This window comes from Spirillospora sp. NPDC000708, assembly GCF_040299565.1.
Classification (GTDB): domain Bacteria; phylum Actinomycetota; class Actinomycetes; order Streptosporangiales; family Streptosporangiaceae; genus Spirillospora.
In genome coordinates, this window is sequence record NZ_JBEPCJ010000055.1 from 1 (window position 1) to 50,752 (window position 50,752).

The following is a 50,752-nucleotide window of genomic DNA, read 5'->3' on the forward strand; positions in this document are numbered from 1 at the left end:
GCCGCGCGGCTCCGCCGCCGGGGCGCGCCCCGCTGCACCCCGGGTCGTGTCGTTGCATGCGTCCTCCCGCCCGCCCCCCCCCCCGCGAAACAGCCTCTCAACCGCTGACGGGGGTTCCAGGGGGTCGCCCCCCTGGGCTGGCGCTGGAGAGGCGTTGGGCGAGGTAGATCGGGATGATCGAGAGGACGATCAGGGCGGCGGCGAGGACGTTGACGACCGGGGCCTGGTTGGGCCGGAACAGGTTGTCGAAGATCCAGATGGGCAGGGTCTGGGAGCCGGGGCCCGCGGTGAACGTGGTCACGATGATCTCGTCGAAGGACAGCGCGAAGGACAGCAGCCCGCCGGCGAGCAGCGCCGAGCGCAGGTTCGGCAGCGTCACGTACCAGAACGTCTGGAAGGTGTCGGCGCCGAGGTCGGCGGACGCCTCCTCCAGGCTGGTGCCGGTGCGGCGCAGCCGGGCCAGCACGTTGTTGTAGATGGTGACGACGCAGAAGGTGGCGTGCCCGACGATCACGGTGAACAGGCCGAGGCCGATGCCGAGCGGCTCCAGGACGACCTGGAAGGCGTTGCTGAGGGCGATGCCGGTGACGATGCCGGGCAGCGCGATCGGCAGCACCACGACCAGCGAGACGGTCTCGCGGCCGAAGAAGCGGTACCGGGCGACGGCGAACGCCGCCATGGTGCCGAGGACCATGGCGGCGGCGGTGGCGCCGACGCCGGCCTTGACGCTCGTCCAGACGGCCTGGCGGGCGCCCGGGTTGTCGAGCGCGTGCGCCCACCAGCGTCCGGTGAGGTCCGTCGGCGGCCAGCCGAACGTCTTGTCGGCGTTGACGGAGTTGATCAGCACGACGAGCAGCGGTACGTAGACGACCGCGAGCCCGAGGATCATCACGGCGCGCAGGGCCGTCCGCGCGGCGGGCGAGAGGGTCATCACAGCTCCCTGAGGGCGCCGGTGCGGCGGGCCGCGGCGAGGTAGACCAGCATGACCACGACGGGGATCGTGGCGACGGCCGCGGCGAACGGCAGGTTGTTGGCGGCGCCGATGTTGTCGTAGACGACGTTGCCGAGCAGCTGGCTCCGGCCGCCGACGATCTTGACGGTGATGTAGTCGCCGAGCGACAGCGAGAAGGTGAAGATCGACCCGGCGACCAGGGACGGGAACACCATCGGCAGCACGACCGAGCGGAAGGTGCGCCACGGGCGGGCGCCGAGGTCGCCGGAGGCGTCCAGCAGCGAGTCCGGCAGCCGCTCCAGGCCGGTGTAGACGGGCAGGATCATGTAGGGCAGCCACAGGTAGGCCAGCACGATGATCGTGGCGGTGAGGCCGTATCCGGGGCTGGACAGCCCCAACGGCTTCAGCGCCTCGTCGGCGAGGCCGCCGTGCGCCAGGATCACCCGCCACGCGTACGCCTTGACGAGGTAGGCCGCCCACAGCGGCGCCAGGATCGCGATGACGAGGTACGGCCGGTACCGGGGCCGGGCCACCTTCGCCATGTACAGCGCCATGGGGAACCCGATGGCGGTGTCGATGACGGTGACGGCCGCCGCGACGCCGAGGCTGCGCAGCGCGATCGTCCGGTAGACGGGCTCGTTCCACAGGTCCTGGAAGTTGGCGAGGGTGAACTGCCGGACGACCGCGCCGGTGAAGGTGTCGGTCGACCAGAACGCGGTGACGAAGATCGCGGCGAGCGCGCCGAGGTAGGCGACCACCAGCCAGGCCAGCGGCGCCGACAGCAGCAGGGACAGCCGCAGCGCCGGCCGGCGGTGCAGCAGCGCCGCCGCCCGGCGCCGGGGACCCGGCGCCGGGCGGGCGGATGCCTCACCGGCGGTGGACGCCGCCGGGGACGCGGTCATCCCTTGATCGCCGTCCATGCCTGCGTCCACTTGGAGTAGTCGACGCACTTGACGTTCTTGCGGCCGTCCAGGCACTGGGCGATCGGCGTCGTCCAGAAGTGCACCTTGGAGAAGTAGGTCTCGTCGGTGGCGTGGAAGGTGTCGCAGAACTTCTTGTCCGCGGTCTCCTGGCAGGCCTTGGCGTTCGCCGGGGCCTCACCGAACCACTCGGCGACCTGCGCGTTCGCCTTCGGGGACACGATGTAGTTCATCCACTGGTAGGCGCAGTTCGGGTGCTTGGCCTTCGCCGCGACCATCCAGGTGTCCGACCAGCCGGTCGAGCCCTCCTTCGGCACGATCGCCTTCACCGGCGCCTTCGCGGCCTCCACGTAGTTCGTGATGACCTGCCAGGTCGTGCCGAGCAGGGTGTCGCCGCTCTTGAACGACTGGACGGCCTTGGTGTAGTCGGACCAGTACTCGCCGATGATGCCCCGCTGCTGCTTCAGCAGCGCCACGGACGCGTCGAACTGCTTCTGGTCGAGCGCGTACGGGTCCTTGATGCCGAGCTCGGGGCGGGCCGACATCAGGTAGAGCGCCGCGTCGGCGATGTAGATCGGCGAGTCGTAGGCGGTGACCTTGCCCTTGTACGGGGAGTTGGCGTCGAACACCGCGCCCCACGAGTCGGGGGCCTGCTTCACCTTGTCGGTGCGCCACATCAGCAGGTTGGCGCCGCGGCCGTGCGGGATGCCGTAGGCCACGTTGTTCACCGAGTTCCACGGCTTGTTCTTCAGCCCGGCGAAGATGTCGGCGTAGTTCGGCACGAGCGCGGTGTTGACCGGGGCGACGCTGCCGGACGCGATGAGCCGCAGCGACGCGTCGCCGGACGCCGAGACCGTGTCGTACTGGCCGGTCTTCATCAGCGCGACCATCTCGTCCGAGGTGCCGGCGATCTTGGTGTTGACCTTGCAGCCGGTCTGCTTCTCGAACGGGTGGACCCAGTCGACCGTCTTCTCGTTGGAGCCGTCCTCGGCGTACCCGGCCCAGGCGACCAGGTTGACCTGGCCCTCGCCCTGGCCGAGCGACTTCTGCATCGGGACCTTCGGGACCGTGAAGCCGCCCTGCCCGGCTCCGGACGCCTTGTCTCCCGAGTCGCCGCCGCAGCCGGCGGCGGCCAGTCCGATCGCCAGCGCCGCCGCGGCGGCGAGCGCCATGCGCGTGGACCACATGAGGAACTCCTCTTTAGTTGGGGGTTTTCGCGGAGGTTTCAGTGCTCGGTGCGGCACCGGCGACCCGGAACTCGTGCGCCGCCTGCCAGCCGACCCGGACGCGGGCGCCGCGGTGGCGGGTCGCCTCCGCCGGGGAGGCCGCGAGGTTCTGCCGGAGCGCGACGACCCGGTCGCCGGACTCCAGGTCCACCACGAACCTCGTGACGGCGCCCGCGTAGACGACCTCGGCGATGGTGCCCTCGGCGTGCCGGTCCCCCGCCGGCCCGCCCGTCCCGCCGTCCGGCGCGGCGCCCTCGCCGTCGCCGGGGGCGTCGCCGCCGTCGAGGATGCGCACGTGCAGCTTCTCCGGCCGCACGCAGACGTCCCCGATCCGGTTGGTCGTGCCGACGAAGCCGGCCACGAACTCGGTCGCCGGGTGCTCGTACACCTCGGCGGGCGTGCCGACCTGCTGGACGCGGCCGCCGTCGAGGACCGCGATACGGTCGCTGAGGGTCAGCGCCTCCTCCTGGTCGTGCGTGACGAACACGAACGTGATGCCGGCGCGGCGCTGGATCGTCTTCAGCTCGACCTGCATCTCCTCGCGCAGCTTCAGGTCGAGGGCGCCGAGCGGCTCGTCAAGCAGCAGTACCTTCGGCTCGTTGACCAGCGCGCGCGCCAGCGCGACCCGCTGGCGCTGCCCGCCCGACAGCTCGCTGGGCCGGCGCGCCTCGAAGCCGTCGAGCCGGACGCTGCGCAGCGCCTCAAGCGCCCGCTCGCGGCGCTTCGCCTTCGGGACCCGCCGCACCTTCAGCCCGTACTCGACGTTGCGGAGCACGTCCAGGTGCGGGAACAGCGCGTAGTCCTGGAAGACGGTGTTGACGTCGCGGTCGAAGGGGGCGAGGCCCGTGACGTCGCGGCCGGCCAGCTCGACCGTCCCGGACGTCGGGCGCTCGAAGCCCGCGATGAGCCGCAGCACGGTGGTCTTGCCGGATCCGGACGGACCGAGCATCGAGAAGAACTCGCCGTCCCCGATGTCGAGGTCGACGCCCGCCACCGCCTCGACGGCACCGAAGGTCTTGCGCAGATCGCGGATCCTCACCGCTGTAGCCGGCATGAACGAAAACATATGGAGTCATAGGTTTTAGTTCAAGTGACGATCCGGTATCACTGAGTCAACGGGGAGAGGGGGCCCATGGACGGTGCGGAGGGCGCACGCCTCGTCGTGTTCGCCCCGGTCGACAACACCGCCCGGGTCGACGCCGTGGTCCGGCGGATCGGCGACGCCATCGCGCTCGGCCTCCTCGACGACGGGGAGCAGCTGCCCAGCGAGACCGATCTCGCCGGACATCTCGGGATATCGACGGTAACTCTACGCGAAGCGCTGATGGCCTTGCGTCAGCAGGGGCTGATCGAGACCCGGCGCGGCCGCGGCGGCGGCAGCTTCGTGCGCGCCCCGGCGCGCACGTTCGACCTCGACGAGCGGCTCCTCCCGCTGTCCGCCGAGGAGCTGCGCGACCTCGGCGACCACTACGCCGCCATCGCCGGCGCCGCCGCCCGGCTGGCCGCCCGCCGCTCGCTGCCCGGCGACGTCGACCGGCTGCGCCGCTCCCTCGCCGAGATGACCCGCCCGGACGCCGCGCCCCGGATGTGCCGGCTGGACGGCCGGCTGCACCTGGAGATCGCCGCCGCGTCCCAGTCCGTCCGGCTCACCCGCGAGGAGATCCGGCTGCAGGCCGACATCGGGCCGCTCATCTGGGCCGTCCACGACGAACCGGGCGCCCGCCGGGCCGTGCACGCCCAGCACGCCCGGATCGTCGACGCCGTCGAGCGGGGCGAGGAGGACCGGGCCCGGGATGTCGCTGAAAGTCACGTCGCGAATGCGATAGAACGTCTGATTGACCGACGGCTCACCCTCTGACCCGAGGTGGACCCCCATGCCCCCCGAGCCACCGTCCGCCGGTGCGGCGGCGGACCGCGTGCACGCGACCCTCGACGCCGTCTTCGGCACGGTCGCCGAGATCCGCGACGCCTCGGCGCGGCTGCTGCGGGAGGTGCGCGGCGCCGGCCGCGTCCCGGCCCGCGCCGACCTCGCCGCCCTGCGCCCCCTGCTGCTCCCCCGGCTCGGCCCGCTGGTGTGCGGCCTCGGCTTCATCGCCGCGCCCCGGCTGCTCGCCGACGCCGCCTGGTACCTGGAGTGGTGGCAGGCCGGCCCCGCCGGCCCGTCCCAGCTGCTGCGCGACCTGAACCCCGAGAGCAGCGCCCTGTACGACTACACCGCCTGGGACTGGTTCACCGGCCCGGAGGGCGGCGCCGAGAAGACCGTCTGCGGCCCCTACGTCGACTACCTGTGCAGCGACGAGTACGTCCTCACGCTGTCGGCCCCGGTCCGCGTGGACGGGGAGTTCGCCGGCGTCGCCGCCGCGGACGTGTTCGCCCGCACCTTCGAGCACGAGGTCGTCCCGGTGCTGCGCGAGATCCCCGCGCCCGCCTTCGTGGTCAACGCCCCGGGCCGCGTGATGGCGTCCAACACCGCCACGTGGCCTCCGGGCGCCGTCTACCGCGGCCGCCCCGGCCACACCGCCCACCCCTGCGGCGACCTCTCCCTGAGCCTGATCACGGCCGCGTAGGCCGCACGGGGCGCCGGCTCAGTCGGCGTCGGGCAGGCCCAGGGCGAAGGCCGCGTCGAGGTCGTGCTTGGAATAGGTGCGGAACGCGATGTGGGTCTCGGTGCCGAGGACCCCGGGGACCTTGTTGACCCGGCCCGGGATCACGTCGTTGAGCTCGTCGTGGCGGCGGACGCGGACCATCGCCATCAGGTCGTGCTCGCCGGTGACCGAGTAGACCTCGCTGACCCCGTCCAGCGCGGCGATCGTCTCGGCCACCTCGTGGATGCGCGCGACGTCGGCCTTGACGAACACGATCGCTGTGACCACTGGGCCCCTCCCCTGAGTTCGGACGCCCCCGACTCTACTCAGGTGCGGCTGAGCGCCGCGATGCGGCGGGTGCGGCCCGCGCGGCGGGCCAGCAGCGCGAACAGCACGCCGGCGGAGAAGCCGTAGATGTGCGCCGTGTAGGCGACGCTGCTCTCCTCGTCGCCCAGCGACAGCCACTGCAGGATGAACCAGTAGCCGAGCACCACCCAGACGGGCAGCCGCAGGACGATGATCGGCGGCACGTAGCTGACGACGCGGCCGCGCGGGTTGAGGATCACGTAGGCGCCCATCACCCCGGCGATCGCGCCGGACGCGCCGATGAGCGGGACCGTGGAGTCGGGCGAGGTCCAGGCGAAGCCGTACACGGCGATGAGCCCGAACGCGAGGTAGCTGAGCAGGAAGCGCCATCGCCCGAGGCGGTCCTCGACGCCCATGCCGACGACGAAGAGGAAGACCAGGTTGCCGAGCAGGTGCATCGCGCCGGAGTGCAGGAACATCGAGGTGAACGCCGACGTCCACGGCGCCTTGTGGTACCCGTCGGGCCCGCACTGGCTCGTGATGTCGGTCGGCAGCGGCTGCTGGTCGCCGGTGGTCAGCTCCTTGGGCACGGCGCCGTACTGGTAGGTGAACTCGGCGGCCTTGCACTCGCGGACGGCGCCCTTGCCGTACCAGGTGGCGAAGTTCGACATCGGGGTCATGAGGAACACCACGACGTTCACCGCGACCAGCAGGTACGTCACCCACGGGACGCGCCGCGCGGGCTGGCTGTCGTAGAGAGGCAGGGCCATGCGGGGTCGTCCTCTCCGGGCGCGGGGTGTCCACCGTCACCTTAGTGGGCGGCCCGGCCCGTCAGCGCCTTCCCTGGGGGGCTTCGGGGTCGTGGCTCGCGTAGGCGTTGTCGATCCAGGCCCGCAGGCCCTCGGCGCCGTGCGCCGGGCACGTCCAGGCGCCGTCCAGTTCGACGAGCCGGACGCCGGGCAGGTCGAGCCAGCGCAGCACGCACTCCATCTCCTCGGCGGTGGCGCCGGACGACGGCGGCGCGCCGAGCGCCACGCCGCCGGGGGCGCCGCCGGCCGGCGGGAAGACGGTGTCGGCCGTGGCGATGTGGGCGTCGACGTTGTGGCGGGGGTGGGCGGGGGGGGGGGCCGGGTTCGGGGGGGGGGGGGGGGGGGTCAGGTCAGGTCGCGGGTTACGGCGTCGGCCAGGAGGCGGCCTCGGCGGGTGAGGACGGCGCGGCCGCGCTCGTACGGGGCCGGGTCGACGAGGCCGTCGGCGATGGCGCGGCGGACGGCGGCGTCGTCGAGGAGGTCGGCGGGGCAGCCGTCCGCGAGGCGGAGTTCGAGCATGATCCGCTCGATGCGGCGGTCGTCGTCGTCGAGGATCTCGCGCGCGTACGCGGGCGTGGTGCCCTCGGCGAGGCGGGCGGCGTACGCGGCGGGGTGCTTGACGTTCCACCAGCGGGTGCCGCCGACGTGGCTGTGGGCGCCGGGGCCGACGCCCCACCAGTCCGCGCCCGTCCAGTACAGGAGGTTGTGGCGGCAGGCGGCCTCCGGGGACGAGGCCCAGTTCGAGATCTCGTACCAGTGCAGGCCGTGCGCGCGCAGGAGGTCGTCGGCGATCAGGTAGCGGTCGGCCATGGCGTCGTCGTCGGGGGCGGTGAGCTCGCCGCGCCGCACCTGCGCCGCCAGGCGGGTGCCCTCCTCGACGATGAGCGCGTACGCGGACACGTGGTCGGGTTCGCAGGCGAGGGCGGCCTCCAGGGACGCGCGCCAGTCGTCGTCGGTCTCCCCCGGCGTCCCGTAGATGAGGTCGAGGTTGATGTGCTCGAAGCCCGCCTTGCGCGTCCACTCGACGACCTGGGGGACGCGGCCCGGCGTGTGGGTCCGCTCCAGGACGGCCAGGACGTGCTCGCGCGCGCTCTGCATGCCGTATGAGACGCGCGTGAAACCGACCTCGCGGAGCTTCGCCACGTAGGACTCGTCCACCGACTCGGGGTTGGCCTCGGTGGTGACCTCGGCGCCCGGGGCGAGGCCGAACTCGGCGTCGATGGCCGCAAGGACGCGTCCGAGATCGTCGGGCGCGAGGAGGGTCGGGGTGCCGCCGCCCACGAAGACCGTCTGGACCGGGAGGTCCGCGTCGCCGAGCACCCTGCGGGCCATGCGGACCTCGGCGACGGCGGTGTCGGCGTAGGAGTCGCGGCTCGCGCCCGGTCCGAGCTCGGTGGCCGTGTAGGTGTTGAAGTCGCAGTACCCGCACCGGGTCACGCAGAAGGGCACGTGCACGTAGAACGCGAACGGCCGCGTGCCCAGGCCCTCCAGCGCGCTGCCGGGCAGCGCGCCGTCGGCGGGTACGGGATCACCGTCGGGCAGCGTAGAGGGCACCCCTACAGTCTGCCGCCCGCGGCGGGATGGTCAGGCCTGGTCGAGCTTGCGGCGGAGCCAGGCGGGGATGTGCGCGTCGGTGCGGGGGAAGCGGTCGAGGTCCAGCGCGTAGGCGGACGGCGTCAGCGGCGGCGTGAACTCGGGCTCGCCGTCGTAGTCGAACTCGGCGCTGAACCGGCCCGAGCGCTCGATCTCCAGCCGGGCGGTGAACCACGCGCCCTTGCCGCGCCGGTACATCACGCGGCGCAGCTCGTCCATCTTGCCGACGGCCTGGCCGGGCGGCGTGGCCTTGCGGCGCTCGCCGGCGGCGTCCTCCACCTCGAAGGACGCGCTGTCGATGCCGACGGTGGCGCGGAACTCGAAGCCGAGCCGCTCCCAGCCCAGGGGCGCGGCCGAGCGCAGCGCGCGCACGGCGCCGTTCACGGTCTCGCGCTCCTCCGGGGAACGCAGGACCTGCTCGGAGTGGGTCACGCTCGAACCTCCGGTACCGTCGACGCACTGCCCCCGACGGTACCGACATCCGGGCCCGGATCGAGGAGCGCCGGCCGTGTCGCGGCGAAACCGCCGGCCGCGATCGCCGCCCGGGCGGGACGATCTTGGTCGAGCCGGGCGGAACGCGGGCGGCACGGGCCGCAATGATGCGTGCCGCCCCTCTTGGGCGGATAGGGTCGTCCGAATGCGGAACGAGGGGCCGGTGGACTGGGGGCGTGTGCCCGCGCGCGTGCTGCTGCGCGGCGGCCCCGGCGGATGGCACTACGTCGTCGTGGACGACAAGGGCGCGGAGCGGCGCACCGAGTTCGACGGCCCCGGCACCCTCTGGCAGACCGGCGGGCGCTCCGATCCCGAGCCGCCGTGGTGGCGGCGCAGGCTCGCCGAGACCGCCGAGGGGATGCGCGCCGTGATCGCCGAGCGGCTCACCGACGCGACCTTCGGCGACCTCGGCGCGGAGGCCGCGATCACCTGGTTCGCGGTGGACGACCCGGTCGAGTGGGAGGGCCTGGTCACGCTCCGGGAGGCGGACCCGGCGCGGTTCCCGGGCCGCGTCGCCCCGTTCGTGATCACGCTGGAGCCGGGCCGCGGCGCGCTGCTCCCGGACGCCCACCTGCTGTTCAGCACCCCGGCGTCGGACGCCTGGGCGACGCTCGACGCCGTCGCGGAGCGGTGCGGCACGCCGCCGCCGAGGGCGCAGTTCCTGTGCGGGTGGGCCGACCACCGCAGCGTGCAGGTCGGGCGCGGGGTGCTGTCGCTGTCGACGGACCGGTCCGAGACGGGGGCCGAGCGGGTCGCGGAGATCTGCGGGACGCGGCGGCCCGGCTGGAGCGGCAACCCGGAGATGCGGTTCCGGCTCGACGGGATCGACCTGCTGGACGAGCCCGCCGACGACGTGACCGCGCTCCTCGCCGAGCTGGGCCACGAGGTGGTGCGGCGCGGGCGGGCCGTGCGGCTGCCCGGGCTGGGCCTCACCCTGTACGGGCCCGACGGCCGGTCGCCGCGCCCCGCCCGGCGGTCCGCCGACGGGGAGGAGCGGTTCGCGGCCGTGTCGATGCAGCATCCGGCGCCGTTCGCCCCGCTCTGGACCGGCGCCTGAGCCGTACCGCCCGGAGCCGGGGGCGCGCGGGGGCGTTCCGAAGATCGTCCTTGCGGCAACGATCCCGACATCCACCGGGGACCGGCCCGTCACCGGCGCGCAATCCGGCCGCCCTAGGTTTCCCGATCATGAGAAGCCGTGCGCGTCACACAGCCCTCGCCCTGTCCGCCGCCGCCCTCGCCGCCGCTCCCCTCGCCCTCGCCGCCCCCGCCGAAGCCGCTCCCTCCGCCGACACCGCCGCCGCGCGGACGATCAACGTCCAGCGGGGCGGTCCCGCCCGCTCGTTCGCCTTCACCGCCGGCCGCGCCGGGGAGGCCCTGATCGGCTTCACCGCGTCCGCGCCCGGGGTGTCGTGGGCGAAGAAGGGCGCCGAGTCCGCCGTGGTGTCCATCGCGGTGGACGGCCGGCACGTCACCGACCTCGTCGTCCCGTCGTCCGCCCCGACGCCCCGCAGCCTCGCCCTCGGCCGCGTCGGCCGGGGCCGGCACAAGGTCACCCTGCGGTTCGCCAAGGGCAGCGCCCCCGCCGCGCAGCGGGTGCGGCTCGCCCGCACCGGCGTCCGGATGCCCGCCGCCGACCAGCTCGTCCTGCGCTACGCGCCCGTCGTGGTGGGACGGACCCTCGCGGTGACCGGCGACGCGTACCAGAACGCCACGACCGACACCCCGCTGATCGCGTGGCACGAGACCAGGCCCGCCCCCACCCCCGGCCACCAGATCCTCGAATACTCGGTCGTCTGGAGCAACGAGGACGGCGGGACGGACACGCCCGCCCTCATGGCCCGCTGGGGCCGCACCACCGACATCGAGTGGATCTACCGCGTCGAGGTCGACGCCAAGGGGAACCGCGTGGACGGCACCGGCGTCTACCAGGCGCCCAACCACGCCACGTTGCAGTTCACCGGCAAGTACGAGGCCGATCACCCAGTCCTCCAGACGTGCACGGTGAACAACAACATGTGCGACGCCGTCACGCCGGACTCGCCGCTGCGCTTCATGCCGGACGTCACCGCCACGCGCCCGCAGGACCGCACCCGCGAGTACGTGATGGACCAGCAGCCGTGGACCTACCGGGTCATGGCGCAGGAGATGCTCCGCGAAGGCAAGATCGAGAACCCGTCCGACCCCGCGACGACGGCGGTCGGCGACCAGCGCACGTACCTGTTCGCCGAGTTCGCCAAGACCACCGGCGCCGCCACCGGGACCGGGTCCGTGCCGGGCGTCGCGCTCGGGGTGCGGCTGAAGTCCGACCCGTCGCGGCTGTACCGGTCCGACCACGACCAGCCGACCTGGTCGATCGACCGGGACGGGCCGGTCGCGACGACGGTCGAGCTGCCCGAGGGCACGCGGCCGTCCGACATCGCGAGCGTCGAGGCGATCCGGCGTCCCACCGGGCTCGGCGACAACGGCGCGCCCGCCACCGTCACCGCCGTCAACCGTGGCTTCTTCCTGGACTCGTCGTACCTGCCGGAGAGCTCGTTCCTGACGTGGAAGGGCTCGGTCGCGCTCACGCCGCAGAGCCCGTCGGGCGTCCTCTGGCGTCCCTGACGGCCGGCGCCGGCCGTTACGGGCCGTCCGCCGGGCGGCGGGGGCAGGAAAGACGGAAACCGGGCGAACTCCGGATGCGTCCTAGGAGTCGTACTATTCGCCAAAGCTCGCTCAGCGAACCCGGAGAGGACACCCGCCATGGCCTACGGGCCTCCCCCGTCGCCCGGCCAGGGACAGCAGCCTGGATGGCAGCAGCCGCCCCAGCAGCAGAGCCCCTGGCAGCAGCCCGGATCGGCCTGGCAGCAGCCGCAGCAGCCCCCGCAGCCCGGTGGCGCGTGGCAGCAGCCGCCGCAGGACGGCCCGGGCCAGGGCTGGCAGCAGCCGGCCCAGGGGCGCGGCACCGCGCAGATGCCCGGCCATTTCGGTCCCGTCAGCGACGACGACAAGACCTGGTCGCTGATGGCCTACCTCGGCCAGTTCCTCGTCGGCGCCATCGCGCCCGCCATCGTCTACCTCGGCAAGGCGCGGTCGCCGTTCGTCCGCCGGCACGCCGCGCAGGGCCTGAACATGGGCATCGCGGCGATCGCCGTCTGGATCGTCGGCGGCCTGCTCGCGCTCGCCGTCGACGTCCTGATCTGGGTGCCGCTGGTGTTCACCGCGGTCGTGCTGTTCTTCCTCGTCTACGCGGCGCGCGCCGCCAACCGCGGCGAGTTCCGGGAGGTCCCGGTCGTCGTCGCCTGGCCGATCGTCAAATAGCCGATCGTGAAGTAGCGGTCGTCACGTAGCCGGTCGGCACGTAGCCGGTCGCCGGAGAACCCGGCCGGGCGGAGCGCCGCCCGGCCGCGGGGGTCGCTACTTGCGTCCCTTGTCGGTGGACTCGCCGCCGGTGGACAGCGCGGCGACGAACGCCTCCTGCGGGACGTCCACCCGCCCGATCGTCTTCATCCGCTTCTTGCCCTCCTTCTGCTTCTCCAGCAGCTTGCGCTTGCGGGAGATGTCGCCGCCGTAGCACTTGGCGAGGACGTCCTTGCGGATGGCGCGGATGTTCTCGCGCGCGATGATGCGCGCCCCGATCGCGGCCTGGATGGGCACCTCGTACTGCTGCCGCGGGATCAGCTCCTTGAGCTTGGCCGTCATCATCAGGCCGTACTCGCGGGACTTGTCCTTGTGGACGATCTGGCTGAAGGCGTCCACCGACTCGCCCTGCAGCAGGATGTCGACCTTCACCAGGTCGGACTCCTGCTCGCCGCTCGGCTCGTAGTCCAGCGAGGCGTACCCGCGGGTCCGCGACTTCAGCTGGTCGAAGAAGTCGAAGATGATCTCGGCGAGGGGCAGCGTGTAGCGGATCTCGACCCGGTCCTCCGACAGGTAGTCCATGCCGAGCAGCACCCCGCGGCGCCCCTGGCACAGCTCCATGATCGCGCCGATGTGGTCGGACGGCGACAGCAGCGTCGCCTTCACCACCGGCTCGTATACCGCGCCGATCTTGCCCTCGGGGAACTCGCTGGGGTTGGTGACGGTGTGCTCCGACCCGTCCTCCATGACCACCCGGTAGACGACGTTCGGCGCCGTCGAGATCAGCGACAGGCCGAACTCGCGCTCCAGCCGCTCCCGGACGATCTCCATGTGCAGCAGCCCGAGGAACCCGCAGCGGAACCCGAAGCCGAGCGCCGCCGACGTCTCCGGCTCGTAGATCAGCGCCGCGTCGTTCAGCCGCAGCTTGTCGAGGGCGTCGCGCAGCTCGGGGTACTCGTCGCCGTCCACCGGGTACAGGCCCGAGAACACCATCGGCTTCGGGTCCTGGTAGCCGCCGAGCGCGTCCGGCGCCGGGCGGCCCGCGACGGTCACCGTGTCGCCGACCCGCGCCTGCCGGACGTCCTTCACCCCGGTGATCAGGTAGCCGACCTCGCCGACGCCGAGCCCCTGGACGGGCTTCGGCTCCGGGGAGATCACGCCGACCTCCAGCGTGTCGTGCGCCGCGCCCGTCGACATCATCAGGCTCTTCTCGCGGCGCGACAGGTGGCCGTCCACGATCCGGACGTAGGTGACCACGCCGCGGTAGGTGTCGTACACCGAGTCGAAGATCAGCGCGCGGGCCGGGCCGTCCGGGTCGCCGACCGGCGCCGGCACGTCCGCGACGATCTTGTCGAGCAGCTCGCGCACGCCCTCGCCGGTCTTGCCGGACACCCGCAGCACGTCGGACGGGTCGCAGCCGATGATCCCGGCCAGCTCCTCGGCGTACTTCTCCGGCTGCGCCGCGGGCAGGTCGATCTTGTTCAGCACCGGGATCAGGTGCAGGTCCGCCTCGAGCGCCAGGTACAGGTTCGCGAGCGTCTGCGCCTCGATGCCCTGCGCCGCGTCCACCAGCAGCACCGCGCCCTCGCATGCCGCCAGCGACCGCGACACCTCGTAGGAGAAGTCGACGTGGCCGGGGGTGTCGATCAGGTTGAGCACGTAGTCGGTGCCGCCGGAGCTCCACGGCAGCCGCACCGCCTGGCTCTTGATCGTGATGCCGCGCTCGCGCTCGATGTCCATCCGGTCGAGGTACTGGGCGCGCATCTGGCGCTCCTCGACCACACCGGTCAACTGCAGCATGCGGTCCGCGAGCGTCGACTTGCCATGGTCGATGTGCGCGATGATGCAGAAGTTGCGGATGATCGCGGGATCGGTCTTGTCAGGCTCAGGCGCTGGCACCGGGGTCCGTTCGCAAACTCACAGGTGGACAATGGATCTGTACATCCATAGTCCCATGCCGGACCTGATGCTCCGTGCACGGCCTCCGCGGCGGCCCCGGGCCCGCCGGACCCGGCCGGTTCGCGGCGGACGGGCCCGATTGGTAGGCTGTGCGACTGCGTGTGGCGTAGCGTCGTGCCCCGGGGGCACCGTCCGCCCCCGTCAGACATCCTGTTCGCGCCTGCCGAGACGGCAGGCCATGATCGCAACCAAGGCTGAGGCACTACGACGTGGCTAACATCAAGTCCCAGATCAAGCGGAACAAGCAGAACGAGAAGGCGCGGCTGCGCAACAAGGCCGTCAAGTCGGAGCTGAAGACCGCGATCCGCAAGTTCCGCGAGGCCGCGGAGTCCGGCGAGATCGAGGCCGCCGTCGCCGCGCAGCGCGCCGCCGCCCGCAAGCTGGACAAGGCCGTCAGCAAGGGCGTCATCCACAAGAACCAGGCCGCCAACCGCAAGTCGGCGATCGCCAAGCAGGCCGCCGCCCTGCAGGCGAAGTGAGCACGGCGCTCAGGTAGACGCGCACGCCCGGGGCCGGTCCATCGCGACCGGCCCTGACGCATGCCCGGGCGGGAAGGCGGTCGGAGATCCATGGACGCTCGCCGTACGGTGAAGATCTCCAAGTACCTCGCCAAGCACCTGCGGCACCGCCCCGAGCGGATCGGCCTCACCCTCGACGCCGGCGGCTGGACGAGCGTCCCCGACCTGCTCGACGCCGCCGCCCGGCACGGCTTCCCGTTCACCCGCGCCGAGCTCGAGCACGTCGTCGCCGTCAACGACAAGCGGCGCTACGCCCTCGACGGCGACCGGATCCGGGCCGTCCAGGGCCACAGCATCGACGTCGACCTCGGGCTCCCCGCCGTCCCGCCGCCCGAGCTGCTGTACCACGGCACCACCGAGGCCGCCGCCCCCGCGATCCGGCGCGAGGGCCTGCGGCGCATGGACCGGCACGCCGTCCACCTGTCGCCCGACACCGAGACGGCGCGGCGCGTCGGCGCCCGCCGCGGGCGGCCCGTCGTGCTGGTCGTCGACGCCGGGCGGATGGCCGCCGACGGCCACGAGTTCCGCGTCAGCGCGAACGGCGTGTGGCTGGCCGACGCCGTCCCGCCGGAATATCTTCGCTGATCGCCGCGGCGTCCGCCCACGACGGGACGTGCCGCACCCAGTCCGGGACCTCGCCGTTCTGCGGCCCGAACAGGTACCGGTACGGGACGACGTCTCGGATCGCCCGGTGCACGTCAAGCCGGTCGTCGATCATGTGGGTGATCCCGAGCTCCGCGCAGTGCAGCGCCTTCTCGGGCCGCTTCCGGCAGAACCGCACGTTCCCCCTGGCCAGCCCGGTCCTGCCGTAGAAGTCGTGGTGGTCGAGCCACGCCAGCGTCCGCTCGCGGACCCGGTCGCCGCACTTGGAGATGATCCACGCGCGCCCGCCGAACGCGTCCACGAGCCCCGGCAGCACGTCGTACACGCCGTCCGCCGCGGGCGATGCCAGCGCCTCCGCGAAGGACCCGCCGAGGAACGCCGTGTCCGCCGTCCCCGGAGCCGAGACGCCCTGGATCACGCGGCCGAAATCGATGCCGAGACGAGGTTCCATGCCTTGAGCCTGGCCGCGCCACCGCTAGAACTGAACTATCGAATGCTCGGCGGTCTATAGTTCTCGTCTATGGAGCTGAGCCGCGTGTCCACCGACGCGCTCGCCTCCTTCGCCGCGTTCGCCGAGCGCCTCAACTTCACCCGCGCCGCCGAGGACCTGCACATCTCCCAGCCGGCCCTGCACGTCAAGATCCGCAAGCTCGCCGAGACGCTCGGCCGCCCCCTCTACACCCGGCACGGCCGCCGCATCGCCCTCACCCCCACCGGCGAGGCCGTCGCCCGCCTCGCCCGCGACCTCGACGCCCGCGTCTCCGCGTTCCTCGCCGACCTCGACGGCACCGCGCCGTCCCGGCTCCCCGTCCTCGCCGCCGGCGAGGGCGCCTACCTCTACCTGCTCGGCGACGCCGTCCGGCACGGCGTCCGGCTGATCAACGGCGACCGCGCGCGCACCCTCACCGCCGTCCGCACCGGCCGCGCCGACCTCGGCGTCGCCGTCCTGGACGTCCTGCCCGCCGACCTCGCGACCGTCCCGCTGGCCGCGTACCCGCAGGCGCTCGCGATCCCGGACGACCATCCGCTCGCCGCCCGCCCGTCCCTCGCCCTCGCCGACCTCGCCGGCGCGTCCCTGGTCGTCCCGCCGCCGGCCGGCCCGCACCGCGTCGCCCTCGAACGCGCGCTCCGCGCCGCCGGCGTGCCGTGGACGGCCGCCGTCGAGGCGGAGGGCTGGCCGCTCCTGCTGCACTTCGTGTCCCTGCGCGCCGGTCTCGCCGTCGTGAACGGCTGCGTCGTCCCGCCGCCGGGGGTCGTCCTCCGCGAGATCATCGACCTGCCCGCCGTCCCCTACTACGCCGTCCACCTGCCGGGCCGCGACGCCGACCCCCTCGTCACCGGCCTGCTGACCAGGATCCGCACCGCGCTGACCACCACCGGGAGCCCACCGTGCACTTCGAGATCGCCGTCGACATCGACGCCGCCCCCGAGACCGTCTGGAACCTGCTGAAGGACGTCGAGCGCTGGCCCGACCTGACCGCCTCGATGAACCGCGTCGACCTCCTCGACGCCCCTCTCCGCGAAGGCGCCCGCGCCCGCGTCCACCAGCCCGGAATGCCCGCCGCGGTGTGGACGGTCACCACGTTCACCGAGAACGAGAACTTCACCTGGCGATCCTCGTCCCCCGGCGTCACCACGACCGGCGGCCACGAGGTCCTCCCCCGCCCGTCGGGCGGCAGCACCCTCCGCCTCACCCTCGACCAGACCGGCCCCCTCGCCCCGCTGATCGCCCTCCTCATGGGTTCCCGGACCCGCCGCTACGTCACCATGGAGGCCAACGGCCTCAAAACCGCCGCCGAGTCCCCCTGACCCGCCCCCCGTACCAAGCGGCCACACCGCCCCGCGCAGCACCGCCTCGCGGCGTTGACCCACTCAACGGAGCCGCCACTCACCCGCCGGGCGCCAACCCGCACCCAAGCCGCTGCGCCCTGACGCCACACGCCCAGCGCCTCGATCACCGTCGAACACCGACGAACGACGGTGACCCACGCGAGACGACGCAAGACGGTCATCCGCGGACGGCGCAAAGCGATCCCTCACAACGCCGGACGTCGGTCACACTCGCGCTACGAACGGCGACCACCCGCGGACGCCCCAGGGCAGTCACCCACGGAGGACGGACGGCAGTCAACTGGGCGCGGCGCCGAGCGGTCAGCCGCGGGCTGGGGGCGGGCGATCATGTCGATGGCCACGCAGGGCAATCAAACGGACGACGTACGGCAGTCACACGCGGGCAACGGACGACGATCAGCCGCAGGCGACGCAGGGCGATCACCTACGGGCGAGGCGGCGCAGTTACCCACGGGTGACGCCGGACGGTCAGCCGTGGGCGGCGGACAATGATCGGCCGCAGGCGACGCAGGGGGTCGCCCAGGGGCGACGCGGAGAAGTCACCCGCAGGCGCGTGGGGCGTGTGCGACGGGCAACGCAGGGGGCGCCAGGGGCGACGCAGTTCGGTCACCTACGGAGAGGCGGGGCAGTTGGGCAGTTACCCATGGGTGACGCCGGGCGGTCAACTGCCGGGCCGTGGAGGGCGGTCAGTTGCGGGCGGCGACGATGTCGGCGACGGTCTTTTCCAGCGCGTAGGCGGGGTCGGCCGCGCCGCCCTTCACCTGCGCGTCGGCCTCCGCCACCGCGGTGAGGGCGCGCGCCACCCCGTCGCCCGACCAGCCGCGCAACTGCTTCTGCACGCGCTCGATCTTCCACGGGGGCATCCCGAGGTCCTTGGCCAGCGCGGCGCCACGGGCGCCCCTGGGCGCGCCGCCGACCTTCGCCAACCCCCGCACCCCCTGGGCGAGCGCGCTGACGATCAGCACGGGCGCCACGCCGGTCGCGAGCGCCCACCGCAGCTGCTCCAGCGCCTCCGCGAGCTGCCCTTCGATCGCCTTGTCCGCGACGGTGAACCCGCTGACCTCGGCGCGCCCCCGGTAGTAGCGCGCGACGGCCGCGTCGTCGACCTTCCCGCCGGTGTCGGCGACGAGCTGGCTGCACGCGGCCGCCAGCTCGCGCAGGTCGTTGCCGACGGCGTCCAGCAGCCCGCGCGCCGCGTCCGGCGAGATCTTCCCGCCGGACCGGCGGATCTCCGTCCGCACGAAGTCGACGCGCTCCCCCATCTTGGTCACCTTGGGGCAGGCGATCTTGCGCGCCTTCAGCTTCGTCAGCCCGTCCACCAGGGCCTTGCCCTTGGCCCCGCCGTGGTGGACGGCCACGAGCACCACGTCGTCCGCCGGGTCCTTGGCGTACTTGAGCACCTCGGCGGTGAGGTCCTTGCCGAGGTCCTGCGCGGACCGGATCACGAGCACCTTCCCGCCCCCGAACAGCGACGGCGACGTCAGCTCTGAGATCCGCCCGGGCTCCAGCCCGCCCGGAGCGAGGTCGATGACCTCGGCGTCCGGGTCCTTCGCCCGCACGGACGCGGCGACCTCGCCGATCGCCCGCTCCACGAGCAGCTCTTCGTCTCCCACGATCAGGATGATGGCCTCGGACACCCTTGCAGCATGCCACGCCCCGCCCCCTCCCCGCGCCACCTCCCGCTCCCCCGCCACCGCCGTTTCCGCCAACCCGCCCCCGCCGGCAATCCCCTGCCTCCCAGCAGACGCCCTCATCGGACATCACCGCCTGCCGCCAGGCGGGCGGATCAGTGGTGGGGGACGGCGGCGATGCCGGTTCGGGTGCGGACTATGGCGATGTCGCCGTCCTGGTCGGTGCGGTGGACCTGGGTGCGAAGGCGGTGCAGGAGGCCGAGGGTCGAGGGGGCCGGGTGGCCGTAGTCGTTGTCCCGTCCGACCGAGACCAGGGAGATCGCCGCATGGGCGGCGGCCAGGAAGCGCGGGTCCTGGCTGCGCGAGCCGTGGTGCGGGACCTTGAGCACCTGGACGCGGGGAACGCTCGTCTCCAGAACGCGCTGTGCTTCGGTCTCGACGTCACCGGCCAGCAGGGCGCTGAATCCCGGGCGGCGGGCCACGAGGACGACGCTGGCGTTGTTGATCGTGGTGCCGTCGTCCTGCGGTGACAGGGCGGGGCCGGTGGCCAGAGGGGCGATGATCACGAGGGTGAGGTCGCCGACGCGCCATTGCCGTCCGGCGAGCGCGGGACGGGACGGAAGGCCGGCGATGAAGCGGTTCTCGGCGCCGTCGGTCAGGGACGTCCTCACCACCTCGTGGACGGTGCGCCCGTGCCGGACGCCGGACGTTCCGCCGATGTGGTCGGCGTGCGGGTGGGTCAGGACCAGCAGCGGAACGTCCTTCACGTGCAGGCCGGAGAGGCAGCGGTCGACCGGGGCGGGGGCGGGGCCGGTGTCCACCACGACGGCGCGGCCGGGTCCGGCGGCGAGCGCGAGGGCGTCGCCCTGACCGACGTCGCAGGCGACCATCTGCCAGCCCGGCGGCGGCCAGCCCGGGGCCGTGATTCGCAGCACGACGACGGCGATCAGAACCCCGGCCATCGCCGCGACGGCGGCCGTGCGGAGCCCCGGGTGGCGCAGGATCAGGACGGCGACCCCGCCGGCCAGCAGCAGCGTCACCGCGCCGAGGCCGCCGCCTGTCCACGGGACGGTGGCGTACGGGAGCGCGGCGGCGGTCCGTGCGATCCAGATGATCCAGCCCACGGCCAGGCCGGCGGGCCGGATCGCCAGGCGGGCGAGCGGCAGGGACACGGGCGCGATCACGGTCCCGAGCGCGCCGAGCAGCGTCGCGGGCGCCACGGCCGGCGCGGCGAGCAGGTTCGCGAACAGGGACACCACACCGACCTCTCCGGAGAGCATCACCAGGACGGGCGCGACGGCGATCTCGGCGGCCGCCGCGACGGCGAGGGCGTCCGCGAGCGGGCCGGGCAGGCGGCGCGCGAGCCGCTCCCGCCACGGCGGCGCCAGGACGAGCAGGCCCGCCGTCGCCAGCACGGACAGCGCGAAGCCGTATGACCGCGCCAATTCCGGGTCGATCAGGACGAGGAGGAGTACCGCCGCGCAGAGTGCGGGCACGCCCTGCCGTGACCGTCCGGTGAACAGCGCGAGGAGCGCCACCAGGCCCATGACCGTGGCCCGCAGGACACTCGGGTCCGGACGCGCGACCAGTACGAACGCGGCCACCGCGACGGCCGCGACCGGCGGGGCGCGCCTCCGCCCGAGCCCGGCGGCGCGGCACAGCCAGAGCACCGCGCCGATGACGATCGCGAGGTTGGCGCCGGAGACGACCAGCAGGTGGCTCAGGCCCGCGGTGCGGAACTCCTCGGCGAGGGCCGGATCGAGCCGGGAGGTGTCGCCGTCGACCATGCCGGGCAGGACGCCCCGCTGGTCGGGCGGGAGCCGGGCGACCGCCGCGCGCAACCGCGCCCGGACGGATTCGGCGGCCCGCTGGACGGCGGACGGGCCGCCGAGCGGCGCGGGCGGGCCCCGCACGATCACCACGGCTGCGAGCAGCTCGGCGCCGCGCGGCTTCTCGAACCGGCCGCGCAGCCGCACCCGCTGGCTCGGCAGCAGCCCGAGCCACCGCGGGTCGTGCGCGATCAGCAGCACCGGCACGCGCACCCGGGCCCGCGCCACCGCCTCGACCCGCGCCCGGACGATCACCATGGGCCGCCCCCCGGCCTTCCTGGCCTGCGGATCCCCTGTCAGCACCGCCTCAGCCGCTGCTGCCCCTCCGACCTGCGCGAGCGCCCGCACTGGCCCGGTACCGACAGCGGTCGCACGGAACGCGACACCCGTCGCGGACGCGGCGATACAGACCAGCACCATTCCCAGCAGCCGCCGGTTGAGGACGTGTGAAGCTCCGCCTGCGCCAGCCCAATTCCGGACCCTCCGCAAGAGTGCTGAGCCCAAGCGCTCTTCATCGGCCGCCGACCGCCCCAACGCCCGCTGCTCGACCACCGGTCCCGCAGCCATGCGCCGCGCTCCCTCGACCGCGTTATCCGCCAGCAAGGGCTGATCGCGCGCGGCGGCCGCCCCTCCGCGCCTGAACCCTCGTTCCGGCGGCGTCCACTGCTCTCCGCCACCCTGCCCTTGTCCGCTCCGCCCCTGTCCGCTCCCAGACGAGAACCGATTGGCCTCCTCCGACCAAGGCGCCCCTCTCCCCGCCGCGTCCGACGACAAGGGCCGGTTCTCGACGGCCGAACGTTCAGTCCTGAATGCCGACACTGGCGCTGTCCCGCGCACACGGCTCTCCGGCTGGTGGCCAATGTCGCGGGAGAGCTCGACGCTGCCTCCAGCCTGCCGCGATCGCACCACCGCGTCCGACGACAAGGGCCAGTCCTCAGCGGCTGGAAGCCCGCTTCTGCGCACCGTCTCCGGTGACGTCCGCGGTTGGAAGCTGTCGGGGTGCTGGCCGGTCTCGGGCTGGGGAGGTCGTGTTGGCGGGGCGGTAGGGGGTGGGCGGTGGGTGGCGAGGAGGTAGATGGCGGTGGCGGTTGTGGTGGCGGCCACGGTCCAGGTGAGGGCGGGCGGGAAGCCGATCGTCAGGGCGGCGGTGATCCAGGTGGCGAGGGCGGGAGCGGCCAGGCGGAGGTCGCGGGTCATACGCGCACCATCGGTTTCAGGTCGGCGAAGCGGCGGGCGCCGATGCCGTCGACGTCCTGGAGCTGGTCGACGGAGCGGAAGCCGCCGTGCTGGGTGCGGTAGTCGACGATGCGCTGGGCGAGGACGGGGCCGACGCCGGGGAGCTGGTCGAGCTGTTCGGCGGTGGCGGTGTTGAGGTCGACGGGCGTGCCCGGCGCGGCGGAGCCGGGTGGCGGCTGGCCCGGTGGCGGGGTGCCGGGCCCGGGCGAGGGAAGGCGGACGCCGACCGGGATCTGCTCGCCGTCGACGAGCTTGCGGGCGAGGTTGAGGGTGCCGGTACCGGCGCCGGGACGCACGCCGCCCGCGGCCTTGATGGCCTCTTCGACGCGGGAGCCGGACGGGAGGGTGACCACCCCGGGGTTCTTGACCTTGCCGAGGACGTGGACGACCACGGACGCCGGGTTCGTGGCACCGGCGGGGACGGCGCCGGGTGACGGTCCCGAGGACGGGGCCGCGGCGGGGACCTCGGTCGCGGCGGCGTCCGCGGTGGAGGGGGCCGGGTCGGGGCGGGGGCGGGCCAGCCAGAGGTAGCCGCCGGCGACGAGCGCGGCGATCACCGCGATGACGGCCAGGACGCGGACGTTCGCCCTCTCGGGTCCGGAGCGCAGGCGGGCGGACGGCGGCTGCGCGGACGGTCTGAGCCGGTCGGCGAGGCCCTGGAGGCGGTCGTTGGCTGTCATGACGCCGACGCTAGGTGCGGTGCCCGCCCGCGAGCAGGGCCTGCGGAAAATGTGGAAAACCCGCGACGCACCCCGCCTGACCAGGGGTTATGGCGAACAGGTCAGAGGTGCGGGGCGATCACCACGCCGAGCATCCCGGGGCCGACGTGGGCGCCGATGACGGGGCCGACCTCGCCGACGTAGACGTCCTCGACGTGCGGGATGCGGTCGCGCAGCCGGGCGGCGAGGGCGTCGGCGCGGGCGGCGGCGGCGAGGTGCTGGACGCCGAGGTCGACGCGGCGGGAGCCCGCCTGCTCGACGGCGATCTCCTCCAGCCGGGGCAGGGCCCGCGCGGACGTGCGGACCTTCTCCAGCGGCACGATCCGCCCGCCCGCGATGTCCAGGAGGGGCTTGACCATGAGCGCGGAGCCGAGCAGCGCCCCGGCGGCGCCGATCCGGCCGCCGCGGCGCAGGTGCTCGAGCGTGTCGACGTAGAGCAGGGACCGGGACATCCCGGCACGGCGCGACGCGACGCGCGCGGCCGTCTCGGCGTCCGCGCCCGCCATCGCGGCGGCGGCCGCGGAGAGGGCGGCGAGCCCGAGTCCCATGCCGATGGTGCCGCTGTCGACGACGTGGACGGGAACGGGCGCGTCCGCGGCGGCGAGGCGGGCGGCCGCGAGCGTCCCGGACATGGCGGCGGAAAGGTGCACGGACACCACCGCCCCCGCACCGGCCTCCGCCGCGCTCTCGTAGGCCTGGGCGAACCGTCCGGGTGAGGGGCGGGACGTGGTGACGGGCCGCCGGTCCCGGAGCGCACGGACCGCCTCGTCGCCGCCGATGTCGCCTTCGTCGCGCATGGGGCCGCCCAAGGAGATCTGCATGGGGACGACGGTCAGCCCGTGCCGTTCGGCGAGCCCCGGCGGAAGGTAGGCGGTGGAATCCGTGACGACCGCGACGGCGCTGCCCATGAACGGGACATTACCCCCGGCCGTCAGGGCTGGACCGGGACGCCGCCGCGCCACACCCGCAGGGCGCGCAGGCCGAACGCCCACGCGAACGCGCCCTCGTGGTCGGCGTCCCACAGCACGATGTCGGCGAGCATGCCGGGGGCGAGGGAGCCGCGGTCGCCGACGCGCAGGGCGGCGGCCCCGCCGAGGGTGGCGGCGCGCAGCGCCTCGGTGACGCTCAGCCCGAACATCGCGACGGACAGGCCGATGACGAGCGGCATCGAGGTGATGCCGCACTGGCCCGGGTTGTGGTCGGTGCCGAGCGCGACGGTGACGCCGCGGTCGAGCATCTGCCGGACGGGCGCGGGGGCGCGGCTGCTGTTGAGGGCGCTGCCGGGGCAGACGGTGGCGGTGACGCCGGCGTGCGCGAGGGCCTTGATGTCGTCGTCGTTGGCCTGGGTGAGCAGGTCGGCGGACGCGCAGCCGACCTCGGCGGCGACCTGCGCGGCGCCGATGCGCTCGTTGGCGCAGGCGTGCATGCGGGCCTTCAGCCCGGCGCGCTTGCCGGTGAGCAGGAGGGCGCGGGCCTCCTCGGCGGTGAAGTGGCCCTCGTCGCAGTAGACGTCGATCGAGTCGGCGCCGGCCACGGCGGCGTCGCCGGCCCACAGGCGGACGGCCTCGATGTAGTCGCGGCGGCGGCCGAAGAACTCCGGCGGGAGGATGTGGGCGGCCAGGAACGTCGCGTGGATGCGCGGCATGGACGGCTCGCCCTCCAGCGACCGCAGCATCCGGATGTCGGCGAGCTCCCCGTCGCGGGTGAGGTGGTAGCCGGTCTTGGCCTCGACGGTGGTGGTCCCGGCGAGGATCCACTGGCGCAGCCGTTCCCGGACGCCGTTGCACAGCGTCCACGGGTCGGTGCCGCGGGTCACGGTGACGGTGGAGTTGACGCCGCCGCCCGCCGCCGCGATGGCCGAGTGCGAGGAGCCGCTGGTGCGCATCGCGAGCTCGGCCCACCGGTTGCCCGCGTAGACGGGGTGGGAGTGGGCGTCGATGAGGCCGGGGGTGACCAGGCCGCCGCCGAGGTTCTCCACGTGGTCGACGTCGACGATGTCGTCGATGATCCCCGGGACGCTCTGCGGGAGGTCCGAGGCGGGACCGGCCCAGACGATCCGGTCGTCGTGGATCAGCACGGCGGCGTTGCTGCAGACGTCGGTGCCCGTCCAGAGCCTGCCGATGTTCGTCAACAGCCGTACCGTCATAGGGTCACCGACCTGCTTGGGACGACGCGCCGCCGGGCGCGGTACCGGACGCTCCGTGTGCAAGGAGCAGGGAGGGACGGAACGGGCCGCCTGCTCGCCGTCCGGTGTTCGCACCTGCCATCGATGGGGCCACCTGCTCTCGATCCGAAACGCCGACTGGGTGCCGGCGATTCACCGTTGGAGGGTCGGGTGATCGGGCGACCACCACTGGCAACGAGACCGGAGATATCGGTTTCGTCACGGTAGTGCACTGAAGGCCCGCCCGACAAGCTCTGAGCGGGCCCGGCCGGTCGACCGGACACGGCCCGCACGCCCGTCCGTGCACCTCGTTGTGTGCGTTCGCAGCCCATCGACAGCCATCACCCGCCCCCTAGCCCTTCGACCGTACGGATTTCAACTGAACCGTCAAGCCGATTGGGGAAGCTGTCACCGTTCGGCGACCAGGATCCGCCCGGGGACGATATTCGGACGGGCCCGGACCGCCCTTTCGGACGGCCCGAGCCCGTGCGAACGCGTGCGCGGCCGGGAGGCCGGCGCGGTCAGACGATCTGTGCCGCGATCTCGTACCGGGACAGCTCGCCCGCGACGTCCTCGGGGACGCGCGCGTGCAGCAGCGTGCCCTCGGCGACGTGCTCCTGCTTGAGCACCTCGCCGCGGTCGTGCACCCGCGCGACCAGGTCGCCGCGCTCGTACGGCACCAGCGCGCGCAGCTCGGCCTCCAGGCCCGGCAGGTCGGCCTCGATGGCCTCCCGCAGGTCCTCCATGCCGAACCCGGTGCGGGCGGAGACGACGACGCTGTGCGGTTCGCGCCGCTGGAGGCGGGCGATGGCCAGGTCGTCGGCGGCGTCCGCCTTGTTGATGACGATGATCTCGGGGATCGCGTCGGCGCCGATCTCGCGGAGCACCTCCCGGACGGCGTCGATCTGCGCCTCCGGGTCGGCGTCGGAGCCGTCCACGACGTGCAGGATCAGCCCGGCGTCGGTGACCTCCTCCAGCGTCGAGCGGAACGCCTCGACGAGCTGGTGGGGCAGGTGCCGGACGAACCCGACGGTGTCGGCGAGGGTGTAGGCGCGGCCGCCCGGCGTCTCGGCCCGCCGGACGGTGGGGTCGAGGGTGGCGAACAGCGCGTTCTCCACCAGCACCCCGGCGCCGGTGAGCCGGTTGAGCAGGGACGACTTGCCGGCGTTGGTGTAGCCGGCGATGGCGACGGCGGGCACCTCGTTGCGGCGCCGCTCGCCGCGCTTGGTGTCGCGGGCCTTGGACATCTCGGCGTTCTGCCGGCGCAGCTTGGCCATCCGGGTGCGGATCCGCCGCCGGTCCAGCTCGATCTTGGTCTCGCCGGGGCCGCGGCCGCCGATGCCGACGCCGCCGGCGGCGCGCCCGCCGACCTGCCGGGACAGGTTGCCGCCCCAGCCGCGCAGGCGCGGCAGCAGGTAGTTGAGCTGCGCGAGCTCGACCTGCGCCTTGCCCTCGCGGCTCTTGGCGTGCTGGGCGAAGATGTCGAGGATCAGCGCGGTCCGGTCGATGACCTTGACCTGGACGGTCTCCTCCAGGTGCCGGAGCTGGCTGGGCGCCAGCTCGCCGTCGCAGATGACGGTGTCGGCGCCCGTCGAGATGACGACGTCGCGCAGCTCGGCGGCCTTGCCGGAGCCGATGTAGGTGGCCGGGTCGGGCCGGGACCGGCGCTGGACGAGCCCCTCGAGCACCTGGGAGCCCGCGGTCTCGGCGAGCAGCGCCAGTTCGCGCAGCGAGTTCTCGGCGTCGGCCGCGGTGCCCTCCGTCCACACGCCGACGAGGACGACCCGCTCCAGCCGCAGGGCACGGTACTCGACCTCGGTGACGTCGGTGAGCTCGGTGGACAGTCCCGCGACGCGGCGCAGTGCCCGCCGGTCCTCGAGGTCGAGCTCGCCGGTCATGGGCTCGGCTTCGAACTCGTCGTAGGTCCGGTCTTCGTGGGTCTGGTCTGCAGAGAAAGGAAGAGTCATATGTCCTCGGTAGAACGCCGCGGCGCGGCTGTGTCTTCCCCGGGATCGTCTCACGGGCCGTCCTCGGGGGTCACGTGGTTATCAGGTGCGTACCCGCCGCGCGCGCGGGGAGGTGAACGGCACGGCCGGCGGGGCGCCCCCGCTTTGACCGGGCTCCGTACCGCCGAGTAGCGTTACTCCGTAAGACAGAAGTGGAATTTCACGATACGAAAGGGCGAGCAGATGGCCGAACTGGAAGGTGTCGAGGTCAACGGGCCTCTCGGGGAGCGGTACGAGGAGATCCTGACGCCCGAGGCGCTCGGCCTGCTCGCCGCACTGCAGCGTGAGCTGGGCGGCCGCCGCAAGGAGCTGCTGGCGGCCCGCGCGGAGCGGCAGCGCCGGCTGTCCGAGGGCGGCACGCTGGACTTCCTGCCCGAGACCGCGTCCGTCCGCGAGGACGCGACCTGGCGGGTCGCCGACCCGGCGCCGGGCCTGGAGGACCGCCGCGTCGAGATCACCGGCCCGACGGACCGGAAGATGACCATCAACGCGCTCAACTCGGGCGCGAAGGTGTGGCTGGCCGACTTCGAGGACGCCAACACCCCGCTGTGGAACAACATGATCGAGGGGCAGCTGAACCTGCGCGACGCCCTCGACCGCACCATCGACTTCACCGACGCCAAGTCCGGCAAGTCCTACGCGCTCAAGGACGACGCGGAGCTCGCCACCATCGTGGTCCGCCCGCGCGGCTGGCACATGGAGGAGAAGCACCTCCTCGTCGACGGCGAGCCGATGTCGGGCTCGCTGTTCGACTTCGGCCTCTACTTCTTCCACAGCGCGCGCCGGCAGCTGGACAAGGGCAAGGGCCCGTACTTCTACCTGCCGAAGATGGAGGGCCACCTCGAGGCGCGGCTGTGGAACGACGCCTTCAACCTCGCCCAGGACCGCCTGGGGATCCCGCGCGGCACCATCCGCGCCACCGTGCTGATCGAGACGATCCCGGCCGCGTTCGAGATGGAGGAGATCCTCTACGAGCTGCGCGACCACTCCGCGGGCCTGAACGCCGGCCGCTGGGACTACCTGTTCTCGGTGATCAAGAAGTTCCGGGACCGCGGCGCCGACTTCGTGCTGCCCGAGCGCAACGCGATCACGATGACCGCGCCGTTCATGCGCGCCTACACCGAGCTGCTGGTCCGCACCTGCCACAAGCGCGGCGCGCACGCCATCGGCGGCATGGCCGCGTTCATCCCGTCCCGCAAGGACGAGGAGGTCAACAAGGTCGCGCTGGAGAAGGTCCGGGCCGACAAGACCCGCGAGTCCGGCGACGGCTTCGACGGCTCCTGGGTCGCCCACCCCGACCTCGTCCCGGTCTGCCGCGAGGTCTTCGACGGCGTGCTGGGCGACAAGCCCAACCAGCGCGACCGGCTCCGCGAGGACGTCAGCGTCACCGCCGCCGACCTGCTCAACGTCAAGGCCACCCCGGGCGACATCACCGAGGCCGGCCTGCGCAACAACATCGACGTCGCCCTGCGCTACCTGGCCACCTGGCTCAACGGCTCCGGCGCCGTCGCCATCCACAACCTCATGGAGGACGCCGCCACCGCGGAGATCTCCCGCTCGCAGGTGTGGCAGTGGATCTACAACGGCGTCTCCACCGCCGAGGGCCAGAAGATCACCAAGGAGTGGGTGGAGCGGCTCCTGGACGAGGAGCTGGCCAAGATCCGCGCCGAGCTCGGCGACGCCTACAACGAGCCGCGCTACGAGCAGGCCGTGACCCTCTTCAAGGAGGTCACGCTCGCCGACGAGTACTCCGAGTTCCTCACCACCCCCGCCTACCAGCAGTTCCCGTGATGTGATGCCGGGACCGGGCCGCCCCGCGCGGGGCGGCCCGGTCCCGCCGTCGGCGGGGCGGTCCGATCTTGCCGTCCGCACGGGACCCGGAGGATGGTGGAGGGGATGGAACCGGTACTCACGTCGCTGGCCCTGGAGCTGGACGCGCTGCTCGGACCCGACCGGGTGATCACCGACCCGGTGCGGCTGCGCACGTACGAATGCGACGGCCTCACCAACCACCGTTCGACGCCCGGGATCGTCGTGCTGCCCGACAGCGCGGAGGAGATCGCGGCGATCGTGCGCGCGTGCGCGGAGGCGGGCGTCCCCTACGTGGCGCGCGGGTCCGGGACGGGCCTGTCGGGCGGTGCGCTCCCCCGCGCGGACGGGGTGCTGATCGTCACATCCCGGATGCGGCGGATCCTGGAGATCGACATCCCGGGGCAGCGCGCCGTGGTGGAGCCCGGCGTGATCAACCTGGACGTCACCCGCGCGGTGCGCCCGTACGGGTACTACTTCGTGCCCGACCCGTCCAGCCAGCAGATCTGCTCGGTCGGCGGGAACGTGGCGGAGAACTCCGGCGGCGCGCACTGCCTGAAGTACGGCTTCACCGCGCACCACGTGCTCGCGTGCGAGGTCGTGACGCCGGACGGCGATCTGGTGGAGCTGGCGGCGGACGGCCCCGGCTACGACCTGCTCGGCGTGTTCGTCGGGGCGGAGGGCACGCTCGGCATCACCACCAGGATCACGGTGCGGCTGACCCGGGTGCCGGAGACCGTGCAGACGCTGCTGGCGGCGTTCGACTCGATCGAGGCGGGCGGGACGGCGGTGTCGGCGATCATCGGCGCCGGGATGGTGCCGGCGGCGATCGAGATGATGGACGCGCTGTCGATCGAGGCGGCCGAGGCGGCGGTGCGCTGCGAGTACCCGCCGGGCGCGGGCGCGGTGCTGATCGTGGAGCTGGACGGCCCGGACGCGGAGGTCGCCGCGCAGTTCGCCGAGGTGGAGCGGCTGTGCCGGGACGCGGGCGCGTTCGAGATCCGGATCGCCGCGGACGACGCGGAGCGCGCGCTGATCTGGAAGGGCCGCAAGTCGGCGTTCGCCGCCGTCGGCCGGATCAGCCCCGCCTACCTCGTCCAGGACGGCGTGATCCCGCGCACGGCGCTGCCGCAGGTGCTGGCGCGGATCGACGCGCTGTCGGCCGAGTCGGGCGTGCGGGTGGCGAACGTGTTCCACGCCGGGGACGGCAACCTGCACCCGCTCGTGCTGTTCGACGACGCCGAGCCGGGTGCCGCGGAGCGCGCCGAGGAGGTGTCGGGCGCGATCCTCGACCTGTGCATCGAGCACGGCGGGTCCATCACCGGCGAGCACGGCGTCGGCGTCGACAAGTCCCGCTACATGCCGCGGATGTTCACCGACACCGATCTGGACACGATGCAGATGGTCCGCTGCGGGTTCGATCCCGCTGGACTGTGCAACCCGGGGAAGGTGTTCCCCACGCCGCGGCTGTGCGGCGAGGTCCCGGGCGTGCGCAAGGGCCCGCACCCGTACGAGGGAAAGGCGGACATCTTCTGATGCGGCCGTTGGAGGCTCTGGCGAAGGTCTGCGGCGACGTCCGCGCCGGTGAGCCCGAGGAGGGCGTGCTGGGCGTGCAGCCCGCGCTGGTGGCGGCGCCGGCGTCCGTCGCGGAGGCCGCGGAGGTGATGCGCGTCGCCGCCGAGCAGGGCCTGTCCGTGGTCCCGCGCGGCGCCGAGACGCGGCTGGACTGGGGGACGCCCCCGGAGCGCTGCGATCTGCTGGTGGACACGCACCGGCTGAACAGGCTCGTCGAGCACGCCGCGGGCGACCTCGTCGCGACCGCGGAGGCCGGGCTGCCGCTGGAGGCGCTGGCCGAGCGGCTCGCGGAGGAGGGGCAGCGGCTGTCCCTGGACGTCCCGCTGCCCGGCTCCACGGTCGGCGGGACGATCGCCACCGCGGCCGCCGGCCCGCTCCGGACGCTGTTCGGCACGCCGCGCGACCTCGTCATCGGGCTCACGGTCGTCCGGGCGGACGGGAAGATCGCGCGTTCCGGCGGGAAGGTCGTCAAGAACGTCGCGGGATACGACCTGGGGCGGCTGTTCTCCGGCTCGTACGGCACCCTCGGGCTCATCGTGGAGGCGACGTTCCGCCTGCATCCGGTGCCGGCCGCCACGGCGTGGGTCGCGCGCAGGGTCGGCGGCCCGGACGAGGCGCACGAGGCCGTCCAGACCGTCCTGCACTCCCCCACGGCTCCGAGCGCCCTCGAATTCATCGGCCCCGGGACGGTCGCGGCGCTGCTGGAAGGCGTCCCGGACGGTGTCGCCGCGCGCGCTGGGCAGCTCGTGAAGCTCCTCGGCGGCGACGCTCAGATCACCGAAGAGGCGCCGGACGGCTGGGGCCTGTACCCGGACGGCACCACCCTCATCGACGTCACCGCACCACCGCCGTCCCTCCGCGAACTCGTCGGCCTCGTCGACGGCCTACGGCCCGGCGTGGCGATGACATGGAGCGGCAGCGGACACGGGCAGATCGGCCTCCCCTCCGGCACCACGTCCGAGGAGGTGGCCACGGCGCTCGGCGCGCTGCGCGACGTCCTGGGCCGACACAAGGGCGCCGCCGTCGTCCGCTATGCGCCGCAGGAAGTGCGCGGTGAGATCGACCTGTGGGGGCCCGTGCCGGCCCTCTCCCTTATGCGCCGGGTGAAGGACCAGTTCGATCCGGATCACCGGCTGTCCCCCGGCCGCTTCGTGGGAGGAATCTAGATGAGCGCCCAGGACGACCTCCCGAAGCTTCTCGGCGACTGCGTGCACTGCGGTTTCTGCCTGCCGACGTGCCCCACTTATGTGCTGTGGGGCGAGGAGATGGACTCCCCGCGCGGCCGCATCCACCTCATGCAGCAGCACGTCGAGGGCGCGCCCCTCAACGCGCCGATGGTGCAGCACTTCGACCAGTGCCTCGGATGCATGGCGTGCGTGACGGCATGCCCGTCGGGCGTGCAGTACGACCGGCTCATCGAGACCACCCGGGCGGAGGTGGAACGCGAGCATCCCCGTTCGCTGAAGGAGCGGGCCATACGCGAGGCCATCTTCCGCCTGTTCCCCTACAAGCGTCGGCTCCGCGCGCTGCGCGGCCCGCTGCGGGCCTACCAGAAGTCGGGTCTGGACCGCCTAGTGCGGCGCAGCGGCGTGCTGGAACGCATCTCGCCGTCCATCGCGGCGATGGAGCGTCTCGCACCGCCCCTGGGCAAGGCGCCGCGCCTTCCCGAGTTCGTCGCCGCGCGCGGGAAGCGCCGCGCGACGGTCGGGATGCTGACGGGCTGCGTCCAAGGCGAGTTCTTCCCCGGCGTCAACGCGGCCACCGCGCGCGTCCTGGCTCTGGAGGGCTGCGACGTGGTCATCCCCGCGAACCAGGGCTGCTGCGGGGCGCTGTCGCTGCACTCCGGCCGCGAGGACGAGGCCCGCGCCTTCGCCCGCCGGACCGTCGAGACCTTCGAGTCCGCCGACGTCATCGTGGTGAACTCGGCGGGCTGCGGCTCGGCGATGAAGGAGTACCGGGCGCTGCTCGCCGGCGACCCGGCCTGGGCGGCGCGCGCCGAGGCGCTGTCGGCGAAGACCAGGGACCTCGCCGAGTTCCTCGTGGAACTCGGGCCCCGCGCGGAACGGCGGCCACTTCCGGTCACCCTCGCCTACCACGACGCGTGCCACCTGTCCCACGCGCAGGGCGTCCGCGCCCAGCCGCGGGCCCTGCTGGCCGGGATCCCGGAGCTGACCGTCGTGGAGATAGCCGAACCCGACCTCTGCTGCGGCTCCGCCGGCACCTACAATCTGCTTCAGCCGGAGGCCGCCTCCGCATTGGGCGACCGCAAGGCGGTGAACGTGGACGCCACCGGAGCCGAACTACTCGTCGCCGCCAACCCCGGCTGCTCCATGCAGATCGCCACCGCGCTGCAACGCCGCGGCGCCCCCATCGCGGTCGCGCACACCGCGCAGGTGCTGGACGCCTCGCTGCGCGGGCTCGGCCGCGACGCCCTTGTCGGACGCACTTCGTAAGGCCCTGACCAGGTGGTTCCGCCGCTTCCCCGGTGAGGGAGGCCCGGCCGCCGTCGTTCCGGCCGTCCTGTATCGTGTCTGGCCCCTGCAGGCAGGACCCGCTTACTGGGCACGAAACGGGCCCGAGGGAGCACGAGAAACGTGTCGAACAGCTACCACTCACACCGACGAAGAAGGAAGAGCGGCGCGGGCCGGCTCGGCCTCGCCGGCGCCCTCACGGGCATCGTCGGCATCGCCGCCGTCGCCGCCGGGATCGTCTACTTCCGCCCGGACGGCGCCGCGGGCGGCGGCGGCCGGCCGTCGCTCGCCAGCCAGGGCGAGACCGGGGCGCAGAGCACCGCGCCGCTGCCGAAGACCGGGCCGCCCGTCAACTTCACCACCCCCGAGGGCTACGGCTACAGCCTCGCCGCGGTGAAGGCCGGGACGGACCGGCAGCCGCTGGGCGCGACCGAGGCGCCGCCGTCCGGCACGACGTACGCCTACGCCGACTACGTCCTCACCAACAGCCAGCGCAGGCCCGTCCTGCTGGACTTCCCCGCGGACCTGTTCATGCCGAAGTCGCAGGTCCCCTCCGACGCGCAGGACCGCTGCATGCCGCAGCCGGGCATCCCCGACGACCTGTGCACCCTCCCCAACCACAGCGAGATCACCGCCCGGCTCGGCGGGTCGAAGGCGCCGGTCGACGACAACGGCGACCAGATGATGCCCGCGGGCGCGACGTACCTGGTGCGGATCGCGACCGATCTGCCGGTGAAGGACGGCCTGTCCGCCGGCGACCTGAAGATGTACGTGTGGAACGCCCGCTACACCAGCGACCGCAAGGGCGTCGAGATCGCCTTCCCGTAGCCGGGCGCCCAGGGTCAGCCCGGGCTCGTGAAGCCGATGTCCTGGTAGCCCGGCTCGTAGAAGCCGCGGGCGCCGATGTTGGCCAGGTCGGCGCGGACCGCGACGAGCTGGGGACGCTGGTACAGGGGCAGGACGACGGCCTGCTGCCAGACGAGCCGGTCCGCCTCGTTCACAAGGACGTGAATCCTCGCGGGATCGACCTCCGCGATCGCGCGGTCCATGGCCGCGTCGATGGCGGCCGTTCCCGTGCGCGAATAGTTCTGCTGGATGCGGTCCCCGCGTGGCCGCGCGAACACCGCCTTCATGGGCGACACCGGGAACGAGGTGCCCAGCCAGGAGAACGGGACGATGTCGAAGTTCCCGGGGGTGACGTAGTGGTCGAACACGTCGTCGGCGGGGACGGCGTCGATGTCGACCCGGACGCCGATGCGCCGCAGTAGCGCGCGCGTGAGCTCCCCCTCCTGCTCGCTGATCGGGACGCCGGACGGGATGACGAACCGCAGCGCGAGCGTCCTGCCGTCCTTCTTCCGGTACCGGCCGTGGGGGGTCCAGCCCGCCTGGTCCAGGATGCGCCGCGCGGCCACCGGGTCGTAGCCGCCGAGGTCCGCGGAGTCGTCCTGGTAGCCGTCCTGCGTGTTGACGTAGAAGTGGTTGCCGAGCGTCTGGATCGGCACGCCCAGCCCGGACAGGTCGGAGCGGGCGATGGCGCGGCGGTCGATGCCGAGCATGACGGCGCGCCGCACCCGCAGGTCGGACAGGATCGGCCCGGCCGCGTTGAACGTGAAGTGCCGCCAGTCGGGGCCGCCCGCCCTCCGCACGGCGGCCCCCGGGACGGCCTCGGCGCGGTGCAGGGCGCCCGCGTCCAGGCCGACGTCCATCAGGTCGATCTCGTTGGCGGCGAACGCGCCCGGCATCGCGCTGGTGTCCATCGCCCGGTAGACGATCCGGTCGAGCTTGGCGGGCGGGCCCCACCATCCGGGGTCGCGCACCATCGTGACCGTCTTGGCCGTCTGGTCGATCCTCCCGAGCTTGAACGGGCCGGCCGTGACCGGCATGCGGTCCATCCAGCCCGTGTTGAACGCGGCGGGCGTCGAGTAGGCCACCGCCGGATAGAGGGGGCTGAACAGGCTGCGCCAGTCCGCGTACGTCCCCGCGAAGGTCACCTCGACGGTGTGAGGGTCCGCGCCTTGCTCGACGCGCTCGATCTGCTTGTAGCCGGTGACGGTGGAGACCTCGTAGCGCGGGTCGCGACCCGACAGCGCGCGCGCCTGCGCCTCGAAGTCGCGATAACTGAGAGGCCGGCCGTCGGACCAGCGCGCGTCGGGGTTGAGCCGGTAGGTGACGACCTGCCCGCGTGCGCTGCGCCGCAGCTCGGCCGAGCGGAGGTACTCGGGCACCGGATGCGGGACGGCCTTCTCGTCGGCGCGCATGAGGTGCGGCAGCGCGCCCTGGATCACCTGCTCGACCGACCCCTTCGTCCCGTTGACGTCGTTGAAGTTCCACTGCGAGGGGAACTCGGGGAGCGGCCAGCGGAGCGTGCCGCCGTTGCGGACGTGGTCGCGCGGGGTCGGGTTGACGTCCGACGCGGGCAGCCGCCCGGCCGCGCGGGTCGTCGCCTCCCCCGGCCCCGGACCGCCGCAGCCGCCGGCGGCCGTGGTCGCTGCGAGGAGGAGCAGGGCGCCCAGCAGGCGCCTCACAGGCCGGCTCCGGCCTCGACGAGGGGATGATGGCAGGCGGCCCATTGGTCGCTCTCTCGGTCGGTGCTCATGGGACGGGGCAGGGGGTCGTGCTCTTCGCATCGGCGGGCGTCCGCCTCGCCCAGCGCCGTGTACCGGGGGCAGCGCGAGCGGAAACGGCATCCCGTCGGCGGGGCCGTGGGGTCGGGCAGGTCCCCGCGCAGGGGGACGCGCCGGCGGCGGCGTTCCAGGCGCGGATCGGGCAGCGGCACCGCGTCCAGCAGCGCGCGCGTGTACGGGTGGGCGGGCCTTCCGTACACCTCGTCCACGGAGCCGATCTCCACGATGCGCCCCATGTACATGACGGCGACGCGGTCGGCGATGCGGTGCACGACCGCCAGATCGTGCGCCACGAACAGGTACGCGATGCCGAGCCGGGCGCGCAGCCCTTCGAGCAGGTCCATGACGCCCGCCTGCACCGACACGTCCAGCGCCGCCACGGGCTCGTCCAGCAGCAGGAGCCGCGGCTCAAGCGCCAGCGCCCGCGCGATGCCGACGCGCTGCCGCTGCCCGCCCGACAGCCCGTGCGGGTACCGCCCGGCGTGGACCGGTTCCAGCCCCACCAGTTCGAGCAGTTCCCGGACGCGCCCGTCCGGCGCGCGCTCGCCGTGCACGGCGAGCGGCTCCGCGATGATGTCGGCGACGCGCATCCGGGGATCGAGGGACGTGAACGGGTCCTGGAAGACGACCTGGACGTCCCGCCGCAGCGCCTTGCGGCGGGACGGGCGCAGCGCGGCGGTGTCCTGGCCGAGCACGGCGACGCGGCCGCCCTGCGGGCGCGCCAGCCGCAGGATCTCCATCAGCGCCGTCGTCTTCCCGCAGCCCGACTCCCCCACGAGCGCGAGCGTCTCGGCCTCCCGGACGTCGAACCCGATGCCGTCCACCGCGTGCACGGTGCCCGCGCGCCGCCTGAACAGCGTCCCCCGGTACAGCGGGTGGTGGCGGACCAGGCCGTCCACCTCCAGGACGACGGGACGCTCGCGCCGGGGCGGACGGGCGGGCCGCGGCACCGCGTCGGGCAGGGGGAACACCGCGTCGGCATCGGCGGTCGCCTCGGTGTTGACGCACGCGGCCGTGTGCCCCGACGGCCCGACCAGGGCCGGCTCCGGGTCGCGGTCGCGGCACGCGTCCACCGCGACGGGGCACCGCGGAAGGAACGCGCACGCGCCGCCCGCCGCCGCCGGGGCCGGCGCCCCGTCGATCGCCGCGGCACGGGCGCCGCCGGTCCCCATGCGAGGCAGCGACTGCAGCAGCCCGATCGTGTACGGCATCCGCGGGCGCCGGTAGACCTCCTCCACCGGCCCGGACTCCACCGCCCGGCCCGCGTACATCACCATGATCCGGTCGGCGAACCCGGCGACGACCCCGAGATCGTGGGTGATCAGCACGATCGCGGCGCCGGTGGCCTCCTTCGCCGCCTTCAGCACGTCCAGGACCTGCGCCTGCACGGTCACGTCCAGCGCCGTCGTCGGCTCGTCCGCGACGATCGCGACCGGGTCGTTGGCGATCGCCATCGCGATCATCACGCGCTGCCGCATGCCGCCGGAGAACTCGTGCGGGTGGGCGCGCGCCCGCCGCGCCGCCCCGGGGATGCCGACGAGGTCGAGCAGTTCGACGGCCCGCGCCCGCGCCGCCGCGCGCGTGGCGCCCGAGTGGACGCGCACGGCCTCGGCGATCTGGTCGCCGACCGGATGGACGGGCGTCAGCGCCGACAGCGGATCCTGGAACACCATCGCGAGGTCCTTGCCGCGGACCCGGGACAGCTCGGCGTCGGACCGTCCGACCAGCTCCTCGCCGCGCAGCCGGACCGAGCCCGTCACGCGCGCGTCCGGCGGCAGCAGCCCCACCATCGCCAGCGCCAGCGCGGTCTTGCCCGACCCGGACTCGCCGACGACGCCGAGGACCTCGCCCGCGCCGACGTCGAAGCCCACGCCGCGGACCGCGTGCACGCCCGAGGAGTACCGGACCGTCAGGTCCCGCACCGCGAGGACCGTCATCGGCCGCCCCGCCGCGGCCCGGCCTCCGGGTCCAGGACGTCGCGCAGCCCGTCCCCGAGCAGGTTCACCGCGAGGACGATCAGCACGAGCATCGCCGCGGCCGCCGCGAACGGCCACGGGTAGGCGGTCGCGGCGCCCTGCCCCTCGGCGACCAGCGTGCCCAGCGAGACGTCCGGCGGGCGCACGCCGAGCCCGAGGCAGGACAGCCCGCTCTCGGCGATGACCGCGACGCTGACGTTCACGCTCGCGTCCACGACCAGCAGCGACGCCAGGTGCGGCAGCACATGCCGGACGATCACCCGCACCGGGCCCGCGCCGAGGAACCGGGCGGCGAGCACGTACTCGCGCTCGCGCAGCGAGGCCGTCATGCCCCGCACGGCCCGCGCGGTGACCATCCACAGGACCGCCGCCAGCAGCGGCACCAGCGCGCCGCCGCCGAGCGCCGGCGCCAGCACGGCGACGAGCAGGAACGACGGCAGGACCAGCAGCAGGTCGGTGCCCCACATCAGGATCCGGTCGAGCCGCCCGCCGGCGAACCCGGCGACGGCGCCGACCAGCCCCGCCAGCCCGGTCGACAGCACGGCCGCGGACAGGCCGATGACCAGCGACCGCCGGGTCCCGCGCAGGGTGAGGGCGAGGACGTCCCGGCCGCTCTGCGTGGTGCCGAGCCAGTGCCGCGCGGACGGTCCCTGCCGGAACGCGGTGAAGTCGGTGTCGTCCCAGCCCCAGCGGGACAGCAGCGGCGCGCCGAACGCGACCGCGAACAGGGCCGCGAGCAGGACCAGCCCCGCGACGGCCCGCCTGCTGCGGGCGAGCCGGCGCGGCAGCGAGGGCGGGCCGGCGGGAGGCGACGCGGCGGCGGCCGGCCGCTCGGGCGCGGTGCGGGCGGCGAGTCCGGTGGTCATGCGGCCGCCCCGGTCCGGACGCGGGGGTCGAGGGCCCCGTGCAGGACGTCCGACGCCAGGCCGGCGGACAGGACGCCGCACGCCGCGAGGCAGCTGATCGCCGCGACCACGTTGACGTCGCCCCGTGAGATCGCCTCGACCAGCCATTCGCCCATGCCGTGCCAGCCGAACGCCTGCTCGCAGAACATGCCGCCCAGCACGAGGAACCCGAACGAGTAGGCGAAGTAGGTGGTCATCGGTATCAGCGCGGTCCGCAGGCCGTGCCTCAGCAGGGCCGTGCGGCGGCGCAGCCCCTTCGCCCGGGCCGTGCGCACGAAGTCGGCGTGCAGGACGTCCAGCATGAGGCCGCGCTGGTAGCGGCTGTAGAACGCGACCTGCGTGGTGGCGATGGTGACGGTGGGAAGGAGCAGGTGCCGTACATGGTCCGCCAAGCCGCCGAGCGCACCGAACGTCCCGTAGGCCGCTCCCGGGGTGGTCTCCCCCACCCAGGCGAACAGGTGCATCCCCAGCGCGTCGTTGGCCTCGGCCGCGACGATCTGCAGCAGCACCGCCAGCACGAACACCGGCACGGCCAGCAGCAGGTACGAGCCGAACGTGATGAAGCGGTCCGCCGCGCGTCCCTGCCGTATCGCCGCGTAGGCGCCCAGCAGGACGCCCAGGGCCGACCCCAGGAACGCGCCCGGGGACAGCAGGCGCAGGCTCACTCCGAGCCGCCGCCACAGTTCCGCGTTGACGGGCCGCCCCTCCCACGTGCGCCCGAAGTCGCCGTGCAGGACGCCCGCGGCCCAGGTGCCGTACCGCACGGCCAGGGACGTGCGGTCGTTCAGGTTGAGCCGGGTGAGCCGCGCGTCCACGACCGACTCCGGCGGGCGGGGCGCGCGGTCGTCGAAGTTGGACCGGGGGTCGAGCGCGGCGGCGGCGAGCAGGTAGGCAAGGCTCGTGGCCGCCACGACCAGCACCGCGTAGTTCGCGAGCCGCCGCAGCAGGAACGCCGCCATGTCCCTCCTCCCGCCGCATGCGCCGATCACAGAATGTCATGGATCGATCACGCGATGCGCGGGGGAAACGCCGACGGTTCCCGTTTCCGTGGCCCGACGGCCGCGCCGCTGCCGGCGGTACCCCCCTCATTCCCACCCGCCTTCGCCCAGAGTGCCCTGAGCTGGGACATCTGTTCCGTATGCCGGGTTCCGCGGCTACCATCACGGCACGCGCGACGCCGCCGGCCGCCCTCGCGGACCCGCTGTCCTGAGGCGGACGCCGCCGGTAGTGCAGCAGGACGGGCCGGACGTTTTAACATTCCATTACTTTTGATTCGGGGGGCATCCATGGAGACCGCCGAGCACGGCCGCGGGCTCGCGGCACGCGCGGCGGTCCCGCTCGCCCTGGCGGCGGTCCTGGCCGTCACCGCGTCGCTCCTGCTCGGCACCTTCCTGCCCGCCGGCGAGCGGCTCGTCTGGTGGCATCCGGAGATCGTCATCGCGATCTTCTGGACGCCGGTGGCCGCCGCGCTGCTGCGCAAGCGGTCCGGGCTCCGGGTCGGCTGGCTGATGCTCGGGGCCGGGTTCAGCGCGGCGGTGTACGTCCTGGTCCTCAACCTCGCGCCGTGGTTCACGCTGCACGGCTGGGCCGGGGCCGCGTTCCTCCGCTGGCTCGCCACGTGGCTGTGGGCCGTCGACACCTACGCGCTCACCCTGGTCCTGCCGCTGATCTTCCCGGACGGCCGGGTGGTGACGCGCTGGTTCCGGCCCGTGCTGTGGCTGGCCTGGCTGGTCCCGGTGGTCGTGTGCGCGCACCTGACGCTCGACCCGGGCGCCCGGCGGTTCCACAACGGCGTGTCCGTGTACCCGTTCGAGAAGATCCCGGTCCCGATCAGCGCCCTGATCCTCGGCACGCTCGCCGGGGGCCTGCTGTCGCTGGTGGTCCGGTTCGCGCGGTCGTCGCCGGACGTGCGGCGGCAGATCGCGTGGGTCGTCTACCCCGGCGTGATCGCGCAGGCCGTCATCTTCGTCGGGGAGAACAGCCGGATCGGCGACCCGCTGCGCGATCTCAGCATCGCGGCCGTGCCGATCTGCATCGGGATCGCGATCCGCCGCTACCGGCTGTACGACATCGACCTGGTGGTCAGCCGGACGCTGGTGTACGCCGGGCTGGTCGTGGTGATCACCGGCGTGTACTTCGCGCTGGTCGGCGCGGCGGGCCTGCTCGCGCACGGCTACGGGACGCTGGCCGGCCTCGCGGGCGCGATCGTGGCCGGCGCGGTGTTCGAGCCGGTCCGGCGGCGGCTCCAGCGCGCCGTGGACGGGCTGATCCACGGCGAGCGCGACCCGTACCGGATCGCGGACCGGCTGAACCGCCGGCTGCAGACGGCCGTCGACCCCGCCGCGGCGCTCGCCGTCGCCGCGGAGGTCGCCCGCTCGGCGCTGCACGCCACCGGCGTCGTGATCGAGGTGCTGGACCGCGACGGCCGGACGGTCTCGGCGGAGGACGGTGTGCTCGGCGACCGCCCGCAGCTGATCCCGCTGGTCTGGCACGGCGAGCCGGTGGGCCGGCTGCTGTTCGGCGTCTCCCGGCCGCCGGACGCCCGGATGTCGGGCATCCTCGCCCGCAACCTCGCCGAGTTGGCGAACGCCGCCCGGCTCACGGCGGACGTGGCGCGCTCCCGCGAGCGCATCCTGCGCACCCGGGAGGAGGAGCGCCGCCGCCTGCGCCGCGACCTGCACGACGGGCTCGGCCCGACGCTCGCCAGCCTCGCCATGACGGTGGACGCGGCGCGCATCACCCTGAAGACCGACCCCGAGGCCGCCGACGCGCTGCTGGAGAACCTGCGGACGATGATGGGCCGCACCATCGGCGACATCCGCGAGCTGGTCTACGGGCTGCGCCCGCCCGCGCTGGACGACCTCGGGCTCGCGGGCGCGATCCAGGCGCTCGGCGGCGTCGTCGCGACGGGCGACGGCCCGCGGGTGGACGTCCACGTCGAGGGCGACCTGGAGCGGCTCCCCGCCGCCGCCGAGGTCGCCGCGTACCGGATCGTCCAGGAGGCGCTGACGAACGTGCACCGGCACGCCAGGGCGGACTCGGCGGTGGTGCGGCTGTACCTGAACGGCGATCTGCACGTGACCGTCGGCGACGACGGCGTGGGGCTGCCCGCGCAGATGCGCTCGGGGATCGGGATGTCGTCCATGCGCGAGCGCGCGGCCGAACTCGGCGGTTCCTGCACGGTGGGGCCGGGGCCCAAGGGCGGCACGCTGGTCCGCGCCCGGCTGCCCGTCAACGGCGCCCGATCCTGAGTCCTCGCACCGGAGTCCGCGGTTCCCGCCGGACCTCTCCTGGTGGGAGGGCCGGTGACCGCCCCCCGCCAAGAAGGTCGCCACCGGCCCTCGGGCTCCGTACGGCGCCGGGGCTCCCATCCCGGTCCATACGGGCCATTCACCAGAGGGTGTGCAAGAAAGAAATTACGCGGTGCACGGTCCCGTTGCGGAGGGACACTTGTCCCGATCGATCCGGGACCGCGCCGGAAATACCGTCTGCCCTGGTCAGACCTGACTTCGTCAGATCCAGCCCGGCCGGGTCTCCCCCTCGGCGACCAGGACGGCCGGGCCGCGCAGATGGCTGGTCGCGCCGTCGAGGACGACGGTCAGCCGCCCGCCGGGCACGTCCACGGTCCACTCGCTGGGCCCGTCCGTGCCGGCCGCGGCCGCCGCGGCCACCGCCACGGTCCCGGTACCGCAGGAGCGGGTCTCGCCCGAGCCGCGCTCGTACACCCGCATCTCCAGGTGCCGGTCCCCGACGGGACGGTAGAACTCGACGTTCACGCCCTCCGGGAAGACCTCGGGATCGAAGTCCGGGGCGCGCGTCAGGTCCAGCGCGGCGACGGGCCGGTCGACGCGGCACGCGAGGTGCGGGTTGCCCATGGACACGCGCTCGCCGCGGAACACGGCGCCCGCGAGGGACGCCTCCCCGGAGCCGAGCACGACGGGGGCGCCCATGTCGACGCTGACGTCCCCGGACGCCCCGAGCGTCACCCGCTTGAGCCCGGCCCGCGTGGCGATGTCCCACTCGCCCGGGGCGGCCAGGCCGGCGTCGACGAGGTAGCGGGCGAACACGCGGGTGCCGTTGCCGCACATCTCGGCGACGCTGCCGTCGGCGTTGCGGTAGTCCATGAACCACTCCGCGCCGTCGAGCCCCTCAGCGCCGCCGGGCCCCCCGGCGCCGCCGAGGTCCATCGCCTTCGTCCGGACGACCCGCAGCACGCCGTCCGCCCCGATGCCGGCGCGCCGGTCGCACAGCCGCGCCACCGCCTCCGGCGTGAGATCCAGCGCGCCGTCCGGGTCGGGCAGGATCACGAAGTCGTTCTCGGTGCCGTGTCCCTTAACAAACCGCATTCCTCGATCGTATGGCCTCGCCCGGACCGCTCATCCGACCAGGCCGAGGGCCCGCTCGACCAGGTCGGGGGCGTCGTGGGGAAGCCAGTGGACGCGGGGGTCGCGGCGGAACCACGACTCCTGGCGGCGGGCGAAGCGGCGCGTCGTCCGGACGGTCTCCTCCATCGCCCGCTCCTCCGTCCACTCCCCGGCGAGGAACCGCAGGACCTGCGCGTAGCCGAGGGCGCGGCCGGCGGTCAGGCCGTCGCGCAGCCCCCGCTTCTCCAGGGCCCGGACCTCGTCCACCAGCCCCGCGTCCCACATCCGCCGCACGCGCAGCGCGATCCGCTCGTCCAGCGTCTCGCGGGGGACGCCCAGCCCGATCTGGACGACGGAGCCGTAGCGGTAGACGTGCTCGGGCAGGGTGGCGGTGAACGGGCGGCCGGAGATCTCGATGACCTCCAGGGCGCGGACGATCCGGCGGCCGTTGCTCGGCAGGATCGCCTCCGCCGCCGCGGGATCCCGTTCGCGGAGGCGGGCGTGCAGCGCGGCGCTCCCCTCGCGTTCCAGCTCCCCTTCGAGGCGCGCCCTGACGGCCGGGTCGGTCCCGGGGAACTCCAGGCGGTCCAGCGCGGCCCGCACGTAGAGGCCGGATCCGCCGACCAGGACGGGAAGGCGCCCGCGCCCGCGGATCTCGGCGATGGCGTCGGCGCTGAGCCGCTGGTACTCGGCGACGCTCGCCGTCTCCGTGACGTCCCAGACGTCCAGCAGGTGGTGCGGGACCCCGCGCATCTCGGCCGGCGTCAGCTTCGCCGTGCCGATGTCCATGCCGCGGTAGAGCTGCATCGAGTCGGCGTTGACGGCCTCCCCGCCGAGGCGGAGCGCCAGTTCCACGGCGAGATCGGACTTTCCCGCGGCCGTCGCCCCCACGACCGCGATCACATCTGGAGAGGTCACGCCTGCAATTGTGGCAACAGATTGGGTATGGCCCTGCTTGTACGGGCTCCGCGCGAGGCCGCTGCCAGGCCTCCGGGGGCCGCCGAGCCGAGGGATCCGGGGGGAATCGCGATGTCCTTCGTCGACAAGGTCAAGGAAATGCTGGGCCAGCACTCCGACCAGGCCAAGAAGGGCGTGGACAAGGGCGGCGACATGTTCGACCAGAAGACCGGCGGCAAGTACGCCGACAAGGTCGACAAGGTCCAGGACAAGGCGGACGACTACATCGACCGCGGCGACGAGGGCGGCACCGGCGGCCAGCAGGGCCCGAACGAGCCCCGCTAGCGCGTCCTACCGCTCTCCATGGACCAGCTCGCCACGAAGTAGCCGACTCCGTAGGGCGCCTCGTCCGCCAGCAGAGCCGCCGCCGACGCGGCCCCGGCGGACGGGGCGCTCGCCAGGCCGGCGGCCGTGCTGGTGGAGGTGCTAGGCGTGGCGGCGCCCGCGAGCACCTGCCATGCCGCGCGCCCGGCCACCCGGAGTTCGCCGGAGACGACGGGGTCCAGGGCGGCGAGGGCGGCGGCGTCGGCCTTGCCGAGGGCATGCGCGACGCCCTCGTCATAGCCCTGAGCGCGCTCGTCGAGGTATCCGGGCGCCTTCTCGGTCCTGCACGCGGACCCGTCGCCCATCACCAGGAGCGCGACGCGTTCCGCCGAACCGGCGAGTTCGGCGCCCAGGCGCAGGCAGGCGTCCGGATCGGCGTCGAACGCGACCGACTCGTAGCGCGCGTCCGCCGCGAGGCCGTGCCGCTGGAGCAGCCAGCACCCGATGGTGAGGGACAGCGGCAGCGCCTCACCACCGTACCCGCCCGCCGGATCGACCGGGCTCGTCCAGTCCAGCCCGTACGGGCGGAGCGTGGCATAGGCGCCGGCGCCGTAGGTCCGCGTGTCCTGAGCACCGCCCACGACGATCAGCGCGTCCGCGTCCTGCGCCCCGAGCCGGGTGACCGCCTCGTCACAGGCCGCGCGCACATCGTCCAGCTCCGGCGCGGCCCCCGCCGCCAGGTCGGGCACCAGGATGGGCGGGTGCGGGCACACCGCCGCCGAGATCAGCACCGCGTTCCCGCGCCCTCCGCCCAGCGGCCTCGCCCGGCGGCTCGGCGCTCCGGGTCCCGAGCGGTCATGCGGGCGTCGGGGCGGCGCAGCCGGGTGCGGCGGCCTGGCTCTGCGCCGGACGGCCGATCGTCGGCATGCCCAGCGAGACGCCCTTCGGGCCCTCGCCCTGGCGCGCCTCCCACGCGTCGCCCGCCCGCGTACGGCGGACGCCCTGGACCGGCTTGTCGGCCACCAGATGGTGGGGCGCCGCGTAGGTCACCTCCACGGTGACCATGTCGCCGGGACGGACGGGCTCGTCCGGCGCCCGGAAATGGACCAGGCGGTTGTCGGGCGCGCGGCCCGACAGGCGTCGGGTCTCCTCGTCCTTGCGGCCCTCCCCCTCGGCCACGAGGACCTCGAGAGTGCGGCCGAGCTGCTTCTTGTTCTCCGCCCAGGAGATCTCCTCCTGGAGGGCGACCAGCCGCTCGTACCGCTCCTGGACGACCTCCTTGGGGAGCTGCCCGTCCATGGTGGCCGCCGGCGTCCCCGGCCGCTTGGAGTACTGGAACGTGAACGCCGAGGAGAACCGCGCCTCGCGCACCACGTGCAGGGTCTGCTCGAAGTCCGCCTCGGTCTCGCCCGGGAAGCCCACGATGATGTCCGTCGTGATCGCGGCGTCCGGGATGGCGGCGCGCACCTTCTCGATGATGCCGAGGTAGCGCTCCTGCCGGTAGGACCGGCGCATCGCCCGCAGCACAGCGTCCGATCCGGACTGCAGCGGCATGTGCAGCGACGGCATGACGTTGGGGGTCTCGGCCATCGCCGCGATCACGTCGTCGGTGAAGTCCTTGGGGTGCGGCGAGGTGAACCGGACCCGCTCCAGGCCGTCCACGTTCCCGCATGCGCGCAGCAGGCCCGCGAAGGCGGACTGGCCGCCCTCCGTCATGGCGCGCACCTCGTCGGGCGCCGCCGCCAGGGCGCCGAACCCCGAGCCGTAGGCGTTGACGTTCTGCCCCAGTAGCGTGATCTCCAGCACGCCCTCGCCCACCAGCGCCTCGACCTCGGCGAGGATCTCGCCGGGCCGGCGGTCCCTCTCCTTGCCGCGCAGCGACGGGACGATGCAGAACGTGCAGGTGTTGTTGCAGCCGACCGAGATCGACACCCACGCGGCGTAGGGGGACTCGCGGCGCGTCGGCAGCGTCGACGGGAAGGTCACCAGCGACTCTTCGATCTCGACCTGCGCCTCGCTCTGCACGCGCGACCGCTCCAGCAGCGCGGGCAGCGACCCGATGTTGTGGGTCCCGAACACCACGTCCACCCAGGGGGCGCGCTTGACGATCGTGTCGCGGTCCTTCTGCGCCAGGCAGCCGCCCACGGCGATCTGCATGCCCGGGTGACCGTCCTTGACGGGCCGGAGATGGCCCAGGTTCCCGTAGAGCCGGTTGTCGGCGTTCTCCCGCACCGCGCAGGTGTTGAACACCACCACGTCGGGCTCCGCCTCGCCCGCGCGCACGTAGCCGGCCGCCTCCAGCAGCCCGGACAGCCGCTCGGAGTCGTGGACGTTCATCTGGCACCCGTAGGTACGGATCTCGTACGTGCGGGGGCTCGTCTCCATAGGCGCACTCATGACAGTCCCCAAGCGTACGCGCCGGAGGGTGCGCGCCGGGCATGGATGATCACTCTGCGACGCGTCATCTACCCGCCGAACTGCGCAGTCGTGATCGGATCGGTACCGCTACGGAACCAACGGGCGCAATGGGATGACGTAGAGTCCGACCGCATGACGGACAGCGAAGGCGGGCCCGACCTGACCAAGGGGCAAGGGCCGGAGGACGCCATCACGCAGGCCGCCGCAACCGGCACGGGACCGCTCGTCGTGGTCGAGCACGTCCACAAGCACTTCGGCGAGCTGCACGTGCTCAAGGACATCAACCTCACCGTGGACCGCGGCGAGGTCGTCGTCGTCATCGGCCCCTCGGGCGGCGGCAAGTCGACCCTCTGCCGGTCGATCAACCGGCTGGAGCCCATCGACGGCGGCCGGATCCTCGTCGACGGCAAGGAACTGCCCAAGGAGGGCAAGGAGCTGGCGCGGCTCCGCGCCGACGTGGGCATGGTGTTCCAGTCGTTCAACCTGTTCGCCCACAAGACGATCCTCGAGAACGTCACGCTCGGCCCGGTGAAGGTCCGCAAGCAGGGCAAGCAGGAGTCCGAGAAGCACGCGATGGAGCTCCTGGAGCGCGTCGGCATCGCGAACCAGGCGGCCAAGTACCCCGCCCAGCTCTCGGGCGGGCAGCAGCAGCGCGCCGCGATCGCCCGCTCCCTCGCGATGCGGCCCAAGGTGATGCTCTTCGACGAGCCGACCTCGGCGCTCGACCCCGAGATGGTCAACGAGGTGCTCGACGTCATGACCGGCCTGGCCCGGGAGGGCATGACGATGATCGTGGTGACCCACGAGATGGGCTTCGCCCGCCGGGCCGCGCAGAAGGTCGTGTTCATGGCGGACGGGCAGATCGTGGAGGAGAACACTCCCGACGAGTTCTTCACCAACGCGCGCACCGACCGCGCGAAGGACTTCCTTTCCAAGATCCTCACGCACTGAGCCGCGGGGCTCCGGCAGAGAAGCAGAGGTGTGACGAGCAATGCGATTCAAGCGTTTCGGCGCTCTGATCGGCGCGGGCCTGGCCCTGTCGCTGGCCGTGTCGGCCTGCGGCAGTGACAAGGAGAAGACCGAGGCCAAGACGGTCGTCCAGAAGGCCAAAGAGGACAAGAAGCTGACGATCGGCATCAAGTTCGACCAGCCCTCGCTCGGGCTGAAGAAGCCGGACGGCACGTTCGCCGGCTTCGACGTCGACGTCGCCCGGTACATCGCCAAGCAGCTCGGCGTCCCCGAGAGCGGCATCACCTTCAAGGAGACGACCTCCGCGAACCGCGAGTCGTTCCTCGGCGGCGGCCAGGTCGACCTGGTGGTGGCGACCTACTCCATCACCGACGCGCGCAAGCAGCAGATCACCTTCGGTGGTCCGTACTACGTCGCGCACCAGGACACGATGGTCAAGGCGAGCAACACCAGCATCAAGAAGGCCCAGGACCTCAAGGGCAAGAAGCTGTGCCGCGCCGCCGGGTCGAACTCGTTCCGCCGCGTCACCGAGCCGCCGCCGGACGGCAAGCTCAACATCAAGGGCGTCACGCTGGTCGACGCCAACAGCTACTCCGACTGCGTGAGCAAGCTGAAGGCCGGCGCCCTGGACGCGGTCAGCACCGACGACCTGATCCTCGCCGGCTTCGCCGCGCAGCAGCCCGGCCAGTTCAAGGTCATCAACGACCCCTTCACCGACGAGAAGTACGGCGTCGGCATCAAGAAGGGCGACAAGGAGACCTGCGAGGCCGTCAACGCCGCCATCCAGAAGATGTACACCGACGGCAGCGCGAAGACGTACCTGGAGAAGAACTTCACGGGCACGGGCCTGAAACTCGCCACGACCGTCCCGCAGATGGAAGGCTGCGCCTGATCCCAGGCTGAGGCTCCCCCTCGGCCGGTGCCTCCCCGGAGACGCGCTCCCGGGGAGGCACCGGCGTGGACTCGACCGGCTGGAACGCTATGGAACAGCTAAGCAATGTTTGACTTCAGCGCCTTCTTCGACCACTTCGACGAGATCCTCCAGGGGTTCTGGGCGACGATCCGCCTGGCCGCGGCGTCGGCGGTCCTGTCCCTCATCATCGGCACGCTCCTCGCGAGCTTCCGGGTCTCCCCGGTGCCGGTGCTGCGGTCCTTCGGCGCGGGCTACGTCAACATCGTCCGCAACACCCCCCTGACCCTGGTGCTGCTGCTGTGCGCCCAGGGGCTCAACGACACGCTGCACCTGACGTTCTCGTCGAACTCCTCGACGACGTACTACTGGTGGGCGGTCCTGGGCCTGTCGGGCTACACCGGCGCGTTCGTCTGCGAGACGCTGCGCTCGGGCATCAACACGGTGCCGCTCGGCCAGGCCGAGGCGGCGCGGTCGATCGGGCTGACCTTCACCCAGTCGCTGCGGATGATCATCCTCCCGCAGGCGTTCCGCTCGGTGATCGCGCCGATGGGCAGCATCCTCATCGCGATGATCAAGAACACGACGGTGGCGGCCGCGGCCAGCTACGCCGAGGCGGCGCTGGTCAGCAAGACGCTGCTGGACGCGCCGACCTTCACCGGCGGCGCGATCCCGCTGTTCATCGGGGTGGCCGTCGGCTTCATGATCCTGATCCTGCCGACCGGGTTCTTCTTCGGCTGGCTGGCCAAGCGGATGGCGGTGGCGCGATGAGCAAGGAAGCGACGGTCCTCTTCGACGCCCCCGGCCCGCGGGCGCAGGCGCGCAACCGGGTGATGACCGTCGTCTCGGCGGTCGTCCTGCTGGCGATCTTCGCCGCCCTCGTCTGGCGCTTCAAGGAGAAGGGCCAGTTCGCGGGCGAGCTGTGGAGCCCGTTCCTGAAGTGGACGGTGTGGAAAGAGCTGATCCTGCCGGGCCTCGGCAACACGCTGAAGGCCGCCGCGGTCGCCGCCGTGCTGGCGATGCTGTTCGGGATCGTGTTCGGCCTCGGCCGGCTGTCGGACCACTGGTGGATCCGGATCCCGGCGGGAGCGGTGGTCGAGTTCTTCCGCGCGATCCCGCTGCTGATCCTGATCTTCCTGGCGTTCTTCGTACCGAACAAGATCAGCCCGTCGATCGCCGACTCGCAGTTCGGCACGCTCCAGCGGCTCCTGGTGGACGACTTCTTCTCGCTCTTCGGCGTGAAGATCAACGCCGGCGTCATCGTCGTGCCGGCCTTCGCCGCGGTCGTGTTCGGCCTCGTGCTGTACAACGGCTCGGTGCTCGCGGAGGTCGTGCGGGCGGGCGTGCTGTCCATCCCGAAGGGGCAGGCGGAGGCCGCCTACTCCATCGGCCTGCGCAAGAACGGCGTCATGCGGCTGGTGCTGCTGCCGCAGGCCATCCGGGTGATGATGCCGGCGATCGTGAGCCAGATCGTCGTCCTGCTCAAGGACACCGCGCTCGGGTTCATCATCGCCTACAGCGAGCTGCTCAACGCGGGCTTCAACCTGATCCCGGCGAACTACCACAACAACAAGATCCAGGCCGGGATCGTCATCGCGGTCATCTACATCGCGATCAACATGGCGGTGAGCCGGTTCGCGACGTGGCTGGAGGGCCGCGGCCGCCGCAACCGCAAGACCGGCGGAACGACGCTCGGCGCGGGGGGCGGCACACCACCGGCGCCCGGCATGTCGGTCAAGGACGTGACCGCGGGCGAGATGGGGTCCGCGGCGATCTGACCTGCGCCGGGAGCGGGCCCGACCGCTCCCGGCCGCCTCGCGGGGCGCCACCGGTCTCCGGTGGCGCCCTCCGCTTTCCCGGCCCCGGACCGCCCGCGCGGCGAAGGGGCGCCGATCACCCGTGACCGGCACATATCTTTCCGAAGTCAAAGCGCCCGTCATGGCCCCAACCGATCCCCGTATGCGGGACGATTCCTGGTATGACCGCTCGTGTTACCCTCCCCTACGGCTCCTGGCCTTCCCCCATCTCCGCGGCCGATGTGGCCCGCGCCCGGCTGCGCCTCAGTTTCCCCACCGTCGCGGGTGATGACGTGTGGTGGCAGGAGACCCGACCCGAGGAGGGCGGGCGGACGACGGTCATCCATCTCAAGGGCGGGCATCGCACCGAGGTGCTCCAGGCTCCATGGGACGCCCGCACGCGCGTCCACGAGTACGGCGGGCGGTCATACCTGCCGGTCCGTACCGCCGACGGCGTGTCGCTGGTGTTCTCCAACTACGAGGACCAGCGCCTCCACCGGCTGGACGAGGGCGACCCCAAGCCGTACCCGCTCACCCCGGAGCCCGCCGTCCAGGCGGGGCTGCGCTACGCCGACTACGTGCTCTCCCCCGACGGCACCGAGATCTGGTGCGTGTGCGAGGGGCACATCGCCGAGCCGCCCGAGGGCGGGGGCACCGCCGCCGGGATCCGCCGCGCGATCGTCGCCGTCCCCCTGGACGGGAGCGCCGCCGACGACGCCGGGGCCATCCGCGAGCTGGTGACCGGCGCGCACTTCTACGCGTCGCCGGCCCCGTCCCCGAGCGGCGGGCACCTCGCCTGGGTGCAGTGGAACCACCCCCGCATGCCCTGGGACGGCACCGAGCTGCGCGTGGCGGCCATCGAGGACGGCACCACGGTCGCGCCGCGCACCGTCAAGGGCGGCCTCACCGAGTCGGGGGGGGGGGCGCGGGGGGGGGGGGGCGGGGGCGCCTACAGCAACACCCACAAGCCCCCCCG

Annotated in this window: 45 protein-coding genes and 1 pseudogene; 21 read left to right on the top strand and 25 right to left on the bottom strand. The window is 73.1% G+C overall.

Translation table 11 applies throughout. The features are described from left to right. Positions 1-97 precede the first annotated feature (97 nt). Genes ABT299_RS32100 through ABT299_RS32115 form a run of 4 tightly spaced genes read right to left on the bottom strand, consistent with a single transcriptional unit; the run spans position 98 to position 4,152 of the window. On the bottom strand, positions 98-931 hold the full coding sequence (locus ABT299_RS32100) for an ABC transporter permease (RefSeq protein WP_190867328.1): 834 nt from the start codon (positions 929-931) through the stop codon (positions 98-100). Beyond that, positions 931-1,872 (bottom strand): ABC transporter permease, encoded by a 942-nt coding sequence (locus ABT299_RS32105; protein WP_500253031.1) that lies wholly within the window; start codon positions 1,870-1,872, stop codon positions 931-933. Before ABT299_RS32105 ends, ABT299_RS32100 begins: the two co-directional genes overlap by 1 nt. After that, positions 1,851-3,059: an ABC transporter substrate-binding protein gene (locus ABT299_RS32110; RefSeq protein WP_190867326.1), complete on the bottom strand. Its 1,209-nt coding sequence runs from the start codon at positions 3,057-3,059 to the stop codon at positions 1,851-1,853. The genes ABT299_RS32105 and ABT299_RS32110 overlap by 22 nt, the downstream gene beginning before the upstream one ends. A gap of 13 nt (positions 3,060-3,072) precedes the next feature. Next, positions 3,073-4,152: an ABC transporter ATP-binding protein gene (locus ABT299_RS32115; RefSeq protein ID WP_190867324.1), complete on the bottom strand. Its 1,080-nt coding sequence runs from the start codon at positions 4,150-4,152 to the stop codon at positions 3,073-3,075. A gap of 78 nt (positions 4,153-4,230) precedes the next feature. Between ABT299_RS32115 and ABT299_RS32120 the strand changes: the two genes are divergently transcribed. Both ABT299_RS32120 and ABT299_RS32125 read left to right on the top strand, forming a co-directional pair. Next, positions 4,231-4,956, top strand: a complete 726-nt coding sequence (locus ABT299_RS32120; protein WP_190867322.1) for a FadR/GntR family transcriptional regulator — start codon at positions 4,231-4,233, stop codon at positions 4,954-4,956. 16 nt (positions 4,957-4,972) lie between these two features. Then, positions 4,973-5,665: a cache domain-containing protein gene (locus tag ABT299_RS32125; RefSeq protein WP_387028909.1), complete on the top strand. Its 693-nt coding sequence runs from the start codon at positions 4,973-4,975 to the stop codon at positions 5,663-5,665. Between the two features lie 18 nt (positions 5,666-5,683). Here ABT299_RS32125 and ABT299_RS32130 read toward each other — a convergent pair whose 3' ends face one another. The 5 genes from ABT299_RS32130 to ABT299_RS32150 all read right to left on the bottom strand — a co-directional run bounded on the left by ABT299_RS32130 (position 5,684) and on the right by ABT299_RS32150 (position 8,823). Then, complete coding sequence (locus tag ABT299_RS32130) at positions 5,684-5,971, bottom strand: Lrp/AsnC family transcriptional regulator (RefSeq protein ID WP_151593712.1); 288 nt, start codon at positions 5,969-5,971, stop codon at positions 5,684-5,686. 38 nt (positions 5,972-6,009) lie between these two features. After that, entirely contained in the window at positions 6,010-6,759 is a 750-nt protein-coding gene (locus ABT299_RS32135) for a rhomboid family intramembrane serine protease (RefSeq protein WP_190867319.1), read from the bottom strand. 61 nt (positions 6,760-6,820) lie between these two features. Then, on the bottom strand, positions 6,821-7,024 hold the full coding sequence (locus ABT299_RS32140; RefSeq protein ID WP_500253032.1) for a hypothetical protein: 204 nt from the start codon (positions 7,022-7,024) through the stop codon (positions 6,821-6,823). Positions 7,025-7,143: 119 nt separating this feature from the next. After that, positions 7,144-8,352 (bottom strand): radical SAM family heme chaperone HemW, encoded by a 1,209-nt coding sequence (gene hemW, locus ABT299_RS32145; RefSeq protein WP_500253033.1) that lies wholly within the window; start codon positions 8,350-8,352, stop codon positions 7,144-7,146. A gap of 30 nt (positions 8,353-8,382) precedes the next feature. After that, the gene (locus tag ABT299_RS32150; protein ID WP_190856194.1) at positions 8,383-8,823 is read right to left on the bottom strand and encodes an antitoxin YezG family protein; all 441 of its coding nucleotides are present in this window, start codon (positions 8,821-8,823) and stop codon (positions 8,383-8,385) included. Positions 8,824-9,028: 205 nt separating this feature from the next. On the opposite strand from ABT299_RS32150, the gene ABT299_RS32155 reads away from it, so the two are divergent. From ABT299_RS32155 to ABT299_RS32165, 3 genes are all read left to right on the top strand, one after another. Beyond that, the gene (locus ABT299_RS32155; RefSeq protein WP_190856195.1) at positions 9,029-9,940 is read left to right on the top strand and encodes a hypothetical protein; all 912 of its coding nucleotides are present in this window, start codon (positions 9,029-9,031) and stop codon (positions 9,938-9,940) included. 128 nt (positions 9,941-10,068) lie between these two features. Further along, positions 10,069-11,487 (top strand): hypothetical protein, encoded by a 1,419-nt coding sequence (locus ABT299_RS32160; RefSeq protein ID WP_500253034.1) that lies wholly within the window; start codon positions 10,069-10,071, stop codon positions 11,485-11,487. 138 nt (positions 11,488-11,625) lie between these two features. Continuing rightward, positions 11,626-12,183 (top strand): DUF4870 domain-containing protein, encoded by a 558-nt coding sequence (locus tag ABT299_RS32165; RefSeq protein WP_190856197.1) that lies wholly within the window; start codon positions 11,626-11,628, stop codon positions 12,181-12,183. A gap of 96 nt (positions 12,184-12,279) precedes the next feature. Here ABT299_RS32165 and lepA read toward each other — a convergent pair whose 3' ends face one another. Continuing rightward, positions 12,280-14,121: a translation elongation factor 4 gene (gene lepA / locus ABT299_RS32170; protein ID WP_190856198.1), complete on the bottom strand. Its 1,842-nt coding sequence runs from the start codon at positions 14,119-14,121 to the stop codon at positions 12,280-12,282. Positions 14,122-14,390: 269 nt separating this feature from the next. Between lepA and rpsT the strand changes: the two genes are divergently transcribed. Beyond that, positions 14,391-14,660 (top strand): 30S ribosomal protein S20, encoded by a 270-nt coding sequence (gene rpsT / locus ABT299_RS32175; protein WP_190856199.1) that lies wholly within the window; start codon positions 14,391-14,393, stop codon positions 14,658-14,660. Between the two features lie 90 nt (positions 14,661-14,750). Further along, positions 14,751-15,284: an RNA 2'-phosphotransferase gene (locus tag ABT299_RS32180; protein WP_500253035.1), complete on the top strand. Its 534-nt coding sequence runs from the start codon at positions 14,751-14,753 to the stop codon at positions 15,282-15,284. On the opposite strand, the gene ABT299_RS32185 is transcribed toward ABT299_RS32180, so the two are convergent. Then, positions 15,229-15,753: a hypothetical protein gene (locus ABT299_RS32185; RefSeq protein WP_190856201.1), complete on the bottom strand. Its 525-nt coding sequence runs from the start codon at positions 15,751-15,753 to the stop codon at positions 15,229-15,231. The genes ABT299_RS32180 and ABT299_RS32185 overlap by 56 nt on opposite strands. 69 nt (positions 15,754-15,822) lie before the next feature. Between ABT299_RS32185 and ABT299_RS32190 the strand changes: the two genes are divergently transcribed. Continuing rightward, positions 15,823-16,752: a LysR family transcriptional regulator gene (locus ABT299_RS32190; RefSeq protein WP_190856202.1), complete on the top strand. Its 930-nt coding sequence runs from the start codon at positions 15,823-15,825 to the stop codon at positions 16,750-16,752. Continuing rightward, on the top strand, positions 16,692-17,111 hold the full coding sequence (locus ABT299_RS32195) for an SRPBCC family protein (RefSeq protein ID WP_190856203.1): 420 nt from the start codon (positions 16,692-16,694) through the stop codon (positions 17,109-17,111). Before ABT299_RS32190 ends, ABT299_RS32195 begins: the two co-directional genes overlap by 61 nt. 728 nt (positions 17,112-17,839) lie before the next feature. On the opposite strand, the gene holA is transcribed toward ABT299_RS32195, so the two are convergent. The 6 genes from holA to hflX form a co-directional block, all read right to left on the bottom strand. Continuing rightward, positions 17,840-18,790, bottom strand: a complete 951-nt coding sequence (holA, locus tag ABT299_RS32200; protein ID WP_347256656.1) for a DNA polymerase III subunit delta — start codon at positions 18,788-18,790, stop codon at positions 17,840-17,842. Positions 18,791-18,939: 149 nt separating this feature from the next. Further along, entirely contained in the window at positions 18,940-20,871 is a 1,932-nt protein-coding gene (locus tag ABT299_RS32205; protein ID WP_500253036.1) for a ComEC/Rec2 family competence protein, read from the bottom strand. A 935-nt stretch (positions 20,872-21,806) separates the two neighbouring features. After that, the gene (locus tag ABT299_RS32210; RefSeq protein ID WP_500253037.1) at positions 21,807-22,529 is read right to left on the bottom strand and encodes a ComEA family DNA-binding protein; all 723 of its coding nucleotides are present in this window, start codon (positions 22,527-22,529) and stop codon (positions 21,807-21,809) included. Between the two features lie 101 nt (positions 22,530-22,630). Next, positions 22,631-23,476: a DegV family protein gene (locus ABT299_RS32215; protein WP_500253038.1), complete on the bottom strand. Its 846-nt coding sequence runs from the start codon at positions 23,474-23,476 to the stop codon at positions 22,631-22,633. A 23-nt stretch (positions 23,477-23,499) separates the two neighbouring features. Next, positions 23,500-24,714, bottom strand: a complete 1,215-nt coding sequence (hutI, locus tag ABT299_RS32220; protein ID WP_173099701.1) for an imidazolonepropionase — start codon at positions 24,712-24,714, stop codon at positions 23,500-23,502. A gap of 539 nt (positions 24,715-25,253) precedes the next feature. Continuing rightward, on the bottom strand, positions 25,254-26,699 hold the full coding sequence (gene hflX / locus ABT299_RS32225) for a GTPase HflX (protein WP_500253039.1): 1,446 nt from the start codon (positions 26,697-26,699) through the stop codon (positions 25,254-25,256). A gap of 222 nt (positions 26,700-26,921) precedes the next feature. Here hflX and aceB point away from each other — a divergent pair, with 222 nt between their 5' ends. The 5 genes from aceB to ABT299_RS32250 all read left to right on the top strand — a co-directional run bounded on the left by aceB (position 26,922) and on the right by ABT299_RS32250 (position 33,421). Beyond that, a complete protein-coding gene (aceB, locus tag ABT299_RS32230; RefSeq protein ID WP_500192225.1) occupies positions 26,922-28,529 on the top strand; it encodes a malate synthase A in 1,608 nt (535 codons plus the stop codon). Between the two features lie 105 nt (positions 28,530-28,634). Beyond that, the gene (locus ABT299_RS32235) at positions 28,635-30,083 is read left to right on the top strand and encodes an FAD-linked oxidase C-terminal domain-containing protein (RefSeq protein ID WP_500253040.1); all 1,449 of its coding nucleotides are present in this window, start codon (positions 28,635-28,637) and stop codon (positions 30,081-30,083) included. Continuing rightward, positions 30,083-31,288: an FAD-binding oxidoreductase gene (locus ABT299_RS32240; protein WP_500253041.1), complete on the top strand. Its 1,206-nt coding sequence runs from the start codon at positions 30,083-30,085 to the stop codon at positions 31,286-31,288. The genes ABT299_RS32235 and ABT299_RS32240 overlap by 1 nt, the downstream gene beginning before the upstream one ends. Next, complete coding sequence (locus ABT299_RS32245; RefSeq protein WP_387031227.1) at positions 31,289-32,575, top strand: (Fe-S)-binding protein; 1,287 nt, start codon at positions 31,289-31,291, stop codon at positions 32,573-32,575. A gap of 141 nt (positions 32,576-32,716) precedes the next feature. Then, complete coding sequence (locus tag ABT299_RS32250) at positions 32,717-33,421, top strand: hypothetical protein (RefSeq protein ID WP_387031230.1); 705 nt, start codon at positions 32,717-32,719, stop codon at positions 33,419-33,421. Between the two features lie 14 nt (positions 33,422-33,435). Here ABT299_RS32250 and ABT299_RS32255 read toward each other — a convergent pair whose 3' ends face one another. Genes ABT299_RS32255 through ABT299_RS32270 form a run of 4 tightly spaced genes read right to left on the bottom strand, consistent with a single transcriptional unit; the run spans position 33,436 to position 39,057 of the window. After that, positions 33,436-35,118 (bottom strand): ABC transporter family substrate-binding protein, encoded by a 1,683-nt coding sequence (locus ABT299_RS32255; RefSeq protein WP_500253042.1) that lies wholly within the window; start codon positions 35,116-35,118, stop codon positions 33,436-33,438. Beyond that, a complete protein-coding gene (locus ABT299_RS32260; protein WP_500253043.1) occupies positions 35,115-37,154 on the bottom strand; it encodes a dipeptide ABC transporter ATP-binding protein in 2,040 nt (679 codons plus the stop codon). Before ABT299_RS32260 ends, ABT299_RS32255 begins: the two co-directional genes overlap by 4 nt. Further along, positions 37,151-38,059 (bottom strand): ABC transporter permease, encoded by a 909-nt coding sequence (locus ABT299_RS32265; RefSeq protein ID WP_387031236.1) that lies wholly within the window; start codon positions 38,057-38,059, stop codon positions 37,151-37,153. Before ABT299_RS32265 ends, ABT299_RS32260 begins: the two co-directional genes overlap by 4 nt. Next, positions 38,056-39,057, bottom strand: a complete 1,002-nt coding sequence (locus ABT299_RS32270; RefSeq protein WP_190856215.1) for an ABC transporter permease — start codon at positions 39,055-39,057, stop codon at positions 38,056-38,058. The genes ABT299_RS32265 and ABT299_RS32270 overlap by 4 nt, the downstream gene beginning before the upstream one ends. A gap of 327 nt (positions 39,058-39,384) precedes the next feature. On the opposite strand from ABT299_RS32270, the gene ABT299_RS32275 reads away from it, so the two are divergent. Continuing rightward, positions 39,385-41,349, top strand: a complete 1,965-nt coding sequence (locus tag ABT299_RS32275; RefSeq protein WP_190856216.1) for a sensor histidine kinase — start codon at positions 39,385-39,387, stop codon at positions 41,347-41,349. Between the two features lie 261 nt (positions 41,350-41,610). On the opposite strand, the gene dapF is transcribed toward ABT299_RS32275, so the two are convergent. After that, positions 41,611-42,444 carry a diaminopimelate epimerase gene (dapF, locus tag ABT299_RS32280; RefSeq protein WP_387031242.1) on the bottom strand — a complete coding sequence of 278 codons (834 nt, stop codon included), beginning with the start codon at positions 42,442-42,444 and terminating at the stop codon, positions 41,611-41,613. A 30-nt stretch (positions 42,445-42,474) separates the two neighbouring features. Then, positions 42,475-43,365 (bottom strand): tRNA (adenosine(37)-N6)-dimethylallyltransferase MiaA, encoded by an 891-nt coding sequence (gene miaA / locus ABT299_RS32285; RefSeq protein WP_500253053.1) that lies wholly within the window; start codon positions 43,363-43,365, stop codon positions 42,475-42,477. A 126-nt stretch (positions 43,366-43,491) separates the two neighbouring features. On the opposite strand from miaA, the gene ABT299_RS32290 reads away from it, so the two are divergent. Next, positions 43,492-43,704: an antitoxin gene (locus ABT299_RS32290; RefSeq protein ID WP_190856218.1), complete on the top strand. Its 213-nt coding sequence runs from the start codon at positions 43,492-43,494 to the stop codon at positions 43,702-43,704. Here ABT299_RS32290 and ABT299_RS32295 read toward each other — a convergent pair. Both ABT299_RS32295 and miaB read right to left on the bottom strand, forming a co-directional pair. Continuing rightward, positions 43,701-44,474 (bottom strand): class III extradiol ring-cleavage dioxygenase family protein, encoded by a 774-nt coding sequence (locus ABT299_RS32295; protein WP_500253044.1) that lies wholly within the window; start codon positions 44,472-44,474, stop codon positions 43,701-43,703. The two genes, ABT299_RS32290 and ABT299_RS32295, sit on opposite strands and share 4 nt — an antisense overlap. A 64-nt stretch (positions 44,475-44,538) precedes the next feature. Then, on the bottom strand, positions 44,539-46,068 hold the full coding sequence (miaB, locus tag ABT299_RS32300; protein ID WP_387031246.1) for a tRNA (N6-isopentenyl adenosine(37)-C2)-methylthiotransferase MiaB: 1,530 nt from the start codon (positions 46,066-46,068) through the stop codon (positions 44,539-44,541). Positions 46,069-46,329: 261 nt separating this feature from the next. Between miaB and ABT299_RS32305 the strand changes: the two genes are divergently transcribed. From ABT299_RS32305 to ABT299_RS32325, 5 genes and pseudogenes are all read left to right on the top strand, one after another. Beyond that, positions 46,330-47,052: an amino acid ABC transporter ATP-binding protein gene (locus ABT299_RS32305; protein ID WP_307799460.1), complete on the top strand. Its 723-nt coding sequence runs from the start codon at positions 46,330-46,332 to the stop codon at positions 47,050-47,052. Between the two features lie 40 nt (positions 47,053-47,092). Continuing rightward, positions 47,093-47,962 carry a glutamate ABC transporter substrate-binding protein gene (locus ABT299_RS32310; protein WP_190856222.1) on the top strand — a complete coding sequence of 290 codons (870 nt, stop codon included), beginning with the start codon at positions 47,093-47,095 and terminating at the stop codon, positions 47,960-47,962. A gap of 105 nt (positions 47,963-48,067) precedes the next feature. Beyond that, a complete protein-coding gene (locus tag ABT299_RS32315) occupies positions 48,068-48,751 on the top strand; it encodes an amino acid ABC transporter permease (protein WP_190856223.1) in 684 nt (227 codons plus the stop codon). Beyond that, positions 48,748-49,758 (top strand): amino acid ABC transporter permease, encoded by a 1,011-nt coding sequence (locus tag ABT299_RS32320; RefSeq protein ID WP_190856224.1) that lies wholly within the window; start codon positions 48,748-48,750, stop codon positions 49,756-49,758. The genes ABT299_RS32315 and ABT299_RS32320 overlap by 4 nt, the downstream gene beginning before the upstream one ends. A 200-nt stretch (positions 49,759-49,958) precedes the next feature. Beyond that, a pseudogene (locus ABT299_RS32325) lies at positions 49,959-50,752 on the top strand (hypothetical protein); the annotation flags it as partial.

Excerpts from the sequence above, each read along its gene's own strand:
- ABT299_RS32100 (WP_190867328.1), bottom strand. The coding sequence starts at position 931 with ATGACCCTCTCGCCCGCCGCGCGGACGGCCCTGCGCGCCGTGATGATC.
- ABT299_RS32105 (WP_500253031.1), bottom strand. The coding sequence starts at position 1,872 with ATGGACGGCGATCAAGGGATGACCGCGTCCCCGGCGGCGTCCACCGCC.
- ABT299_RS32110 (WP_190867326.1), bottom strand. The coding sequence starts at position 3,059 with ATGTGGTCCACGCGCATGGCGCTCGCCGCCGCGGCGGCGCTGGCGATC.
- ABT299_RS32115 (WP_190867324.1), bottom strand. The coding sequence starts at position 4,152 with ATGCCGGCTACAGCGGTGAGGATCCGCGATCTGCGCAAGACCTTCGGT.
- ABT299_RS32120 (WP_190867322.1), top strand. The coding sequence starts at position 4,231 with ATGGACGGTGCGGAGGGCGCACGCCTCGTCGTGTTCGCCCCGGTCGAC.
- ABT299_RS32125 (WP_387028909.1), top strand. The coding sequence starts at position 4,973 with ATGCCCCCCGAGCCACCGTCCGCCGGTGCGGCGGCGGACCGCGTGCAC.
- ABT299_RS32135 (WP_190867319.1), bottom strand. The coding sequence starts at position 6,759 with ATGGCCCTGCCTCTCTACGACAGCCAGCCCGCGCGGCGCGTCCCGTGG.
- ABT299_RS32155 (WP_190856195.1), top strand. The coding sequence starts at position 9,029 with ATGCGGAACGAGGGGCCGGTGGACTGGGGGCGTGTGCCCGCGCGCGTG.
- ABT299_RS32160 (WP_500253034.1), top strand. The coding sequence starts at position 10,069 with ATGAGAAGCCGTGCGCGTCACACAGCCCTCGCCCTGTCCGCCGCCGCC.
- ABT299_RS32165 (WP_190856197.1), top strand. The coding sequence starts at position 11,626 with ATGGCCTACGGGCCTCCCCCGTCGCCCGGCCAGGGACAGCAGCCTGGA.
- ABT299_RS32180 (WP_500253035.1), top strand. The coding sequence starts at position 14,751 with ATGGACGCTCGCCGTACGGTGAAGATCTCCAAGTACCTCGCCAAGCAC.
- ABT299_RS32185 (WP_190856201.1), bottom strand. The coding sequence starts at position 15,753 with ATGGAACCTCGTCTCGGCATCGATTTCGGCCGCGTGATCCAGGGCGTC.
- ABT299_RS32190 (WP_190856202.1), top strand. The coding sequence starts at position 15,823 with ATGGAGCTGAGCCGCGTGTCCACCGACGCGCTCGCCTCCTTCGCCGCG.
- ABT299_RS32205 (WP_500253036.1), bottom strand. The coding sequence starts at position 20,871 with ATGGTGATCGTCCGGGCGCGGGTCGAGGCGGTGGCGCGGGCCCGGGTG.
- ABT299_RS32210 (WP_500253037.1), bottom strand. The coding sequence starts at position 22,529 with ATGACAGCCAACGACCGCCTCCAGGGCCTCGCCGACCGGCTCAGACCG.
- ABT299_RS32215 (WP_500253038.1), bottom strand. The coding sequence starts at position 23,476 with ATGGGCAGCGCCGTCGCGGTCGTCACGGATTCCACCGCCTACCTTCCG.
- hutI (WP_173099701.1), bottom strand. The coding sequence starts at position 24,714 with ATGACGGTACGGCTGTTGACGAACATCGGCAGGCTCTGGACGGGCACC.
- hflX (WP_500253039.1), bottom strand. The coding sequence starts at position 26,699 with ATGACTCTTCCTTTCTCTGCAGACCAGACCCACGAAGACCGGACCTAC.
- aceB (WP_500192225.1), top strand. The coding sequence starts at position 26,922 with ATGGCCGAACTGGAAGGTGTCGAGGTCAACGGGCCTCTCGGGGAGCGG.
- ABT299_RS32235 (WP_500253040.1), top strand. The coding sequence starts at position 28,635 with ATGGAACCGGTACTCACGTCGCTGGCCCTGGAGCTGGACGCGCTGCTC.
- ABT299_RS32240 (WP_500253041.1), top strand. The coding sequence starts at position 30,083 with ATGCGGCCGTTGGAGGCTCTGGCGAAGGTCTGCGGCGACGTCCGCGCC.
- ABT299_RS32245 (WP_387031227.1), top strand. The coding sequence starts at position 31,289 with ATGAGCGCCCAGGACGACCTCCCGAAGCTTCTCGGCGACTGCGTGCAC.
- ABT299_RS32260 (WP_500253043.1), bottom strand. The coding sequence starts at position 37,154 with ATGACGGTCCTCGCGGTGCGGGACCTGACGGTCCGGTACTCCTCGGGC.
- ABT299_RS32265 (WP_387031236.1), bottom strand. The coding sequence starts at position 38,059 with ATGACCACCGGACTCGCCGCCCGCACCGCGCCCGAGCGGCCGGCCGCC.
- ABT299_RS32270 (WP_190856215.1), bottom strand. The coding sequence starts at position 39,057 with ATGGCGGCGTTCCTGCTGCGGCGGCTCGCGAACTACGCGGTGCTGGTC.
- ABT299_RS32275 (WP_190856216.1), top strand. The coding sequence starts at position 39,385 with ATGGAGACCGCCGAGCACGGCCGCGGGCTCGCGGCACGCGCGGCGGTC.
- dapF (WP_387031242.1), bottom strand. The coding sequence starts at position 42,444 with ATGCGGTTTGTTAAGGGACACGGCACCGAGAACGACTTCGTGATCCTG.
- ABT299_RS32290 (WP_190856218.1), top strand. The coding sequence starts at position 43,492 with ATGTCCTTCGTCGACAAGGTCAAGGAAATGCTGGGCCAGCACTCCGAC.
- miaB (WP_387031246.1), bottom strand. The coding sequence starts at position 46,068 with ATGGAGACGAGCCCCCGCACGTACGAGATCCGTACCTACGGGTGCCAG.
- ABT299_RS32310 (WP_190856222.1), top strand. The coding sequence starts at position 47,093 with ATGCGATTCAAGCGTTTCGGCGCTCTGATCGGCGCGGGCCTGGCCCTG.
- ABT299_RS32315 (WP_190856223.1), top strand. The coding sequence starts at position 48,068 with ATGTTTGACTTCAGCGCCTTCTTCGACCACTTCGACGAGATCCTCCAG.
- ABT299_RS32320 (WP_190856224.1), top strand. The coding sequence starts at position 48,748 with ATGAGCAAGGAAGCGACGGTCCTCTTCGACGCCCCCGGCCCGCGGGCG.